Source organism: Arthrobacter sp. Soil_C_49 (genome assembly GCF_057656635.1).
Map to the genome: position 1 here is coordinate 1 of NZ_JBDGJZ010000018.1, position 57,379 is coordinate 57,379.

Genomic DNA, 57,379 nt, shown 5'->3' on the forward strand with positions numbered 1-57,379 from the left:
ACCGTGTTGGACTGAGTTCTAGGGCCTTCCTAGACGATCGTCAAGGGCCAAAGGTCTGGGGCGTCAGGTTGGGGTGTAGTTCAGACTGCCGGGGATCAGTCTTGGCGGCGTGCCTGAACCATTGGCTAAAACTTGGAGCCTGTCGCCCGGGCCGGCAAACCAGGCCGGTTGGTGCCAGGTTGAGTCCGGGCATTGTTGCGTCCTGCGTTTCAGGTCAGTGGGCTGGCGAGCCGGCTGCTTCAGTTCTGCCGAGCCTTGCAAGTTTTTCGACTGCGCTGCCTATGGCGATACCGCGGGCGCCTGCTTGGAGGAAGTCTTGTGCGTTGTCGAGGTTCATTCCACCTGTTGCTACGAAGCGGATTCCGGGAAATGGACCGTGCATTTGCCGAATCCATGTGCTGCCAAGGGTTACGGCGGGGAACGCTTTCAGCCACGTGAGACCGAGGGCTTGGGCTTGGCCTATTTCCGTTGCCGTTGCCACGCCGGGCAGGGGAGCGAGGCCGAGATCGGACGCTTTAGAGACGATCTCTTTATCAAGGCCGGGGGTGACGATGAAGGATGCCCCAACGCCCTTTACGGCGTCCAGCTGTTCGAGGGTGAGTACTGTTCCTGCGCCGACCTGATGTCCGTTTTCCCGTGCGGCCTCGACCAAGGCGCCCAGTGTTTGCAGGTCTTCGGGCTGTTGTACCGGGACCTCGATGAGGCCTATTCCTGCAGCCCAGGCGGAGTGGGCGAGTTCGAGTGTCTGGTCCTTGCCGAGTCCTCGGAATATGGCCATGTAGGGGGAGGCGTCAAAGTAGGGGTCGAACCAGGTGTTGCTAAGATGCATGGGTTTCCTTCAGTTGCTCAGTGGTGTGTGCGGTTTCTTCCCAGCCGAGGTCGTGGGAGATGAGTGCAGCGGTTCGCAGCAGCGGTTCAAGTACGGTTCCGCGCATGTGTTCCAAATCGGTGATGGCCTTGAGCTCGATCACGGAGACGGCAGCCACAACGCTGCCGGAGGCATCACGGATGGGTGCACCGATGGCGTTTATATAGTCTTCTTGTTCGCCGGCATCGGTTGCCCACCCGCGGGCACGGACCTCTTCGAGTTCCTTTTCCAGGTCGCTTCGAGATCCAAGCGTCGTGGCATTGAAGCGCTCGAACTTATGGTCGGAGAGGAGATTGTCTCTGTCCTCGAGGGACATGTAGGCGAGGATTGACTTAGCCACGCTGGCGGTGTGCAGGCAAACTGCTTCACCGACCCTGGATGCGAGCCGAACGGAACGCCTCGGTTCAATTTTGTCGATATAGACAATCTGTCGGTTTTGAAGCTCCGCCAGGTGAACAGTTTGGTCATGCAGCTCGCTGAGTTCGATGAGCCGTGGCCGGGCGATCCGCGCGATGTCGAATTGGTCCAGTGCCCTGTGGGCCAGCGAAACCAGCCCTGGACCGATGCTGTAGCGGCCGTCCGGAAGCCGCCGTAAGAGTTTTTGCTCCTGCAAAACGTCCATAATCCGGAGCGCCGTTGAGCGGTGTACATCCAAATGGCGTGATATCTCTGCCGGGTTCTTTGGTGATTCGCCTACCGCCATGAGCACTTCAATGGCGCGTTCAATGCTCTGGGACACGGGTAATCTCCTTCGGGACGACGTAATCGGCCGTTGTTTGCAGCACCGCGGCTGCAAGTCTGTGGCCGGCCCGAAGTCTTTCTCCGAGGTCGTTCCCGGCCAACCGTTCGTGTAGATAGCCTGCCGCAAAGGAATCCCCGGCGCCAACAGCTTCCACCACGGTGACCTGATGGGCTGGCTCGAACACCTCCTGGTCCGGGGTGAACAGGGTCGCCCCGACATCACCGTCTTTGACGATCAGCTCGGTGGGGCGTTTTATCAGTTCGCGGACCGCGTGCGGTGATTCCGTTCCCCACAGAGCATGCGCCTCATCGAGTCCCACAAAGACGATGTCGGCTTCGTTTGCAAAGGCCAGCAGTTCGCTAGCCGCATCACGGATGCCCCAAAGGCGGGGGCGGTAGTTCACGTCGAAGGACATCAAATAACGGTGGCGACTCCGCAGGCCGAATACTTCCTTGGTGAGCGCGTTGCATGTTTCGGAGATTGCAGTGGTGATTCCTGTGATGTGCACGAGGTCTGCCTGTTCGAGAAGCTGCGGCGCGAGGAAGCCGGGGGACATGGCGGAAGCCGCCGCGCCTGTCCGGTAGTAGTGGACCGTTGTCCCTTCCGGGGAGGGGTCCTTGAAGTAGACGCCGGTGGGCCGCAGGGGGTCGCGCTCGATCCATCTGGTGTCGACACCCGCATGGGCCAAAGCGGTTTCGATGCGGGCGCCGAAGGGGTCCTGTCCCAGCCGCGAGGCCCACACCGCGTGGTGGCCGAAATGTGCCAGGTACTGGGCCACGGTTGACTCGGCCCCCGCAAAATTCAGTGTCAGGAGCTCGGCCTCAGCCAAGGGGCCGGCCGGACTGGGAGCAATCTGCGCCATCGTCTCGCCCAGGCAAACGACCACGGGGGTTGATGAAGCCTTTGGGTTCCCCCTTGCAGAACCCCCCGCTGCGGGCAGCCCCTCACTTGGTTCTTCCATCATCCAAAACTCTCCCTCTTGCGTGCTGTCCCTCACATCCATTACCGTAGCACATGACGCACCATTGGTGCGCATAACGCACCAATAGGATTATGATTTGAGAGGTACGCGGATGTACAGGGTTTATGTCACCGATTACGACTATCCGGACCTGGATATCGAAAAGGCGGTCCTTGAGCCGATCGGCGCCGAAGTCATCGGACTGCAGTGCAAATCCGGCGAAGGGCTGGGGGAGTTGGCGGCCGACGCGGATGCAGTTCTTCAGCAGTACGCAAAAATACCCGCAGCCACTATCGAGCAACTGAACCGGTGCAAGATCATTGCCAGGTACGGGATCGGCGTTGACATCGTCGACGTCGAAGCCGCCGCGCGGGCCGGGATCACGGTCACGAACGTCCCCGATTACTGCATCGAGGAAGTTGCTGACCACTCCATCAGCATGGCCTTCACGATCATTCGCTCCATCCCGACATATGCCGCGTCGACCAGGCGCGGCAAGTGGCACTGGGACGAATGGGACCGCCCGATTCGCCGGATGCGCGGTAGCGTCTTCGGTTTCGTGGGCTTCGGCCGGATTGCCCAGAACATGGCGCGGAAGCTCCAGGCCTTCGGGTTCGACCTCATCGCCTATGACCCCTACGTCTCCGAGAGCCTGATGAGGTCCCACGGTGTCAGGAAGGCAGGACTGCAGGAACTGCTCGCTGCCTCCGACATCGTTGACGTGATGTGCCCCTACACCCCCGAGACGCATCACTTGATTGATGAAGAGGGCCTGGCACTCATGAAGAAGGGGTCTCTGCTGGTCAACTGCGCCAGGGGCAAAGTCATTGACAACACCGCCCTCTACGACGCCCTGGTCACCGGTCACATCGCTGCTGCGGCACTGGATGACACAGAGGAAGAACCCGCCAAACAGGAGTCATGGTCCCCTGAGGACAACAAACTCTTCTCGCTGGAGAACTGCATCATCACCCCGCACGTGGCTTACATCTCCCAGGAAGCACTCGACGAAGCACGGCGCACGGCGGCTGAAAATGTCCGCGCCATCCTGCTTGGCCAGCCGCCGCTCAACCCCGTCCGCCCCGTCAACAATTAAGAGGAATCATGAGCATTGTTATCAACGAACCCACCACCGTGAACGGCGAGTATGTGGCCAAGTTCAAGGAGCTGGCAGACACCATGTCACTTTCCTGCGTCGTCTCTGACGCACTGGAACGCTCAGGGACGATGCGTCACGACATCAAGCCCCACGGTGCTGACAAGAAAATCATCGGGACAGCCCTGACGGTGCAATTGACGGCCGGCGACATCGTCGACTGCCTGGACGTCTTCACCGTTGCCCGCCCGGGCGACGTCGTCGTGATCGATGCCTTCGGCGAAACGGAGACCTCGATCTGGGGCGGACTCATGACGGGCCTGGCCAAGAACGCAGGCATTGTCGGCGCCGTCATCGACGGCAGCTGCCGCGACACCGACGAAGCCAAGTTCCTCGACTTCCCCATTTCGGCCAAAACCTCCGGCCCACGGCAAGCACACACGGCCCTGAGCGGGCGCCGGGAGCCGATCAGCATCAACGTACCCATCTCGTGCGGCGGCGTCATCGTCCAGCCGGGGGACCTCATCGTCGCCGATGACATCGGCGTTGTCGTCGTTCCCCAGGACAAAATGGCGGCCGTCTACGAGCGGGCAGCAGAAATCGCCGCAAACGAGGAAGCCATGCGCAACCTCGTCCTCGAGGGAGCCACCTTCCAGGATCTACTCGCCAAATTCGGCCGCATCTAGCATAAAAACCAATACATTAAGGAAAGAGCAAGGACGCTCATAATGATCGGAAACAAGAAACAGGAATCAGCGGCGGTCTCACTGCCGAAACCGCAAGGCCGCGTGCGGTGGGTCGTGCTCGGCCTGCTCTGCCTGCTGGCACTCATCAACAACATTGACCGGCTGGCACTCTCAGTTGCAGCGCCGGCCATGCAAGCCGAACTGGGTATCACCGCTACCGACATCGGCCTGCTGGGCAGCGCTTTCGCCCTGTTCTATGCCCTCGGCCAGTTGCCCTCAGGGTGGTTCATCGACCGGTTCGGCCCCCGGATGCTGCTCGGCGTTTCAGTTATCGTCTGGAGTGCAGCGACCGCAGCGATGGGTCTGTTCAGCAACCTTGGCATGCTGGCCTTCGCCCGTGCCTGGCTCGGACTGGCCGAAGCACCTTCCCTGCCGGCGACAAACAAGATCGTTACCCAGTGGTTCCCTAAAAAGGAACAAGGCATCGCCAACGCCAGCTGGGACTCTGCACTCAAAGCAGGCCCCGCGTTCTTCACCTTCCTGCTCGTCTGGATCGTCTCAACCTACGGCTGGCGGTCCCTGTTCTACATCGCCGGCGTCGCGGGCATCATGTTCGCCCTCGTCTTCATGGCCAGCTACCGCGCGCCGGATGACAGCCGCTCCCTCTCCCCGGAGGAGCTGGCCTACATCCGCCAGGACGGAGAACACGGACTCTCGGACCCCGTGAAGCGGGTACCGTGGTCCACCCTCTTCAAGCGCCGCAGCATGTGGGGCATGATGGCAGGCTACTTTTGCAACATGTGGGTCTACCAGATCTTCCTGGTCTTCATCCCCCTGTTCATCATCAACCAGTTCGGAGTCAAATTCGCCTCGCTTGGACTCATCGCGAGCGTGCCCTGGGTCGGCGCGATCATCGGCGACATCGCCAGCGGCCTCATCTCAGGCCGGCTCAGCGAAAAACCCGGATGGACAACGTTGAAGGCCAAGAAGGTCATGATCGTCAGCTCACTCGTCCTCCAGGCCGCCGTGCTGGCCCTGATTCCACTCAACCAACTCGCCGGTCCTTCCGCCGGACTCAGTATTGCCGTGATCCTCATGGCACTGGCCCTCGGATTCAATGGCGCAGTAGTCGCCCACGCATGGTCACTCCCCTCCGAAGTGACTGCACCATCGACGGTCGCCTCCGTTGCCTCCCTTCAGAACTTCGGCGGATTCCTTGGCGCCACCGTCTCCCCACTGGTGGCGGGCATCATCGTGGACGCGACCGGGTCATTCAACATCGTCTTCATGATCTCTGCCGCCGTCGCAGTCCTTTCCGCCGTTTTCTACCACTTCCAGGTCAGGCGCACCATCATTTCCGCAGATGACGTCGCAAGCCACAACCCCGCCGTAGCAGAAGGGATCAAGGCATGAAAATCACTGAAGTGGACACATTCGTCCTCAAAACCAGGCTTGAGAAGCCGTTCGCCTACTCCCAAGGCTGGGTCGAAGGCCGCTCAACCACTGTCGTGCGGATCCGCACCGACGACGGCCTCGAAGGCTGGGGAGAAACCTTCAGCGTTGGACTCCAGCCCCCCGAGATCGCAGCGGCCGTCATTGACAGCGCCCTCAAACCCCTCATCCTGGGCAAGGACCCTCTGCAGACCGACGTCCTCTGGGACACCATGTACGTCCGCACAAGAGACTTCGGACGAAAAGGCGTCGTCATCGGTGCCATCAGCGCCGTCGACATCGCCCTCTGGGACATCCGAGGCAAAGCCGCGGGCCTCCCGGTCTGGGCCCTCCTGGGTGGCAGCTTCCGCGACCGCATCGAGTGCTACGCCACCGGATTCTTCCGGCCAGGCGGACAGGGCCAAGCGAGCCTCATGGCTGAGGAAGCCCAACGGCACGCCGACTCTGGCTTCTCCATCATGAAAGTCAAACTCGGCTTTGGCGTCGAAGACGACATCAGCGTCATGACCAGCATCCGGGAAGCAGTCGGCGACCGGGCCGGATTCATGATCGACGTCAACCACGGCTACGGAGCGAACGAAGCAATCAGACTCGGCCGCGCCCTGGACGACTTCCAACTGCGCTGGATCGAGGAACCCGTCGTCCCAGAAGACCTCGCTGGCTACCGCCGCGTACGCGACGCCCTCGACACGCCCATCGCCGGCGGCGAAGCAGAATTCACCATGTACGGCTTCCACGATCTGATCGCCGCCGGCGCAATCGACATCGCCCAACCGGACATCTGTCTGGCCGGTGGCTTCACGGCACTCAAACACATCAACGTCATCGCGCAGACAAACGGTGTACAGGTCAACCCCCACGTATGGGGAACAGCCATCGGGCAATACGCATCACTCCACGCAATCGCCAACACCCCCACCACACACCACGCACTGTTCGCGCAACAACCACTCTTTGAGTACGACACCTCCTCACACCCCTTCCGCACGGCCCTGGTAGACGCCCCGCTAGAGCACGAGAAAGGCTGGCTTCGAGTACCGGACCAGCCAGGCCTAGGCTTCGAAATCGACAAAGAATTCTTCGCTAAGACGGCAATCCCGATCGGCGCTTCCACCCACTAGGAAACTGATAAAACGAAAAATGCGTGTCGAAGGCTACACGCAGATAGCCTTCGACACCCATTTGACTTAAGCCGCAGATATCCAAAGAAACGTTGGAAGTGGCTGTCAGACGCGTTCTCGCGGGGCTGTCTGAACAACGGTGGATACCGTGTTGATCTGACACGCCGGGCGTTTTGGGGCTGGTGGGCGATGACTGCTGTCAGTTTTGGGTGTACCTCGACCTCGCACTGCCCGGTCTCAGTTTTGTTGGCAAAACGTACTGGATGAGGCCGGCGTTCGCAGTTGACTTGGCAACGCCCTCGGGCACTCAAGCAGGTATTCATTCGGTGCTCGCGTCATTCCCGCCCTGGGACAACTTCGGAACTGCCAACTTCAGTGAGACGCCTGCGACCGGATCCGTCTCAATGAACCTGGCAAAATCCCAGGTCGGCATTGCCAACTCAACTGAGACAGGACAGGCACGAAAATATCCGTAACTGGGGCCGGTCGCGAGCGTTGGTATGTGAAATGTGCCCTGTGTGGGACTCGCTAGTTTTCACCATGATCGTGGTCTGGATGATTCGACTCACCTAGCCGCCAGTATCCGCGGGTAACAAGCAAGTCTTTCGCCACGCCACGATCCACGAGCATATGACGACGTATCACCCTCATCGCGGCGGCCTCGCATGCTATCCAAATTCGGGTGTCGAAGGTGATGCGTGCGCGGGCAAGCGCACTGTGTAGTTCGCTGCACCAATCTTGAGTTCCCCGACGATGGTGCCACGTGATTCGAGTATTCGGCGGTCCCTGGAACTCAAGCTCATCCTCTTCGCTGTCTACCTCCAAGTGGACGTCCGCTTTAGCCGTCCTGGGCAGTGACTCAAGCAGGGTCGCTACAGCTGGCAGGGCACTTTCGTCCCCTGCGATCAGCCATTCTCTGTCAGCGCCATCCAATCTAAAGCGGCCTCCGGGGCCACTCACGGCTAGTTTGTCTCCATTTTTCGCGTTGCGTGCCCAGTCGGCAGCCTGGCCATTTCCGTGAAGGAAGAATTGCAACTCGAGGGTACGCATTGCCGCATTGAAGGACCGGGGTGTGTATGTGCGGACTATAGGGCGTAGGTCATCGTTCGGCCACTCCAGACCTGTTGGTCCGGCAACCGGAAGAATTGGAACGCATTGCCCAGGCCGAGGCAAAAACACTTTCAGGTGCGAAGTCGGTTGCGCCTGTTCGTAGGATCCCAGCGCATCACCGTGCACAATAATTGATACCAGCTTGGGCGTGATCCGGGAGATGGATACGACCTCAACGGGGATGGGCGGCTCACGACGACGGCGGGGTTGCGGAGCGCGCCGCGCGGCTGCCTGGTCGGGCGACGCCATTTTCGCATTTGGAGGCGTCAGGCGAGCTTCGGGCGAGGGCGGACATTCTGGAGGGGCTTGGCGCTGCGCTGTCATTTCTGGGCCGAATCTACGAAGTTCAGCATGTGCTTATGCCTTTGCGGCGGTTACGTTTTCGAGGACGACGGCCAGGCCCTGCCCGACGCCGATGCAGATCGCCGCGACACCCCACCGTTCGCCCGTGGCCTGAAGGGAGCGGGCGAGGGTGCCCAGGATCCGGGTGCCGGACGCGCCGAGCGGGTGGCCCATGGCGATCGCGCCGCCGTGCCGGTTCACAATTTCGTGCTCGATGCCCCAGGCGTTGATGCAGGCCAGGGACTGCGCGGCGAAGGCTTCGTTAAGTTCGACGGCGCCCACCTGGTCCCAGCCGATGCCCGCCTTCGCGAGGGCGTTGTTCGCCGCTTCAACGGGGGCGTAGCCGAAGTACTGCGGGTCGTTGGCGTGTGCGCCGCGGCCGGCGATGCGGGCCAGCGGGTCGAGCCCGAGCAGCCCGGCGGCAGCCTCGGACCCGATCCATGCCGCGGAGGCGCCGTCGGAAAGCGGGGACGCGTTTCCTGCGGTAACCGTGCCACCTTTTGTCGTACCCCATGCGGCATCGTCCTTCGCGGCCCGGAAGACCGTCTTTAGGTCAGCCAGCTTGGCGGCCGTGGAGCCGGGGCGGATGCCCTCGTCCCGGACCAGGTTCGTGCCGTGCACGGGCGCGACTTGATTGTCGTAGAACCCCTCGTCCCAGGCTGCCGCGGCGAGGTTGTGCGAGTTTGCGGCGAATTCGTCCTGGGCCTGCCGTGTCACTTTGAACCTTTCTCGGAGCCGTTCGGTGGCCTCGCCGAGGGAGATGGTCCATTCCTTTGGCATGGCCTGGTTTACCAGGCGCCAGCCCAGTGTGGTGGAGGCCAGGGTCATGTCGCCGGCCGGGTAGGGCTTTTCGGTCTTGGGCAGCACCCACGGTGCACGGGACATGGATTCGGCGCCGCCGACGAGGACCAGGTCGGCGTCGCCGGCGTTGATCTGGCGGGACGCGATGATGGCCGCGTCGAGCGAGGAGCCGCAGAGCCGGTTGACCGTGGTGCCCGGGATCGAGACGGGCAGGCCGGCCAGCAGGGTCGCCATCCGGGCGATGTTGCGGTTCTCCTCCCCGGCGCCGTTCGCGTTACCAAAAACCACCTCGTCGATCCGCTCGACATCAAGTGACGGGGCCCGCTTTATGGACTCTGCAATTACGTGTGCAGCAAGGTCGTCTGGGCGGACGGCAGCGAGACCGGAGCCGAACTTGCCAAACGGGGTGCGCACGGCGTCGTACACAAAAGCCTGATTCATTGGATTCCTTCGTTGTCAGGGGAGTGCTCAGGCCTCTGCCGGCCGTGACGGACAGTGCGGCGTCTCCCTCCCTGTGAGAGCCGGGTCCGTTGAGGGCCTCGGGCAAGGGGTTCGGACCCCTGGAGGCGTCGGTAATAGCGGGCGGGCACCGGCCTAAGCTCGCCGGTGCCCGCGTGGTGGAGTTCAGCGTTCGGTAACTCGTGAGGTGTCCGCTGTCTTACAGGAGTTCGATCTTCTTGGCTGTGGGGTAGCCGTGGCTTTGGTTCTGCACGTAGCCCTTGCTTTGATTGCGGCCCGGGTCTCCGCTGAGGACGATGCCGATGCCCTCGGGTGCGACGAACACGGGTACCAGGCGGTCGGGGTCGTCGGATTCGATGTAGGCCGAGGAAACCATTCCTTCATCGTGGAGTTGGTTCAGGTCGTAGGACGTGTAGCCGAGTTCCCAAGCGTGGCGGGTGAGCTTTCGGACGGAGATCTTGGTGTTGTCGAAGATGTACTGCTGGACGTCTCGCTTCGTAAGACCGTCCCGGGCGATGATCTTTGCGACACCGGGGCTCATGATGAGCAGCGGGAAGTTCTTGCGCTTCTTGATACCGGTGTGGGCCCATCCGGCGCACATGCCCCCGAAGATTTCAACGAGCGTGTCGAGGTGTTCCTTCGCAGTGTCTCCCGCCGTGTAAATCGGGATGGACGCTGCCATCATGCTCTGGACCGTGACAACATTGTCCTCACGGTTGAAACCGAAGCCTTCGGCGTGTGACGGCCAGCCAACTTGGCTGACGGCATCTTCGTTCTCGGCCAGTACTACGTTCATTCCCACACCGATCGAGGCCTTGTCTGACTCGTCTGGCGAGAAGCGTAGTCCCACGATGTTGCGGAGGAACATCCGGGCGAACCGCCCGATGCTGGTGTTTGCTTGCCGGCCGACGCGCATGACGGCCGTTTCGTAGTTGAAGGACAGCTGTTTGACGATGGGGCCGTTGATTACGATTAGCGGTTCAAGGCCTGGTGTGGCGCCGAAGTCGCGTGCGTAGAAGTTGGGTTCGGCCATGGCTTCGACGATGGCGATGAGGACGGGCATGTATTCCGGCCGGCAGCCGGACATAACTCCGTTGACTGCGACACTCCAGACGGTCGCTTCCCGGTTTTCGGGCTGGATTACCCCCAGCACTTGGTTCCGGTCCCGGCCTGTGTGGCGCAGGAACGCCTCGACCCGGTCCAACGTGGGGGGCACAATCGGCAGCCCATCGGTCCACTGGTGTTCGAGGAAGTACTCATTGACCTCGTCGAGGGTACCGCTGAAAACGATCGCCCCCTGCTCGGGCTCTTCGACTTCGGCGGCGGCAGTCACGGTCCGCGTGAGCTGGTCGATGATATTGGGGACGAGCACGTCGCGGGCGTTGCGTTCGAGTTCTTCGTCACTCTGGGTCATGATCACACCCGGGAACTCTGCGACACAGAGGTCGGCCATGCCCTCGCCTTTGGCAACCACTGCAGCCTGGCGGAGGAACGCCGTGGCAACAATGGTGGCGCTCGGAACCCCGGCGTTTTCGGCAACCATGCTTGCCCGCACTACGGCCGGGGTACAGGTTCCGCAGCTTCCGACACCGGTGATGACGGCATCGACGCCGTGCTGGGCAAGCTTTTCCGGCAGGACCGGCAGCGTGTCTTTACCGTGCCGCGGACCGTGGATGTTGCCAAATTCATCGGGACCCACGAAGGATATTCCCGGGAACTTCTCGGTCATGACTTTCTCGATCACCGGGATCATTTCGTCGTGCCGGAATCCATAGTGGGACAGGTGCGCGACGGTCGCCGTGGACAGGTCTGAGACTCGCGGTTTCGCGTCGATCTCCTTGACGGTCGAACGGCCCAGGGGCCACGTCACCTCGTAGACAGCTTCGTTCATTGTTTACCTCGCTCCTTTGCAGACTTAACGCTTATTGGTCGACCGTGACGGCCAGGCTAGCCAGGTTGGGTAGCCGCTTCGTGTCGTCGTCGAAAGATGTAACCGGCGCTGAACAGAACCTATAATGTTATTTGCTTGCCGTCAAGCAAGTAACTCTGACAGGGCTCTTGGTGGCATCGAGTCACGGAGAGTCCTATCTGTGCCCCGCCGCCCTTCCACTGCGACGTGCGCTCCTAATATTCCCCCTTCGTGGACAAATTGTCTACTAGATTGTTGACCAATCGAGGAATGGCTGGTTCACTCATACGGAGAGGCGCCATTGGGCGGACGTTTTCTCCCCGGACAAAGGAAAGTGATGATGAAAGACGCATTCCACGACGTGGCGCATGTGGGCCATGTTGAGCTGCTGACCCCTGTGTTTGAGCGAAGCCTGTGGTTTTTCCGGGACCTGCTTGCCATGGAGGAGGTGGGCCGCTCAGGGGACTCGGTGTATCTGCATTCCTGGGATGACTACGAGCACCATACGATCAAACTCACGGCGAGCCCGACGTCGGGTGTGGGCAAGATAGCGTTGCGTGCCTCGAGCGAGGAAGCGTTGCAGCGCCGTGTCGCCGCGATCGAGGCGAGCGGGAAGGGCATTGGCTGGCATGAGGACGAGCCCGGTATAGGCCGTGCCTATGCGTTCACCGATCCGGACGGTCACCCGATGGATATCTACTACGACACCGAATGGCACGTGCCGTCTCAGGAGTCCCGGCCGGCGTTGAAGAACCAGGCGTCCAGGTTCCCAGGCAGGGGAGTGAACGCCCGCCGCCTGGACCACGTGAACTTCCTCGCCGCGGATGTAGAGCTCAATGGCAACTTCACGGCCGAAGCACTGGGCGGGCGCGCTACGGAGCAGATCCGGCTGGACACCGGCAAACTAGGCGCCCAGTGGTTCACTTTCACGAACAAGTCCTACGACTTGGTCTACAGCGGGGACTGGACCGGCAGCAACGGCCGCCTGCACCACATTGCCTTCGCTACGGACACCCGTGAGGACATCCTGAAGGCCGCTGACATTTTCCTGGAGAACGGGATCCACATCGAGTCCGGCCCGCACAAGCACGCCATCCAGCAGACCTTCTTCCTTTACGTCTACGAACCCGGCGGGAACCGGATCGAGTTCTGCAACTCAGGCGCACGGATGATCCTGGCCCCGGACTGGAAGACCGTGGAATGGACCGAGGCGGACCGCGCCAAGGGCCAGGCCTGGGGCATGAAAACCATCGAGACGTTCCATACGCACGGCACCCCTCCCGTCGCCGTCCCAGCCCACTAGGCCCATTCACTGCAGCATCAAAGGAGGACGGCGTGTCCCACACGCTCAACACCCAGCAACCGATGACCGGCCCCCGCTTGCTGGGCAGCCAGCTGGCCGTGCCGAGTTGGCTGATGCGGGGCGGCACGTCCCGGGGCCCATTCTTCCGTGCCGATGACCTGCCCCAGGATCAGGGGTCCCGCGACGCCATCCTTCTTGCGGCGATGGGATCCCCGGACCCGCGGCAGATTGACGGGCTGGGCGGCGCCCATCCGCTGACCAGCAAGGCCGGCATTGTCGCCCGCAGCGACCGGCCGGGAGTGGACCTGGAGTTCCTGTTCGCCCAGCTTCAACCCGCAAGCGACGTCGTGGACACCACGGCGAACTGCGGCAACATGCTTGCCGCCGTGGTCCCGTTTGCCATTGAGTCCGGCCTATTGGCGCCCGACGGCGACACCACCACCGCGCGCGTCCTCACCTTGAACACGGGGCTGATGGCCGAAATTGCAGTGCCGACGCCGGAGGGCGACGCCGGGCGGTACGTTGAGTATGTCGGGGATGCCAGGATCGACGGCGTCCCCGGCACTGCCGCCGCCGTCACCATCAACTTCCTGGATACGGCAGGGTCGGTCTGCGACTCGCTGCTGCCCACCGGCAACGTGCGCGACACTGTGCACCTGCCCGGCTTCGGCAAGGTCGAGGTGACGTGCATCGACAACGGCATGCCTTTGGTGATTATAGAGGCAGCCGCACTCGGGCGCACGGGCCGGGAGGCCGTCGTCGACCTTAACGCTGACGAAGAGCTCAAGGACCGCCTTGAAGCGCTGCGGATCAGCTGCGGAACACTGATGGGCCTCGGCGACGTCACCGGCAGGAACTACCCGAAAATGACCCTGATCTCCGCCCCCGCGGCAGGAGGGACGATCAATACCCGCAGCTTCATCCCCCATGTCTGCCATGAATCCATCGGTGTCCTTGCCGCAGTCACCGTCGGTACCGCATGCGTCATCCATGGCACGGTGGCCAACCATGTTGCCGGGGTCTCCGGCGCAGGGTCCGTTCCGGTCTCGGTGGAGCACCCCTCCGGGGAATTCACCGTCCAGCTTGGCTTGAACCCCGCCAACGTCGGCGGCGTAGAAAAGTCCGGACTGATCAGGACGGCTCGCCTCATCATGGCCGGAGACGTGATGGTCCCTGCACACCTCTGGTCCACACCGGCCACACCTTCCAAGGAGTACCACCAGTGATCATCGATATCCATGGCCATTACACCACCGCCCCGCCCGCCCTGGGCGAATGGCGGGACCGTCAGATCGCCGGGCTGCAGAATCCGTCCGCCGCGCCCTTACGTTCGGATCTGACGATTTCCGACGACGAGCTGCGCGAAAGCATCGAGCAGAACCAGCTCCGGCTGATGGACGAGCGCGGCATCGATTTGACTGTCTTCTCCCCCAGGGCCTCCTTCATGGCCCACCACGTGGGAGACTTCGACACCTCGGCCGAGTGGGCAGCGATCTGCAACGAGCTCTGCTACCGCGTGAGCCAGCTCTACCCGGAGCGGTTCGTGCCCGCTGCGATGCTCCCGCAGTCCCCCGGCGTGGATCCGGCCACCTGCCTCCCGGAACTGACCCGGTGCGTCGAGGAATACGGTGCGGTGGCGCTGAACCTGAACCCGGACCCGTCCGGCGGTCACTGGACCGCCCCGCCGATCACGGACCGCTCCTGGTACCCCATTTACGAGAAGATGGTGGAGTACGACATCCCCGCCATGGTGCATGTCAGCACCAGCATCAATCCCGCTTTCCACACCACCGGTGCGCATTACCTGAACGCGGACACCACGGCGTTTATGCAGCTCATCGAGGGGGACCTCTTCGCCGACTTTCCCGCCCTTAAGTTGGTCATCCCGCACGGCGGCGGCGCGGTCCCGTACCACTGGGGACGGTTCCGCGGCCTGGCCATGGCCCTGAAAAAGCCTGTTCTGGAAGAACACCTTCTTAACAACGTCTTCTTTGACACCTGCGTCTACCACCAGCCCGGCATCGACCTGCTGCTCGACGTCATCCCCACCAGGAACATCCTGTTCGCCTCCGAAATGATCGGCGCCGTCCGCGACATCGACCCCTGCACCGGCCACAACTTCGACGACACCGCCCGGTACATCGACACCGCCGGACTGAACGAAGCGGACCTGGCCGCAATCCAGGAACACAACGCCCGTACCGTCTACCCGCGCCTGAACGCCCTTCTCAAACAGCAGGGCCGCTAAACGCGCGCACCGCCACAGAATTCTTAGGAGCAAACCACCATGCAGGAACTCGGCGTAGTCCACACCAGCATCACCCGCGCAGATGAAACCGACGTCAAAGCACTCTCGGCCTTCGGCGTCAGCACCATCCACGAAGCCATGGGCCGGCTCGGCCTCATGCGCCCCTACATCCGGCCCGTTTACCCCGGCGCGGCCATGTGCGGCACCGCCGTCACCGTCCTGCTCCAACCCGGCGACAACTGGATGCTGCACGTCGCCGCCGAACAGGTCCAGCCCGGCGACGTCCTCGTCGCCGGCTGCACCACCGAAAGCGAAGACGGCTTCTTCGGCGACCTCCTCGCCACCTCCCTCAAAGCCCGCGGCGGCCAAGGCCTGATCATCGACGGCGGCGTCCGCGACGTCGCCACCCTCCAGGACATGGACTTCCCCGTCTTCAGCCGCGCCATCAACTCCAAAGGCACCGTCAAAGCCACCCTCGGCTCCGTCAACATCCCCATCGTCTGCGCCAACGCCCTCGTCAACCCCGGCGACGTCATCATCGCCGACATCGATGGAGTCGTCGTCGTCCCCGCCGCACGGGCAGCCGGTGTCGCAGAAGCGGCCCGTCAGCGTGAGGACAACGAAACCAACAAACGAGAACGCTTCGCCTACGGAGAACTCGGACTCGACATCTACAACATGCGCGGACCCCTCGAAGCCGCCGGACTCCGCTACATCGACTGAGCGAAGGAGAAATGATGGCAGACCAGGAGAGTCAGGAATTCGTTGACTTGGAAGTCGGCGAGCGTATCGAGGCATGGGTGGGTGGGGCATTGCGCCACGTGGGTTTCGTAGACCTCTTCGCCCCACAGTTGAACGTCTTGTGGATCCGGGACGTGGAGCATTATTCCCGGCTGCTCTTGGACTTGCGGGTCTACACGCTGGTCCGCTGCTAGCGATAACCTCCGGAACGAACCTCTGAAGGGCCATGCACCACGGTGCATGGCCCTTCACGGGGGTTAGTTCTACGGCGGACTTCTAACGCACGGCCTCGGTCGGCTCTTTTTTGCGTCGTCGCACCAAGAAGGCGTCCATGCGGTCCCTCTTATCGTCCGTCTCAAACAGCACCGCCTGTGCGATGTTGTCGATCAAGGGATGCGCTGCCCGCGGTGCCCCCAGGGCAGCTTTGGCCAATTGAACCGCTACCGGGGCGTTCCGGAGAATCCGGTCCACCCAGGAGTGCGCGACGGGCAGAAGGGCATCCGGATCCGCGATCTCATTCAGCAGCCGCACGCCCAGCGCCCGCTGGGCGTCCACCGTGCCCCCGGCCAGTAGCAGTTCCTTTGCAAGTGGCTCTCCGACGAGCTCCAGAAGACGCCAGGCGGCGCCCGCGGCCGCCAGGATGCCCAGCTGTCCCTCCGGGTTGCCGAATCTGGTGCTTGGTGTGCCGATGCGGAAGTCGCAGGCATACGCCAGTTCTGCTCCGCCGCCAATGGCCGGCCCGCCGACGGCCGCGACGGTGGGCATCGGCAGTGCCGCAATCCGGGAGAACAGCCCGCTGTTAATGCCCTGCAGGGCATGCCGGTGGTTGCGGTTTCTCAGTTCCCCGATGTCGGCCCCAGCAGCGAATATCGACGGTCCACCCGTGATGATCGCGGGTCGGGGAGTGCGTTCCAATTCGTCACACACGGCGTGCAGGCTTGCAACCATCGCAGCGTCAATGGCGTTACGTACCTCCGGGCGATCAAGGGTGATCACCACCCTGCTGTCGCTGAATTCCACGTTCAGGCCGGGGTACTTCGCATCACTCATTGTTCGTCCTCCCAGTTGTAGAACCCGCGGCCTGTTTTCCGCCCGAGGTGGCCGCGGTCGATCATGTCGGTCATGAGCTGCGGCGGGGCGAAGCGTTCGCCGAGTTCAGCCTCGAGATATTTCGCGATGCCGAACCGGACGTCCACGCCGACCAGGTCCGTGAGCCGTAGGGGACCCATGGGGAATCCATAACCTAACGTCATCGCGGCGTCGATATCCCTCGCAGACGCCACCCCTTCCTCCAGCATCCGGATGGCTTCCAGGCCAATGGCCACGCCGAGGCGGCTGCTGGCAAAGCCCGGAGCGTTCCGTACGGTAACGGGTGTCTTCCCCCACTCTTTCACCCATCCTTCCGCACGCTCCCGGAGGTACACGGAAGTCTGTTCGCCCAGCACCACTTCGACGAGTTTGCTGGCCGGCACGGGGTTGAAGAAGTGCAATCCGATGACGCGCTCGGGATGCGGAATGTCGGCAGCTAGAACGTCGAGGGAGATGCTGCTGGTATTGCTTGCGATCACGGCCTCTGGTGAAACGATGCCGGCAATACGGCGGAGGGTGTCCAGCTTGATGTGGAGATCCTCGGGGACGGCTTCGATGATGAGGTCTGCACTGTCAAGCAAAGCCGCGTCTGTTGTCGTGGATAGTCGAGCCAGCAGGGGCTCGACGGAGGACAGCTTGCCGCGCCTAACACTGTCGGCAAGAGCGGCCGCGATCCTGGCGCGGCCGGTTGCGGCTGCTTCAGCATCCCTCTCCAGTACGACGACGTGAGAACCGGCGAGAAGGAGTGCGTGCGCGATCCCGGCGCCCATCGTCCCTCCGCCCACGACGCCGGTGTTAGTTGGTGTGAGCGTGCCGTGGTCCAAAGACGGGTGTGGCATAACAACCTCCAGTGGTTTCAGGAATCGTTGAACAAAAAGTGGCTATTTTTGGACAGCACAAAAGGACCCCCGCGCACCGGTCAGGAATTCAACAGTGCCGGCTGGGCGTAGCGGCTCCTGAAGCCGGGGTGGCAGCTAGGAACGCAGGGCCGCTGAGGCGGCCAGGGTTTGGCGGATCTGCCCGATATGCCACCTGGCCACGGACTCCGCCTTATCGGCGTCGCGGGATTCGACTGCGGAGAGAAGCTCCCTGTGCTCGGCTAGCTGCTCGGTCTTTCTGCCGGGCACCATCATCGACTTGAACTGGAACTTCATGATGGGGAACCGCAAGGCCTCAAGCATCGAACCAGTTTTCGGGCTTCCCGCCATTTCTACCAAGAGGTCATGGAAGTGGCGGTTTGCGTCGGTGTAGCTCAGGAGGTCGTCCCGCTCCAACGCCTGGGTGGCGTCATCAACCGTTCCACGCAGTTGGCGGAGCTGTTCGGGGGTGGAGCGTTCCGCGGCCAGCCGGCAAATGAGGCCTTCGAGGACTTCGCGGACCAGGAGAACCTCGTGGGCTTCTTCGAGGGTGAAGGTGCGCACACGCGCCCCGCGGTTGGGCTCCAGCACAATGAATCCGTCCTGCTCCAGGCGTGCCAGGACGGTTCGGAGAGTATTGCGGCTGACGCCCATTGATTGGGACAGGGGCGCTTCGACAAGTCGTTCATTCGGGCTGTAGTCGCCGGACTGGATAGCCTGCCGCAGCTGCTGATACGCCTGCTCGGCCTTGGCGGCCTCGGGACGGGCCGGCGCGGTCCGGGTGCTCGCGTTGCTCATTGGCTGGCTCTCTTTCGTCTCGTCCGCCACCGGCGTCGGCCAAGTGCCGAAGCTGATGAACGGACTTCATTCAGTGCCCATAGTCTATCTTGTTCAGCAAACTTGACCGACAATCCTGATTCCTCTGTACCGGCATACTACCGCTGCCAAGCCTCCGCTAGTAGATGACGTTCGCGTCGACGAGCCGCCGAACGTCCACCTCAGGCAGCCCGAGCAGTTCACCGAAGACATAATCGTTGCCCTCGCCCAACCGGGGAGCGGTGCTGCGGATGGCTGCAGGGGTTTCGGAGAGCCTCATTGGCGGCGCGATCATGGGGCGCGTACCCAGGACCGGATGGTCGACACTGGTGATGTCGCCGCGCTGCCGCAGGTGTTCGTCAGCGAACAGGTCCCGTGCGTTGTATGACGGGGCTGCGGCCACACCGTTATCCTGCAGCAGCAGGGTAAGGTCCTCCGGATCGAAGGCCTTTGTCCACGCAGCGATTCGGGAGTCGAGGGTCTCCTGGTGTTGCCAGCGTCCGGCTGGGGTGCTGTACAGCGGGTCATCCGCCCATTCAGGGTTGCCCATTGCCGTGCGCAAGGAGCGCCATTCCTGATCGTCGGCGACGGCAACGCTGATCCAACGGTCCCGGCCCGCGCAGGGGTAGACGTTGTGCGGTGCCATCACAGCGTCGTGGTTGCCGCTGCGCACGGGGGAGTGGCCTGTCATCTGGTACTCCAAAACGGAATCCCCGATCAGGGCGTTCAGCGCAAAACTGGCGGCAAGATCGATGTACTGTCCCTCGCCGGTTTGCTCGCGGATGTTGAGGGCGGCAAGGATCGCGAAAGCGGCGGCAGTTCCGGCCCGGGCATCGTTGGAGCTGGTGCCCTGGTTTGGCCCGCCGTCGGCATAGCCCGTGAGGTTGGCCATTCCGCTGAAGGCTGAGAAGCAGGGGGCGTAGGCCGTGTAGTCCCTCAGCGGGCCTGTGGCACCCCAACCTGAGATAGACACCATGATCAAATCGGGCCGGACTTTGACCAGGTCCTGGTAGCCCAAGCCTAGCCGGTCCATCACACCGGGACGCATGTTTTCCAGGGCGATATCGGCCGTGGCTACAAGGCGCCTTGCGAGGTCCGCGCCTTCCGGCTCAGCAATATTAATCGAAACGCTGCGCTTGCCAAGGTTGACCTCGAGGAAGTTCGACGACGCCTCTATGTCCTTGCTGACTCCCTTGCCATGGGTGTTGCGCTGCTCGTCGACACGCCGCCGGCTTTCCACCTTGATGACTTCTGCTCCAAGATATGACAGCAGCATGGTTGCGTACGGTCCGGCCAATACCCAGCCGAAGTCGATCACTCTAACCCCCGCGAGGGGTCCTTCGCCAATCACTTTCTGTGGCTCCAATCAGATCACGCCCGCTTCCACGGTCAAGTTACGCTCCGCATTGGCCGAGGCGTATCCCAACACTTCGTTGTTGTGTTCGCCCAGGAGAGGAGCCGGGCGGATCCCCTGCCACTGGACATTCGAGAAGTTGTAGGGCCGGCCGGGATGACGCAGCTTCCCGGCCATCGGGTGGTCATATCCGACGAGGTAACCACGGGCTTCGACCTGCGGAGAAGAGATGAAATCCTCGGCGTTGTAGATCGGCGCGGCTGCACTCTTGCAGGCTTGGATCTTGTGGAAGATCTCTTCAGCTGTGTACTCGGAGGCCCAGGCCTGAAGCCGGTCATGGAGTTCGGCGGTATTGTCCGAACGGCCGATTTGGGTGTCAAAGGGTGGCCGGGCTCCCCACGCGGGTCGGCCCATCGCCTCGAAAAGACCGTTCCACTGCAGCTGGGAGGACAGGACGATAAGTACGTGGCGGCCGTCCTTGCCGAGCACGATGGTTTCGAGCAGGCGGCCCTTGCCTGTCCGGTTCGGTGGAACTCCGTCATCGACATACCGTCGCAGTTGCGACTTCTCCAAGTGCATAACCGCGTGCTGTTTGGAGATATCCACCTGCTGGCCGGTGCCACCGCGGTTGCGCCAGAACAAGGCGCCGAGTGTGGCTATCGCAGCGGTAATGCCCGCATCATACTCGCCAAGGTATCGCGCTCCGCGTACCGGTTCCCGGTCCAGGTTCGGAGAGTCCATGGGCAGCATGTAGCCCTGGCCGGCCGAGTGAAAGGTATTGAGGTAGTGGGCCTTGCGGCTGACGTTCGGGCCCGATTGCCCAAAAGGTGTGACAGAGGTAACGATTAGTCCGGGGTTGATGCTTTTCAACGACTCGTAATCGAGGCCCAGCTGTTCCAGCTGCCCAGGCTCCCTGTCTTCGATAAGGATGTCCGCATCGGCGATCAGCTGCCGGAAGGCGTCGCGGGCTTCCTCATCATCGAGGTCCAGCGTTACGCTGCGTTTGTTGGTGTTCAGGTAGAGAAAGAGGCCAGACTTCTCGGCGTGCGGCTGACCGTCAGGGAAGGGTCCCTGGTGCCGGGCGATGTCGCCCTGCCCGGGCGCCTCGACCTTGATCACGTCGGCTCCGAAATCGGCCAGGAGCTTGCCGCAGTATGGGCCCGCCACGAAACTGGCCAGCTCCACGACTTTGATGTTGCTAAATGGTCCGGGTGTCACTTTTGACTCCTCGTCGGATAGTTGGGATGCCGGGGCAGTGCCTGATTGGCACCCCGAGGCCCGCGGAAGTTGTCAACGAGCCTGGCGCGCCGCTGTCCTTGCGGCAAGGAAAGCGCGGACGGAGTCCTGATGGTCCGGAGAGGAATAGCAGAACGCCTGGGCTTGACTGCCGAGGGTGTTGACCTCATCAAGGCTCAGTTCAAGGCTTCGGTTCAGAACACCCTTTGCCAGTGCCTGGGCCATCGGCGGATGCTGCCCCAAATCAGTGAGGAAGGTCAGGGCTGCCGGTAGAAGCTCTTCGACCGGCAGGACGCGATCCACCAGCCCGATCATGGCCGCTTCCTCGGCCGCCACACTGCGACCGGAGAAGATCATGTTCTTGGCGCGGGCTACGCCAACGCGGCGGGGAAGGTGGAACATTCCACCCCCGTCAGGCACCAGGCCACGTTTGACGAACGACGCCGACACCACGGCGCTGTCCGCGGCCCACACAAAGTCGCAGGACAGGGCCAGGTCCAAGCCAAGCCCCTGGGCCGGGCCGTTGACGGCAGCCACAGTCGGGCGGTCGAGCTCGTACAGCTTGCCCAGAGTCTCATGAAGCTCCCTTTGCCGGCGCCAGCCAATTTCCCCCGCCCGAGGGCCTTGGTCCAGCCGCTCCTGCATGCCGCGGATGTCGCCGCCGGCGCAGAACGCACTCCCAGCGCCCGTCAGTACCAGACCACGAAGCTCCGGGTGGGACGCAACGTAGTCGACCGCCGTGCGCAGGTCCTCACGCATTTGCCCATTAATGGCGTTGCGTACCGACGGTCGATTGAGCAGCAGAACGACGATGTTGCCGTGCACCTGGAGCTCGATGGTCTCCATCAATGGAATCCGGGACATAAATCTTCCTCTCTCAGGTGGAGCTGGCACCGGGAAGCCGGGGCCAGCTCCACCTGGTGGACGCTAATCAGCCTTGGAAACGAGCTTGACGACGAAAGTGGACTTGGTGTGGACCACGCCGTCCTGGTTTTCCGCCCAGACGGCGAGTTCTACGAGCCGCTCTCCGTCCTTGACGAACTTCCGTGCGACCCGGCCACGGACCCAAGTGGCATCGCCGAGGAAGTTCATCCGGCGGTCCTGGGAGTCCATCGACTTCACAAAGGCATCGTCACCCATCCAGTCCGTGACAAGGTGGACCAGCATCATCTCGTTGTGGATGCCGCCTGCGTTGGCATAGGGAACTCCGAGCTGGCGGGCGAACGCGTCGTCATAGTGCCAGTCCCGGCGCACGCGGTGTTCGCCCGTTTCGATATCCTTGGGGTGATGGCCCAAGTGTTCCCGCATCATGGCCCATTTGATGGCGAAGGCGTAGGGGTAGGTGCTGACGATTGTGCGGGCACAGGCGTCGCTCACGTCATAGATGCCTTTTGCGACCGATCGGATTTCCTCGCCCTCAACAACGTTTTCCCAGTAGCGCACTTCGGCTCCGCGCCGACCCACGCCAGCCAACTGGTCGTCAAAGTCACGGTGGATCGCGTCGAGTTCCTCGTTCGAGAAGTGGTGGCGCTTCTTCTCCTGATAGAACTCGCTGTCCCGGTCTCCCTTGAGCTTGCTCGGGGGCGTGGCGACGTAGATGTTGCGGCCGGTGGCGATGGCAACAGTTTCCTCCCGTTGGTTCACGAAGTAGCGGGGAACGCTTTCGATGAACATCCGGTAGTTCTTGCCCTGAACCTGCTTCTCCTCGAAGCCAAGATACTTGTCGAAAACACTGAATTCGTCGCCCGGGCGGAAGGGCTTGAAGTAGTCGTGGCGGTTGCCTGCGGCCAGCCTGGCTACTCCCGGAATACGGAGGCGGCCACCGAACGAGGACCCGAAGGAAACACAGGATTCAAAAGTAGGGGGTGCGATGATCCCGCCCCAGCGCGTACCCTGCGCATACGAAGGATCGCGCCACAGTGGATTGGGATCCCCAACGGCGTCGGCGTAGTGGCGGATGAGGTCTTCGGTGACAAGCTTGTTGTTAATGCCACGCTCGTACTCGTTGTCCATGATGGCGTGCGGCGGCGGCGGCAGCTTGACCGCCCCACGATCGGCGTTGAAGCGGGCAATCTGCTGATCGAGCTTCTCGTTCCACTCGTCATCCGAAATATTTCCCCACTCGTTGTCAACGTTCGATTCCGTAATGGTGCTGCTCATTTCCATCCTTCCTGGCTGGCTCTGGCTTGGCCGTGAGGCGATGAAATACCCGAGTCCAGGTGAGCGTTTACTGTGAACATGATTGGTGAACGATTTATAATCTAATGTACTCCCTTGATGGGGTCAAGCGTGCATTTCTGCTCGACGAGAAAGGGCGTTGGCGCGCACCCCGCCACCAACTGAGATGTAGAGAGGCGTTCAATGAATACGGCCAGACAGATGTATGTGGGAACCTGGCCGCGTGCCTATCGGACAGATCCGGTCGACATAGCGTTTGGGGTGTATTCCCTGAACTTCGACGAGGCTGCGCGGGAATTGTCAGCCGGGAATATGGCGCCTGCGCGGTGGCCGGGCTGGATAAGTCTGCACCCAAGCCAACCGTTTCTGTACGCGGTGAGCGAGGTTGCCGATCATGACGGCGGTCAGGGCGGCGCTGTGGCGGCGTTCCGTACCGACCCGGCCACGGGGGCATTGACGCCGCTGAATGAACGCCCTACGGGCGCAGCCCCGGCCCATTGTGTCGTTGACGCCAGCGGGCGCCACCTGCTAGTGGCGTGCTACATGGCTGGAACGGTGCATGTGTTCCCGATTGCCGGCGATGGGCGTCTTGGAGCGGCCACGGACGTCCATCAACATGTGGGGAGCAGCGTTCACCCGCAACGGCAGGACCGCGCCCGCCCTCATTCAGTAAACCTGGATCCGGCCAACCGGTGGGCGCTGGTGCCGGATTTGGGAACGGACAGCATTATCGTCTACGGGTTCGACCAGTCCAGCGGCAGGTTGATCCCGCATCCTGAGCTTACCGCCCGGGTATCCCCGGGCTCAGGCCCCCGCCACCTGGCATTCCATCCGAGTGCAAAGTATGTCTATCTGGTCAACGAAATTTCGGCAACCGTCACGGCCTACTCCTTTGATTCCTTCACGGGTCGGCTCCGGGAGATCCAGACAGTCCAGGCGCTGCCGGAGGGGTTCTCCGGCTTCCGCTCGGGAGCTGAAATTGCCGTTGGGCCGGGAGGCCGTTTCCTGTACGTCAGCACCCGCAGCCGGGGGTCCAAGAGCGAGCCATCCGAGCGGGGGCTCGACAGCATCGCCTGGTTTGGGATTGATCCCGCGAGCGGTCAGCTGACACCATGTGGGCGTGTGCCTTCCGGAGGTGAGGTTCCCCGCGCCTTCCTGATCGACCCGGAGACCAGCCTTGTATTTGTGGCCCACCAGGGCAGCAGTTCCATCGTGACTTTCCAGCTTGATGTGGACAGTGGGGAGCCGGAGCCAACAGGACGCGCCTTTCCCACGCCGGCCCCGGTCTGCCTCCAACTGGTTACAGCACCAAGCCGTGCCGACCAGCCGGAGGCTGGCCGGCGATCCTGAGGGGATTCCCCCTCCCGCTTCGCGCCCGCTGGACGGGGCTCACCGCATGGCCTTGGCCAGGGCCTCCAAGGCGTCGACGGCGTCGCGAATCGAAGCGAGTTGCGAGGCGGTGAGGCTTTCATTCGCCCTGAGAATTGCCGCAACGCGCTGGTCGCGGATGCGATCCTGGAGTGCTTGCCCCTCCTGAGTGGCAACGACCGTGAACGCCCGCTGATCCTCGGGCGACTTGTGGCGTTCTACGAGGCCCTTGCCCTCGAGGGCGCTCACGATTCGGGAGACCATGGTGGGGTGCAGGTTTTCCGCCGTGGCGATTTCGGCGAGGGGGACTGGTCCGCGGGTGGCCGCCAGGGCGAGGGCTGATGCCTGTGATGGTGTAAGGCCCTCGTCGGTGGCGGAGGCATTGAACTCACGGGCCAGATGGATGACCGCACGCCTGAGCCGGGCGGCGGCTTCGATGTCTCGCACGGATCCTCTTTTCTTTGCGTGAGCGCAGGCAAGTATGTTCCATGCTACGGGCTGTGGTGATTTGTCGCCTTCTGAGTCGCCTTCTGACCAGTCGTTGACAGTGTCGACGGATGTGAGTAAGGTCGCATCCATCAATATTGCTCAACGATCTCGTTGAGCAGAAATTAGGCAGAGACAGCGGCGCCGCTGGGTGGACTACCTGGACGCGCCGCCTCCATTCAAGAGGGGTTCCTGTACGTGCATACCAGCGACATCGAAGACTCGCGGTCCTCAGCAAAGAGAGGCCGTGTGGACATGATTGCTGAGGCGTCGGTAGACGCCCCGGTCATTGAGGAACGCGCACCGGATGCACCCGCGGAGGGTGCTGCGCGCAGGAAGGGGCTTCCGCCTGGTTACAGCCGCCTGTTCGCTTTTACGGCTACTGTTCCGATCACGGTTATCTACACGGTTCTTATCGCGTTTCCCGCCGTTCTGGCGGTCCTGCTGAGCCTGACGTCCTGGCATGCCGTCGGGTGGCCGGAGTGGGTAGGCCTAGCGAACTGGCAGCAGTTCTTTGGGGATGCCAGGGCGCTCGGTGCCTTGGGCGGAACGGTGGGCCTGGCCCTCGCCTGTTTGCTCGTGCAACTGCCGTTGAGCATGGCGCTCGGCCTTTTCATAGCGGGCCCGCAACGCTACCGCTATGTGTACTCGGTTGTGTATGTGATTCCTATGCTGGTGTCCGGAGTCGGGCTGTCGCTCGTGTGGCATGGGATGCTCGACCCGAACCTCGGCGCGCTGTCGTATCTTGCCCGCACCTTCAAACTACCGTTCCTGGTTCAAGACTGGTTTGGTGATCCGGTGCTTGCCCGCGTGGTGTTGCTGGTCATCATTTCCTGGGTGGCCATGCCCGTTCACGTGCTGATTTTCCAGCATGGGCGCAGGACTGTACCCGATGTGTTGTACGAGTCCGCCAGGATCGACGGGGCTTCGCCCCTTCGTCAGTTCATCTCCATCACGGTTCCGATGATGCGCCAGACCATCGCGCTGAACTGTTCGCTTATTGTCGTGCACTCCCTGACTACGTTTGATGTCATTTTCGTCCTCACCGGAGGCGGTCCCGGGGAGGCGACGAATGTTCTGGCAATGGAGATGTACAAGCTGGCGTTCCAACAGAACAACTTCGGCTACGCAGCGGTCTTCTCGGTCGTACTTGCGGTGCTGGGAATCGGGGCCGGCGCCCTCATTATGACAATCAGTGGTTTCAGTCGTTTCGAATCTGAATTGGAAGGCATCGCGTGAGCACCCAGAGCTTAGATGTGAAAAAACAAGCCGTGTCCAGTGTCAAGAGTCCCTTAGGGCGGAGCCTTGGCGGCCGCTCGAGGGGCACTAAGCACGTCAACGGGCTGGCGCCACGCACCGCGGCGTTTGTGCTCGGGACCGTGTGGTTGCTCATTGTCATCGCACCGTTCGACTACATGCTGGTTTCCAGCTTCCACAGTCAGGCGGATTACTTTACGGCCAATCCCTGGGTCCCCGGCAAAGTGACGCTAAGCAACATTTCCGCCGTACTGAGTGAGGGAATGGGCACCTACCTTCGCAACAGCGCCATCGTCACCATATGTGGAGTTTCACTGACAATTGCGTTGGCTCTCCTTTTCGCGCAGTACACGGTGAAGCACAAAGCCCGGGCGGGTTCACTGATCTTCCGTGTCATCGCGGTCGGACTGGCCGTGCCGATCCAGGCCATCGTCGTTCCGCTGTTCGTTGTGGTCACACGGATCAACCTCTATGACTCGCTCATCGGACTCATCCTTATTCTTTGCGCATCGCATCTTCCGCTCAGCGTGGTGATCATGTGCACATTCGTCCGGGACATCCCTGACGAGCTCGTCGACGCAATGAAGATCGACGGCGCAGGAAGCTGGACCGTTCTCTTCAGACTCGTTGCCCCGATGTCGAAGGGCGCCATGGGTCTGCTGGCGGTCTTCAACGGCCTCGCAATGTGGAACACCCTGCTCATCCCGCTGCTGTTCACGCAGAGTCCGGGCAATGCTTTGCTACCTCTGGCCCTGTTCAAGTTCCAAGGTGAAGACGGCTCCAACGTTCCGGCGCTGATGATGGCGGTTCTGCTCTCAGCACTCCCGCTTATCATCCTGTTTCTCGCAAGTCGCCGCTTTGCGATGCAAGCGCTGGGCGGCATGGCAACAATGCGGTGACGAACGCCGTGGTCATCCCCGCCACAACGCGTCCTGCAGCAGTATCCCCGTGAAATACATCCCCAGTTGATGACCTCCACGCCACCAGCGAAAGATCGGGCAGAAGGATCACTTGGGGCACGAAGACCGCGGTTGCCGTTCTGGACCGCGGTCTTCGCTGATTAATCTCGGCCGGTGAAGCGACAGGCGCAAACGATTTCCACGCGCGTCACACCCGACAGGGCCGGCCAGGTGTGGACACGGGCACTATGGCAGACCCCATTCGATTCTGGGTCTGCGCCCGGAGTAACAGAACCGTCTTCCCAGCGTCCCACATTTCCGAAAGCGACACCTGACGATGCTTCAGACAGATGGCGGAAGCCAGAAAGCGAACGCTGCTTTCAGATCGTTTCACTACGCGAACTACCGGATCTGGTTTGCCTCCGCATTCGCATCCAACATTGGCACATGGATGCAGCGCACTGCCCAAGACTGGATCGTGTTAACAGTCCTCACCCACAACGACGCGGCCGCGGTAGGCGTGACCATGGCGTTGCAATTCGGACCGCAGCTCCTGCTGGCGCCAATCGCCGGTCTGGCCACCGATCTCATGGACCGGCGAAAGCTGCTGATGATTACCCAGGCTGCGATGGGAATTCAAGGCTTGGCGCTGGGCATCCTTACCACCGCCGGATTGGCGCAGTTGTGGATGGTGTATGTGTTCGCGCTTCTCCTGGGCGTCACCACGGCCATCGACTCACCGGCGCGTGTCACCTTCGTCAACGAACTGGTTCCCGCGACCCACCTTTCCAACGCGATAGCCCTGAATGCCACCTCCTTCAATGCTGCCCGGGTAGTCGGTCCGGCAGTTGCAGGGTTGCTGACGGCCGCACTGGGCGCTGGCCCTGTTTTCCTCGTTAACGCAGCCTCGTTCGCTGCCACGTTACTGGCGTTGGCCTCCTTTCGTGGCGGGAGGCTAATTCCAAGTGCCCGCCAGGGGGCCGGCCGTGCAGGAATCCGCGACGGGGTGGAGCATGTCATCTCCCGCCCCGATCTTCGCCTGCTATTCGCGATGGTCTTTCTCATGGGAACACTGGGTGTGAACTTTCCACTCTTCATCTCGACAATGGCCAGCATCGAGTTCCACCGCGGCGCGAGCGAATTCGGCATTCTCAGCTCGGTTATCGCCATCGGCTCGGTGGCGGGAGCACTTCTCGCCGCCCGGCGGGAACGAGCCCGCCTGCGCTATATCGCGACCGCAGCTGCCGGCTTCGGAGCATTCATGATTCTCGCGGCCCTGATGCCCACGTACTGGGCGTTCGGACTGGTGCTGCCAACAGTCGGGATCACATCCATCACCGTTCTCAATACCGCAAACGCGTATGTACAGGCAGGAACGCCACAGCAACTGCATGGACGGGTTATGTCTTTGTACATGGCCGTGCTGCAAGGGGGAACCATCGTTGGCGCGCCTCTGGTCGGTGCCGTGACGAATACGTTCAGTCCTCGCTGGGGAATTGCCGTTGGCGCCATGGGCGGCCTGATACCGGCGGCCCTCGCTCTGCTCTGGTGGCTTCGCCATCGGTCTACCCGGAAGGCATAACCCGCTCATCAGCGCCTGCGATCCGGCGATTGGTGCTCCCCGACGTCTGGCCCTGCCCTTGATTCTGCTAGAAGACCTGGAACCGTCCGGTGGCTTCAGGAAAATTTGAACCTGCCCATATGCCCTGCAGGGACACATTGCCCCTCCCGATAGCGAGACTATTAGCGTCAGAAACGTGGCCGGCCCGGACAGTCTCCTGCAATCCGCATAGTCACGCGGGGTTCCAAGGAGATAGCCGGTTGGCTGGTGCTTCAAAAGCGAGCGACTTTCCGGCCAGAGGTCGCCCGCAGGAACGAATGTGAACAGGGGGCGGAGGCCGGAAAGATGCCGGCTCGCACCACGAGCCGCAGGAAACGCCGCGAGCCTGGGTACGGTGCGCTACCGTACCCAGGCTCTTGGACGTGCCGTTACTTTCGGCCGATGGGACTGGCTGTGTCCCCGTCAGGAGTCTCGCTTGTTGCTCACTCGCTGCCCCTGACCCGGGGATTTCAGGCCTCGGGGACTGACATCTGAGGCCCAGTTACCCGACCCACCACAGGGTCTCGCGGTGGACATCGAAAGGTTGGCGGGCGAGTGGCGACAGTTGCCCTGAGGCTTCGATGCCAAAAACCGCCAATGACGCGGGGACCAGTTGCGGATCGTTATGGTTGTCCGTCTGCGCCAGGATCGGTTTTCCGTTTGCCGCCACGAGGAGGCCTCCATCAGCGATGATCGTGACACATCTGGCGGAGATCCCTCCGGTGTCGATGCGTTGGATCAGCGTCAGTGTGCCGTCCTCCCGAACGTCGAAGACACTGATCGTGTTCTCGCCGCCCTCGAAAACGGGCAGGTTTTCGGGTGTCCGCCATCGGTCGTTATCCACGATCGGGCCGTCGGCCCGGGTTACCGCGTACAGGGTACGGCCGCTGGGGTGCAGGGCGAGGACGCCGCCGAGCTGCCTGTCACGCGCCTCTTCCGGGTGGTTGAGCATCTGCCGGGAATTTTCCGGGTCGGAGACCAGCCGGTCGTTGTCGATGCGAAGCGTCAGCACCAGGTTCTGGGCTTCCAGAGACACGTAGATCAGGGGCAAAGAGGGATGGAAGACCACGTTGCGCGGATTGAAGCCCGTAATGGGGTGCTCCGTGGACAGGTCAATGGTGTCCAGCTCGGTCATGCGGCCGTCATCGTATTCGGCAAGGTGGATGCGGCCGGCAAGCGCCGGGGTTCCGGTCCGCCCGGTATGGCCGCGGGCAATAAATACCGCCCGTTTGTCGTCCGGACTGATCTGCGTGTCATGAAGGTACTCGGCAAGCTTCACAACCGGAGCCTCGGCCAGTTCCACCACCCGGCCACTGCCATCCAAGACATGGATCGTCACTCCGGGCGCCTTCGTGTGTGTTGCGATGACGTTATGTCCTGCCCCGTCAACGGTCAGCTGAACGGCTCTTGCAGGGAGTCCGATGGCCTGGCCGACGGCCATCGACATGTCGTCGATGGCCACCGAAACCAGAAAATGTTCATCCCGCTCATGGTCGGTGCAGGCAAGATACACCAGTGGAAGGCCAGGGTGGCGTGCACCTTCCTGGATCATTGCCGGGAGCTGCACTCTGGACCGTTCGGTCATCTCCCCCGTGGCGGGATCGATGTCGCAGCGGACGAGTGCAGCGCCGATTGCTGCAAAGACAGTCGTGGCGCCAATCATCGTTTACTTGATCGTCCTGTTCATGGCGTCAGCGAAGCCTTGCGGAGTGATCGATCCGTTGATAACCCCGGCGGTATTTTCTTGGACCACTGCGTTGTAGTTGCCGAGCGTGCTCGTCCACAGGGGCTGCATTTTGGTTGACCCTGCGAGCTGGTAAGACCACAGCACTGACTTGCCGATTACCGTCGTGGGAATCAGGTTCTCGGCGTGGGCAACGGCAGGAACGACGCCAATGGAGGACAGACCTTTGGCATAGGCGCCGGACGAGAGCATCGTCGTGAAGTAGCTTGCGATGAGCTTTTGTTCCGCGGCGGTGGACTTCGATGTGACGAAGAAGTTCACGGAGGAGTTGCCCACCAGTGTTTCAGTGGGGTAATTCCCTTGGGGAACCTCGGTGTAGCCAACGGCATCCGAGTTGACGAAATCGGGTGCAGCGGAAGCCACCTTGGAGATGAAGTTAGCGTTCGCAAGCATCATTGCGGCCCGTCCGGTATAGAACAGCGCCCGGTCGGCGCCATTTTGGTTTCCGGTGCTGTCGAAACCGACACCGAAGGCGCCGTCCTGGGCCATCTTCTGCAGCTGAGTCATTCCAGCAATGATGCCTTTGTCCGACCACGCTCCGGCCTTCCCGGCGAGAACGGCTTTGAAAGGGTCGATTCCTGCTTCACGCTCCGTGAGGTGTTGCGCCCAGAACGTCCCAGGTGACTTGTCCGCGTTGCCGAGCGCAATCGGAATGATGCCGGCATCTTTAAACTTCGCGATGTCCTGGTTCAGTTCGTCCAGAGTCGCCGGTGGGTTGGCGATGCCGACCTTTTCAAACACCTGCTTGTTGTACCAAAGGACTTGGGGTGATGCGCCCCAGGCGGGAAACCCGTAGACCTTGTCATCTCCATAGAGCTTCGTCCGGTCGAGTGCCGAGGGAACGAACTTCGACTCCCAGTCAGGATCCACAGACTTCAGCAGCTCACCCGCATTTACCACCTGTCCCGAGTCAATGTAGGTCTTCATGGTCCCGACATCGGACGGCATGATCGCCGTGGGCGGACTGCCCGCCACCATCATGGTTGTGATCTTTTCAGTAAGAGCGGCGGCCGTGTAGTACTGATAGGTGATGTGCGTGCCCTGACACTGTTTTTCAAAGGCACTCGCCATCGCTGCATCCAGATCGGCCTGGGCCTCGGAATTCTGCAATGCCCACACCGTAGCTGACGCGGGCTCCGGGCAGGAGGCGACGGTCGGGATGTCCTCAAGCAGGGCCACTGACTTAGCTGGTTCGCCGTCGGTGCCGCAGGCGGCAAGTACCAGCGTCGTGGCGGCGGCCATCGCAACCAGCGACGACGCACGGATTACCCGCCGATTGAGGCGGCCTGCGCCCTTCGGCCCGGGGGATAGGGTGGTCAACTTCTCGCGCATGAAACTTCTCCTTTGAAGCCGTACAGGGAACCACAACTCATAGCGGCGGGGTGACGACTGCTGTTCATCGCGCTGTGGCTATTCGATTACACAGAATTGTCGACGATTTGATTCAACAATGCTAGGTTAGGGACAGGCCGAAGACGTGTCAACACGTTCGGGCCGGTAACTCACTTCAGTGCGGAAGGCGGATACAAATGACGAACCCCACCATCGAGGAGCTCACCAGTGGGGGAGCGAACACATTGACTCCAGCAAGGCTGGTGCTTGGCGGTCCTTTCGGCGTGGAGCCGATTGAGGAATCGTTTCGGCGGCTGGATCACTTCGCGGCATCGGGTGGCCAAGTAGTGGAAACGGCACACTCCTACAAGGGCGGCAGCGCCGAACTTGCCATCGGCAAGTGGTTCTCGGCCAACCCAGGGGTCCTTCGTATTATGTCCAAGGTCGGTCACGACCCTGTCACCAAAGGTGACATCCCGCTCTCTCAGGACGTAGTGGAAAAGCACGTCCGCGAGTCGATCGAAGCGCTGCAGGTGGACCGCCTGGATCTGCTCCTCCTCCACACGGACGATCCCTCCCGCAGCGTCGATGAGCTTGCCGGCACCCTGCACGGTCTGGTCGAGACGGGCCTTGTCGCTGGCGTTGGCGCCTCCAACTGGACTCTGGAACGCTTCGCTCCGCTGGCGGGGGCACTTCGTGGACTTGGACACGAGGTGGTCGCCAGTTACCAGTATGGACTGGCCGCTCCAGATCCGGAGCAATTGCGGGACGGGAACCTGGCCGCCGACGCCGAGGTGCTCGCTTTGCTCGATGCAAAACGCATTCCCCTGTTCGCCTGGTCCGCCCAGGCGGGAGGTTTCTTCTCACGCACCGGGCCTGCGCCAAAGGAATCGCGGTCACAGCTGTTCGAGACCTTTGAGAATGCAGTCCGGCGGGACAGGTGCCGAGCGCTGGCTGCCGAGCTTGGCATCGAACCGGGCACCCTTGCCCTGGCATGGACCCTTCACCGTCCCGGCACCTGGGCAGCTATCGGACCCCGCACGGTTGAACAACTGGACGGGTCATTTGAGGCGCTCCGCGTTCAACTGACCGATGAGCAGGCAACGTGGCTCGACTTTGGAGACCTGTGAACAGCGATGAGTCCCTGACCCTATCGGCTGAGGACATCCTCGAGATACGAGACATCGTGTCTGTGTGGAATATCGCCGAGGACGAAGGTGACGCTGAAAGGTGGGCGGACCTTTTCATCGAGGACGGGGTCAGTCGCTATGGAAACGGGCGGGTGGAAGCGGGGCGTCCGACTCTCCTCGCGGCTGCACGCGGACGTGCCGTTGATCCTCGCATGTTCCCTTGGTCCCACTGGACGTTGGGGGAACCCACCATAGATCCCACTCCGGATGGCGCCGTCATGCGTCACTACTACACGACGCTGAACCAGACCTCCCCGCGTGACTGGCAGATCTGGAGCCTGACTGAGCGCGTCTATCACGTGCGCCGCGTCGACGGTCGCTGGCGCATCGCCGAGCGTACGATCCATAACCTCCCCCTGGGGCTGGCGGGCCCCGAAGACCGAATTAGAGCAGGAGCACACACCATGACTTACCACGACGATGAGGGAGGAGCCGTCGATTCTGTTCTGACCGCCGCTGATCGGCTCGCTATTCAGGAGCTCATCACCCGCTACAGCGTTTCTGAGGACACCGGGGACACCCGTGAAACGGCGTCCCTCTTCACAGACGACGGAATAACGATAAACGGCCGAGGTGAGGCGACAATTGGCCGCACCGCCATCCAAGCCGCGGCAACCAAACGCTGGGAGAGCCCCGCGGCGAGAACCAAAGTGCACTGGGCGGCCAACGTCATCATTACGGGCACCCGGGACGAAGCAGAGGCCCAGTCGTATCACATGATCATCTCAGTTGACGACGAGCCGCGCATCGACGGCATCGTGGCCAAAAGGGACCGGTTCCGGCGCGTCGATGGACGATGGTTGTTCGCCGAGCGGCGTGTCGAACCGATTGGCCGCACCACCGCGTGACAGGTCCCTCACCTGCGAAGTGTTCCGCCTCATCGGGCAATCACATTGAATCAATGACCGTACCCATCCCGGGAGCCACTCCCGTGCTGTGAAGGAGAAATAAATGAACGACCGGCTTCGGCTCGGGGTAGTGGGGGCGAGCCTCTCCGCGACTTGGCTCAACGGCTCTCATATTCCTGCGCTTCTCGCCAACCCTGACGTGGATCTGGTGGCGGTGTGTACCAGTAACCCGCTGAGCGCGGAGCGGGCCAGGGATGCCTATGGGGCTGAACTCGCCTTCAGCGACTTTGAAGCGATGGCAGAAAGCCCTGATATCGACGCTGTTGCTGTCGTCGTGAGGGTGCCGATGCATCGCGCACCGACCATGGCAGCGATCAGAAACGGCAAGCACGTCTACACTGAATGGCCGCTTGGCAAGAGCACCGCAGAGGCCAAAGAACTCGCTTCCGCCGCCCAAACGGCAGGTGTGCGACACATGATCGGGCTGCAGTCACAGTTCAGCCCCACCCTCCGCTACGCCCGTGATTTGATTGCTGCCGGAAATATTGGTGAGGTGCTCACCGCGAACGTCAGCGGATTCCGCTTCCAGAAACCCGCGGACCACACATCGGAGTTCACTTGGCGTACCGACATTCGCGAAGGGCAGCACCAGCTGTCTATCCAGGCCGGCCACGTGCTCGATAGTGTGAGGTTTGTGCTGGGCGATTTTGCGACAGTGCGAAGTTTGCTTTCAGCGCAGACTCCCAACCTGGTCGAGGTTGATACGGGGATGATGGTGCACCCGACCGCTCCGGACCACGTCCTGATGTCGGGCAGGTTAGGTTCCGGTGCCGTCATCTCCGTGCACGTCGCGGCGGTACGCTGGGCTGGAACGGGATTTCGCATGGAAATATATGGGCGCGAAGGAACCATGGTCCTGACCAACGCCCTGGCCTCGCAGCGAGGTCAGCTCACAAGGATCCGGGTTGCCCGTGGAAGCAATGATCTCATTGACCTCGCCGTGCCGGCTGAGTACCTGCCCGACCCCGAAGGGTATCCCACCGGTGATCCGATGAACGTGGGAATCGCATACACCGAGTTCGCGACAGCAATCCGCGAGGGACGGGACCCGGTCCCCAGCTTCGAGCAGGCGGTGGATTTGCACGAACTGCTCGACACCATCGTCGAATCTTCCGAAAGCGGTAGTGAAGCACGCCGGTAGCAGGATCGACGCCAGGGTGAGGCCAGGCAGCCTGGCCTCACCCTGGACCACGACCGTACTGCCGGCCCCCGGCCTCCCGTGAAGATTGGCCAGCGTCATTCGCTGCCCGGATGAGGCTTTGGAGTCTTTCCGACCGGCTTAGGGCTGGCCCCTGAAACGCGGTGAGGCGCCCCGATGGTCACCCGGATCATCAATGATCGTAAGGTTCGGCGCCTCACCGCTTCGGCCGACCCAGCCGGGGAACACCAGCGTCACCGACAGTTATCGGGCGGTGACGCGCTTGCCTTTATGAACGGAGGCAGGGCAGCTGCAGCGGAACCCTGGGCTGCATCCAAGGGCGGACGCTCGGGGCATCCTCCGGGGGCCAAGCGCCCCTGTCATTCACCTTCTCCGTGTTCAAGCCACCGAAGCTGTGGCTCCGTCAAGGCGAGATCGAGCGCCAGCAGGGAAAGTTCCAGCTGCTCTATGGTTCTCGGGCCTATCGCTGGCCATGTGTTCTCCTGGTGCAGTGTCCAGGCTAATGCCACGGTTTCCGGTCGCGCTCCGAGTTCGGACGCGAGTTGCCGTGCCCGTTCCCTCCGCGCAATGTTTTCCTTGGTTTCATAGAGTTTCCAGCGCCCGGGTTCTGCTTTGGGGGCGGTCCTTCCGAAAAAGCCGGCTGCCTGGGCGGACCAGCAAAAGAGCGGGAGATTGTGCTCCGTCAGGACTGCCCTTACGCCTGCATTGGCGGAGAGGTTTCCTATGCGCATTACGGCCGGGTCCGGAACGGCCAGGCTGTACTGATAGCTGCCGACGGGGCCGTGGCCGGAGGGCGCCAGCTCACGTGCAAGCTGCGCGAAACGGTCAGCGCTCCAACTTGCCGCGCCCACGGCAGAGACATAGCCGGCCTCAATAAGGTGCAGGAGCGTCTCGGCCAGTTCGGGTACCTCACGGTCCAAGTCGTCCCCGTGATACAGGAGCAAATCAATCCGGTCCACCTGCAGGGCCTGCAGAGACTCCTCGACGTGTTGCCGGACCAGGGCCCGGTCAAGCGGAATGTCACTGTTGTCGACCGGGTCATGTCCAATCTTCGAAATGACGCGAAGCGCGCCAGGATTCCTGCCCAGCCAAGTACCAAGGGCAACTTCGGCCTGACCGTTTTCATAGCCATGTGCCGTTTCGACGAAGACACCACCGAGCGATGCGAAATGTTCAAGACGCTCGGCGGACGCCTTAGGCGGTTCGATTCCGAAGGGACCTCCGAGCAGGAACCGGGCGACCTTGGCGTCTTTGGCGCCGCGGCTGATCAGCTCTCTCGCGGTGGGAAGACTTTGCATTCGATGTAAAACCTCTCTCGATCACACCATAGAGCGGCCGAAGTTTGACCTAACGTCTCGGCACAGATGCCTGTTGACAACCCGCTCACGGCTTCCTAGAGTAACACTGTTCTGCAATATCGTTCACCAATTTTGATTACCGTATTCTGGAGAGAACGCATATCCGCTCGCCGTTCTGTTCAGGTCCTAAAGGAGACGTTCTATGCCAAAACAGTCAGTGGTGTCCCCGGACAGTGTCCCTCCCTTGTGGCAGCGCACGGGGACGGCCCGGGCATTGTCGCTCATGACGGTCGCGGTTGTTCTCGCTGCCGGAATGGCTGCCTGCGGTTCTGAAGACGGACCGCAGGCGTCCGTCCCGACCGCTGCCGTAGCCAAATGCCCGGAGCCTGCAACAATCTCCATCTGGGCGCTTCAAAACTCCGATGCCCAGGCTGAACTCGATAAGAGCATGGCCACGGCATTTGAGCAGGCATGCCCGGGGTCGAAGATTGAGTACCAGTACTTCACCGGGGCTGCGATGAACCAAAAGATCACCACGATTATGGCTGGCGGCACGCCGCCGACGATCATCCAACCCACGGCCGCACGCGCCATGGCCCGCTACGCGGAGGCCGGACAGCTCGTTGATCTGAGCAAGGAAATGACGCCCGTTTCGGACGGGTGGCAGTCAAAGTTCATCCCGGCGGCCCTTGAGCCGTCCACGTTCTCCGGGGATGTATACGGCTTCCCATACTTCGGAGCGGCCCCAACGCTGCTCTGGTACAACAAGGAAGTCTTCAGTAAGGTCGGCATCGCCGAGCCCCCCAGGACCATCGATGAACTGAACGACGACATCGACAAGTTCAAAGCGGCAGACATCATCCCCATTGCTTTGGGTAATCAGGACAAGTATCCAAGTACTTACATGGCGCAGTACCTCATTGAGCGCGAGGGCGGCGCAGCCCCGTTCAAAAAGATCCTGGCGGGAGAGGCAGGGGCATGGTCGGATCCGGCCGTTCTCAAGGGTCTGACACAGTTGCAGGACATGTCCGCCGCGGGCGCCTTTGGAGTCGGCCCTGACAGCACCGGTGATGCCAATGGTGCGGCCCGTGCACTCTTCTACACAGGACGTGCAGCCATGATGCTCAGCGGCACTACGTTCCTTTCGAAAGTTGCCTCCTCTGCCCCGGAGCTGGTGTCCTCGGACAGCGTTGGCTACACGACATTCCCCGGTGGGAAGATAGCCGAGCAAACGGTCGACGGCGGCACATCCTCGAGCTGGTTCGTCACTTCGGCATCATCCGCGGCCGAAAAGCAACTGGCCTTCACCTACATGGGCTCAATGCTGACCACCAAGGATTTCGCCAAGGGCCAGGCGGAGATCGGGATGGTCCCGGCAATCGCCGGAGCATCATCCCTTGCCCCGGACACCGTTGAAGGCAACTTCGTCAAATATGCCTATGAACTCACCGAAAACAGCCCGCTGCAGCCGCCGTGGAATGTATCGCTCGGGGATTACAACGCCGTTCTTAATGACAGCACGGCGGCGGTGACCAGTAAGTCCATGACGCCGCAACAGTTCGCAGAGACGATGAACAAGACACTCAAGTAGCGTCGGGGAACTTCGGTCCTGGGCGTTAATCATTGGGCGCCCAGGACTGAGGCCCGGCCGCTGCGATGCTCTGGCGCCGGCACCTCTGCCCAGCACTCAAGAACTAAAGGAAATGCGGATATGCGCACACGAATCGTCTCAACGACGGGTGGAGCCGTCAGCGGTGTCGACCTTGCCGGACATCATGCCGGTGTCACCCTCTACAAGGGCATTCCGTACGCTGCCCCACCGGTGGGACGTCTCCGGTGGGCGGCGCCGGCCGATCCTGAACCATGGGAAGGTGTGCGTCAATGTGATACCTACGGTCCCGGGGCGGTACAGACTCCCCTCACGGACCGGCACGCCAACGAATACTACTATGACGGCGTACCGGAAATGTCCGAGGACTGCCTGTACTTAAATGTTGCATCCGGGGCGCAAGGGGCCGATGACGGACTGCCGGTCTACGTCTACTTCCATGGCGGAGGGCTCACCAACTGCTTCTCCTACGAGGTGCAGCTTAATCCTGCGACTCTTGCCGGCAAGGGAGTTGTCGTCGTGACGGTTGGACAGCGCCTGAATGTGTTCGGTCACCTTGCGCTGCCGCAGCTTACAGCGGAGCAGGGGAGCAGCGGCAACTACGGTCTGCTTGACCAAATCAGGGCCTTCGAATGGATCCAGGAGAATATCGCGGCCTTCGGCGGCAATCCGGAACGGATCACGGTCGGCGGTCAGTCTGGCGGTTGCATAAAGTCAACGGCGATGGTGATTGCGAAGCCAACGCAGGGAAAGATCCGCGGTGTCATCAACTTCAGCGGCAACAAATGGACCCACCGGTTCAGTGCTCCGACTGAGGCCGAAGCCTTCGGCCAGCGCTATCTCGAATACGTCGGCATTGATCCGCATGCTCCGTTGGATAAGCTCCGCGCCCTGACTACGGAGCAGATCTTCCAGAATGCTCCGAGGGCTTACTTGCCGGATCACATGGTGCATGATGGCGTGCTGATCCCGTACCCGACGATGGCTGAGGGGCTGGCGGAAAATTCCGCAGGTGTCCATTTCCTCAACGGCAACAACCTCGGCGAAACAAACGTCTTCTCCGCCTCCGCAGTGACAGGAACCGCGCCCTCGGCGGGTGCCCCCGGCCCAGTCAGGACCCGCGATGAATTCCGTGCCCATTTCCGTTCGCTGCTGGGTAGCCGTTACGACGAGCATGACTTTGAGCAGTTTGTTCCAGGCGACGACAGCTTCGCCTTCGAAGCAACCCGTCGCATGGCGGCTCTCGGTCTGGCCGGTTATGAATTCAACAACTCCGCACGGAGCACAGCCCTCAACCTGCTGACCGGGGAACTGCTTAGCCAGCAGGCAGACTGCGTCTCCTACACCTACCTGTGGTCCCACATGCTGCCCCAGCAACCCGGATATCGTGACCCTCAACGCGACCCGGACATTGTGGGCGCCTGGCACTCCAGCGAGTCCTGGTTCACGTTCGGCTCGCTCGCCGAAGGGGTTCCGCCATTCCGCCCATGGCGCCCTGAGGACTATCGCCTGGCCGACATAACCACCACGTATATCGCCAACTTCATCGCTACCGGAAACCCCAACGGCAACGGGCTGCCCCGGTGGCATCCATCCGACACGAATCGTGGATGGCTCGAATTCATCGACAATGCCGAGCCACGCCAGGGTTTAGGTCCCCTCGAACCTCTGCTCATGGACTTCACACGAGCCGAATACAACCTCAAAGCCTGATCAAGAACGCCCCAAGGAGGGCCCTGTGCCGACCGAATCTTCTGTTATGCCGATCGACGTCGTCGAACCCCGAACACGTACGGCCGTGGACCACGTCTATCACCGGGTGGCGGGGGCAAACATCCTGCTGTTCGAACCGCAGGAGATCACCAAAAGTGCATCCCACGTCATTCTGGTGTCCATGCACGGTGGCCTGAATCCATCACTGCGATCGAAGTTCTTGGAGCGCGTGGCCTCTTACGGTGTTCGGACAGCCTACTGCGTCCCGGACTCAAGCTCGTTCATTGACCAATTCCGGGCGATGGATAACTGCATGGCGCTATTCCGGGAACTCGCACCGAAGGTGGTGCTTATGGGCCAGAGCCGGGGAGCAGCACTTATGAGTGCCTACCAAAAGATCGCAGAAAACGGCGCTGGCGTGTTCCAAGGCCCCGAGCGCCGGCTACCCCTGCCAGACATGGACCTGCGCCCCGCGGACGGGCTGATGTTGCTGGACGCCAACTTCGGAACCACTGTCATGCATCTCATGTCGCTGAACCCCGCTCTGGTCACCGAGGGGCGCGCTACCAAGACCACTGCAGTTCTCGACGCCACGAACCCCCAAAACGGCTACGCACAGGATGGCAAAGCTCATTTCCCTCCCCAATTCCGGAACCATTTCCTCGCCGCCCAGCGCGACCGATACAACACCCTGCTTGACGCCGCTCAGAAACGATGGGAATCAATCCAGCGTGGCGAGGGAGACTACTCCGACAACGAGCCGTTCATAGTGCCCGATGGCATTGGCATCAACAACGCCCCGAAACTCTTCGCCAGCGATTTGAGCATATTCAAGCGCACAAAGGGCGCCTGGCCGCTCATCCACCGGGACGGGTCGATCACCACTGAGGTCGTGCCCAGCGTACGTGGTGACGAGAACAACCCTGGCCTCGCCGCCACCATGGGTGCCGCTTTCACCTCGACAGTGAAGGACTACCTCTGGACCGAGCTGACCGTGGGGGAGGACTACAGCTACGGCGAGGACCACCTCGCCGGGATCGACTTCCAAAGCACCATCACGAGCTCCACCGGCAACGTCGGCATGATCTCATGCCCGCTGCTGCTCATGGGGCATACCGCGGGCTACGAGTTCATCGCCGCCGAATGGTCCTACGCCAGGGCTGCCAGCGCAGACAAGACCATCGCCTTCATGGAAGGCGCAACTCACGGCTGGACCTCCATCAACCCGGAGAAGTACGGCGACACCCTGGACATTGAAGCACGGTATGTCACTCAGTGGCTGACCGCACCCGGTCGTTTCCCCAATGACCATACGGAAAAAGCCACACCGTCCTCCACCCCGGAACGCACGAAACTGGACCCGCGCCAGTTGGAAGTACTCCGCACCGGACTGGTCGGGTTGTGGACCGCGAAGGCAGGGAAGGGCACAGCGCGGTTTTCTCCAGGCGGAGCCAGCGAGCTTAACTTCAACACGGCCCTTACCCGATACGAGATCCGCCCTGACGGCACGCTACAGTTTCACGACCGCTACGGCGAAACCACCACTTTCCAGAGCGCACCCACGGCACGGGCGGCGATGTCCGACGCCAGCTGCTACCACCTCGAGGGTGACACGCTGGTCCTCCAGGCGGATGAGCACATCAGGACCGGAGCAGAAGCGCCCGAGGAGGCACATCCACGACTACCTCGAAGCTAGTCCGACGGACATCTGCGCGCTGCCGCAGATGTCCGTCCGTTGCGTGTGTAAGGAAGTACTCCGTGCAGCTTTGACGGGGGCAAAACCACACCGCGTTTATCCTCTGCGATGGGAAGGCAGTGACGTTGCTGCTCTGCCACAGGATCACCGTAGCTGCGTTTTGGTCGCCCCTAGGCATCGCGCTCAGCCTCAGGGACGCGTGTGGTTTGGGAACGCTTCGCGGGACGGCGGCTGGTCAGGATGCCCGGCAGCCGCTCCCTCCAGAACCGATGGCTGCGGCGGCTCACCTCGGCAGCGGCAAACAGACCTGTTAGCAGCACTACCCATCCACCCATCGCTACAGCCCAGTGAGCGCCAAACGCAGATCCCACCCACCCCATCAACGGTGCACCCAGGGCTGTTCCTCCCTGCATGACCGCCATGTACAGGGCGAGAACGCGCCCCCGGTACTGCGGCTCTACAGAAAGGTGAATGATGGTGTTGCAGCTGTTGAGGAATGTGATGGAGGCAAGTCCAGCCGGTACCAGGACGGCCGCATAAAGCCAGAACCACGGTGACGCGCTTCCAACCAGCGTAAAAAATCCTAATCCAATCGCGCCGGAGAGCAAGAAGCGTAATCTCGGAACCGTTCTGCTGGCAGCGAGGAGTGCCCCGGCCAGAGTTCCCACTGCCATGGCAGACCCCATAAGGCCGAATTCACCCGGTCCCGCATGAAACTCCATGGCCATCAGTGCATTCATGACCGGGAAATTCATCCCAAAAGCTCCAAGGATGCCCACCGTCGCAAAGATGAGCACCAGATCGGCGCGTCTCCCGATGTACTCCAGGCCCTCAAGGATCGGGCGCCTGCCCCGGACCGGCTGGGTGGGCCAACCAACGTTTAGTGGGCGGATGCGCCATAGTGCGAGCAGAACCGCACCGAAGCTGGCTGCGTCCAAGATAAGAACAGGGGCGGTGCCAACCCACGAGATGAGGGCGCCCGCAATTGCCGGTCCGGTGAGTCGGGCGGCATTGAAGGATGCAGAGTTGAGCGCAACAGCGTTTGAAATCGCGTCCCGCTCGACGAGTTCCGAGACGAATGTTTGACGGGCCGGCCCGTCAATGGCGCTGGCAATACCCAACCATAGGGAGGCTGAATAAACGTGCCACAGCTCTGCCGAGCCCGTCATCACGAGAAGACCCACAAACAAGCCGCACAGTCCCATGGCCGACTGCGTCCATAGCAGGATCACCCGCCGTCGGTACCGGTCCGCAAGTACCCCGGCGTACGGCCCGATCAGGAGGCCGGGGAGAAACTGCAGTCCGCTGGTGATGCCTACGGCAGTGCCGGAGTGATCCGTGAGGACGGTCAGTACCAGCCAGTCCTGTGCGATGCGCTGCATCCAGGTGCCGATGTTCGAAATCAATGCACTTGCGGCCCAGAGCCTGTATTGGCGGTACTTCAGCGCCCTGAAAATCGTGCTCATTCGGAGTGCACCGACGGCGCGGGGGGAGCGGCACCTAGCGGATGCAGGTTCGAGAGATCATGGGCCGTTAGCAATGGCAGGCCATGATGGTGGTTCGACGCAGCTTCACGCAATGGGGTATGGGTGAAAGACGCCAAGTCGTTTGGTCAGGTTATCGGACTGCAGCGCTTGACGCCTGTGCGTGCTCCGCAGCGGCCACGAAGCGCTCCGCATCCAGCGAGGCCGCGCAGCCGGAGCCGGCGGCAGTGATTGCTTGCCGGTAGGTGTGGTCGACAAGGTCGCCGCAAGCGAAAACACCAGTCAGATTAGTGCGAGTGCTGCCTGGCTGAACCAGGACGTAGCCATGGTCATCAAGCTCCACCTGTCCGCGGACCAGCTCGGAGCGCGGGTCGTGGCCGATAGCGACGAACACCCCGGTGACGTCCATTGCCGTGGTCTCACCGGTACGGGTGTCGCGGAGCGTGACACCGTCCACTGACTCCTCGCCTTTGATTTCGACGATTTCCTGGTTCCAGGCGAAATCAATTTTCGGGTCATCTATCGCACGCTGCTGCATGATCTTGGACGCACGCATCTCCTCGCGGCGATGCACAAGTGTCACCGACGAAGCGAAACGGCTCAGGAATGTTGCCTCTTCGAGAGCGGAATCTCCGCCGCCAACGACGACTACGTCCTGACCCTTGAAGAAGAAGGCATCACACGTAGCGCACCAGCTCACCCCCTGGCCCGACAGGCGCTCCTCAGCGGAAAGACCCAGCTTGCGGTAGCTCGACCCCATTGCGAGGATGACGGCCTTCGCCGTGTAGACCGTGTCCTCGGTGCGCACCGTCTTAATCTCCCCGGTGAGGTCCGCGCTGATGGCATCCTCGGCGATGAGTTCGGCGCCAAATCGCTCCGCCTGTGCTCGCATCTCCATCATCAGGGTCGGACCATCGATGCCCGTGGGGAAGCCCGGGAAGTTTTCAACCTCAGTGGTTGTCATAAGGGCTCCGCCGGCCGTGAGTGCACCCTCGATGACGAGAGGCGAGAGGCCAGCACGTGCGGCGTAAATGGCAGCCGTGTAACCGGCGGGACCGGAACCAATCACGATGACGTTCCGGGCCGTGTCTGAGGCGATCTCGTTCAATTGCCATCCTCTAGTTGAATCCGACGTGGTTATACGAAATTACCGCCATTTGGCAGATTGGTCAACAATATTGTCATCTGTAATGCTTAACAGTTACTGGACTGAGGGATCGGAGCGGCTCCTATTTCTCAGGGCCTCCGTCCTCGCGGGGTTGGCGGTCACCGGGCTGGGAATCATGGTAGCGCCCAGGGCGGCTCGCAGTGCGACGGCAATAGGAGTTATGAGCTGATTTCAAAACCATCCCGGGCTGCTCTTGATCCGCCGGATCTGCAATCGGACGCACTGTCCGTTCTCAACCTAGTTATCAGTTCCGTGCATCGTTAACCGACCCCCAGGCGACCGGAAAGGGCCGCCGGAACCAACCACTTGAGCCCTAATGGGACGCTGACAACTCAAGTGAGAATCGTCCAGGATCCGTACACTGACACGTTCGATGCGAAAAATTTGATCTGGAATGAGGACACCGAATTAGTCATGGAGTGGGAGTTCTCGCAGCTACTTCTACTTCCGTGCTTTAAGAGCCGATAGCGTACCTTTCGTCAAGCTATGGGCCCCGGCGGGGGAGGGGGCGCCCCTCTTACTAGTAGGCCCGTCGTGCCTGTAAGAATGAGTGCCATGGACAGTTACGAGGCCGGGACGAATGTTGGACAGGACTCGGTCCTGGAGGTTCGCGTGGAGCTGGTCGACAGTGAGCCAGGGATTTGGCGTCGATTCGAGCTCCGCGGTTCCCTGGCTTTGAGTCAGGTACATCGGGTCCTGCAGGCAGCCTTTGGCTGGGAGGACGCGCACCTGCACAGGTTCGTGGCAAGCGACCCCTTCGCGCCGCTGCGACCGGTCGACGGCGCATTTCCGGAAGTCCTCCAGTGGCTTCCGGGGCAGGAGTGTGAAGAACCGGGCGACAGGCCTGAGGAGGATTGCTCGCTGGATCAGCTGCTCGCCCTGGGGTCGGGCGAAGCGTTCTACGAGTACGACTTCGGCGACAGTTGGCTGCACCGGCTCGACCTGGTTTCCCGCCGGCCCGCGGACGACGACAGTCCGCCGGCCCGGCTGGTCGACGGCGCCCGGCGTGGCCCGCTGGAAGACTCAGGAGGTTTCCCAGGCTACGAGGAAATCATGGATGCCTTGGCCGACCCATCGCATCCTGACCATGCTGAACACTCCGCATGGGTGGCCGACATAACAGGCTCTGCCGAACAATTTGACCCAGCCTTTCTGGACGTCGCCGCCGTGAACCGGGCGCTGGCCAAGCAGTTCTGATCCCCGGAATCCGGGCAGAAACGCCACCCAACGATGGCGATAAACAGCCCCTTCTGCAGGCACTCCCCCGGCGTTTTTCAAACGCCGATAATAAAGATTATGTAAAGCTGGCGCCGAGAGGGGCTCCCCCGAAGGCTTCCGACGAGGCCCTCGGTCTGGCCTCGGGACTTGGTCAACAGCAGCGATTCGCCAAGTGTTAGGCATCTGCCCGGAATTGGCGAAGCTCCAGTCAAATAGCGGTTGACCGGAGCTCCGGTCCATTATGTGCCGGTGAACCTGAGGATTCCCTGTGAGGCTGGGGAGACGGAACCCGCTTATCGCCGTTTCAAGAACTGTGGCAGACGGTGGGGATTTGCGGGTTTTAGCGCACGTAGGGCGGGACGGAGGCGTCGTTGAAGGGCTCGAACCAGTCCTCGATTTTCATGGGTGCCAAGCCCAGTTGCATGTTCAGTTCGATGTCGCCTTCGAAGCCGTCCATGGCGTTCTGGTAGAGCATCTCGCTGTCGGTGTCCTCGAGCATGTTCTGTTCCAGCAGGCCCCGCCAGTCGTCCGGAAGGTCCAGGTCATACAGGTCCTGGATGATCTCGACCTGGTCGAAAAGGCAGCGGAGCGCCAGTTCCTGGGCGACGCATGACGGGCGGGTCCATCCGCGGATTAGTGCCCCGGTCATGTCCGCGGCGATGACGAGGAACTGTTGGGTGAACCGGACGTCGTATTTATCGGCCTGTCGGGGTGGAAGTCCGGACAGGACGAAGGTGTTGGCGATGTCCTGCCGGTTGATCCGGTCAAGCTTCAGCAGGCCGTTGAGATCCTCGAAGAGCTGGTCTATCAGGACGGCGGAGGCCTCCCAGAGGGCGCCGGCCAGCAGTTTTGCCTGGAACAGGCTCTGGTCGCGCTGCTCCGGCGTGATAGAACTGATCAATTCGAGGTCGCCAGCGTCCAGGAGGTTCCGCTGGGCCTCCGTCAGGTCCTCCAGCCGGGGTTCGAAACCCAGCTGCTCCAGGCTTAGGCCGGTCAATTCCTCGCCGACGTGGAGCGCGTGCTCGATGTAGTTCTCTTCCCCGGTCATGGCCCCGATGCTACCTCCTCCCCGGGCCCGTCTTGCTTCTCGGCGAGGGGTCGGTCTATCGCGGCAGGAGTTTCACCACTTTCACCACTTTCACCTACTTATACCCAGGAGGTACGGTGCAGAACCCCTTCAAGCCGACGGCCGGAGCCACCCCTCCCGAGCTGGCCGGGCGGGCCGGGCTGCTGGACGAGTTCGAGTACGGCCTGCAGTAGGGTTCCGGCGCGCCGGGGCTCTTGACCACTCCTGCTGCCCATTCAGAACGGGCCAAGACCGGTGCGAACGAGCACTAAGCGGCCACCTCTCCAGTTATAACCTGCCCACCGTTCCGCTTTGTTTAGCGTTGCATTTTCGTTGCTTTAGGCTTGCAAGCCTGCGATGATTGAAATATGGAAGCGACGACCCGGCATGACATTCATCTGGGGACCACCCGGATGAACATCCACGACCTTGTGCGCGAACTCAATGAGAATCTGGGAACGACAGTGGTTCAGACTATGGCCGGCGTGAAGGACCGCACGTCTCCGTTCCGGTGGGCCAAGCCTGACGGCCCGGAACCGCGGCCGGAAGTGGAGTCCCGCTTACGCCTGGGTCATCGCGTCTGGAAGACCCTTGAGCTTGCCGAAGGAAAGCATGTCGCGTTGGCCTGGCTTATGGGTGCAAACCCGCGCCTGAACGAAGAACTTCCTGTGCTTTACATCCAACAGCTGCGTTCCCGTGAGGTTTTAGGAGCGGCCGAAGCGTTCGTGAATGACACCTACGCTGCATGATCACGACCGCCAAGGGGCGACAGTGCGCCTCGACGGGGCTCACCCTTGTCCAAGCCGCCGGCGAGATTTCGTTCAGGGTGGCGAAGGACCGCTACGGCGCGTTGTCGGTCAGGAAAAATTCCATTGTTGGCCCCATGCCGATCGGAGCAGCCGCAAGCAGCGATTCCCGCGGGCGATACGACAGCATAGGCTCGACGATCTACCTGGCCGATTCCCGCCAATGCGCCTACGCCGAGGTGCTGCTCGGCTTCCGGCAGCAGCGCGCCTCCGTAGCCAAGGCCGCGGAATCCATCGGGTGGACGGTCGAGGACTACATCACAAGCGTCCAGGCGCAGGCCCAAGAAAACGGTATCGACGTCCCCTGGGCCCTATCCGTGGACTGGCAAATGGACCGTTCGATCTACGAAATCCGGCTCCCCCATCAGGGATGGTGGGTCCGGATAGACAACGCTGCCACCCTCCGGGCCCTCGAAGCCCTTACACCGGCAACGGCAGGACTAACCGAACGCCTTCAGCTCCTCACGGCCGGCTCCCTCACCGGAGACGACCGGGACCTGACAACCCTCCTCGCCCACGTCATCCGCGGCACCGTGTTGGACGACGGTTCAGAACCACTTGGTATCAGCTACCCATCAAAAACACTGACCGGCAGATGCTGGGCATACTGGGACCGGCGTGCTGACGAAGGCCTCTCCCCCAGCCGCAACGGCCTGCTGCAACTGACCTCTGAAAATGTCGGACCGGACCCTGAATTCCACCGCGTGGCAGATCTCTACGGCCTACCGGTCCTCGGAGCGCGCCCATAAACTCAGTTTTCCAGTCCCGGAGGCAGGTCAGTTGGTGCGCTTGTAGTCGAAGCCTGCTGATATGTGGCTGAGGTACCACGTCTTGGCGTAGGGCCACCGCTCTTCATGGTCAAAAACATACATAAAGAGATCACCCGTGAACATCGGTCCGATACCTTCGAGGATCATGGCAAGCACCAGGTCATAAGTTTGTGCAACCAGCGCATTGAACACCCGGAGCGTACTTGCGTGTTCAAAGCCCATGCCTTCATCTCGCGCGATACGCCTGACTCGTTCGTCCAGCATCCTCCTTGAAACGTGCGTGTAGCCGCTCAACGCGCCAAAGGCGCTGTGGACACTCCTGCGGAACTCCCCCGGATCGGGTAAGAGCCTTAGGGGCAGTTGGTCAACCACGTTGATGGACGACCGCGGAACGTTGCTGTTGTCTGCCAGATACGCCAGGCGCTCATCCAAGGACGCAACTCCAGGGAGCTGCTCGTCAACATAAACGGCTTTCGCACCAGCCTCAAGCATGTACCTAAGCTCTCGTCGGCCAATATTGAAGATCCCTTGTTCTCCCAGCATGTAGATCGAAAGTGCCGATTCGATGAAGTCATCCATCGAAAACTGCAGCAGTTTTCTGGCGGAGTCAGGGTCCCGGGTGCAAGCAAGTGCCGCGGCTCGCACGGCGTCAATGAAGCTGAAGGTAAGCCGGTTCAGCCGCTTGTGCTCGGCACGAAAATCCTCTTCGTCCCGCATTTCATCATGCTGGCGGATCCTCTCTTCAAGATCCTTTGCCAGATCAGCGAAGGTTTCTTCCCCATCATCGTTACCCGGTACCCCTACATTCGTCACGTTTGTCCCCGTTCAGCAGGATGAGCTCTGCTAGCTATTAATTTTTTGTGTAATAATATTGCAGAAAACCGAAAGGACTCGTGAATATGACGTCGCCGGACCATGAGCTTGCACTCCAACTCCACGCCGAACTGATGACGCTGACCGAACCCCTTCACGAAGCCTTGGCAACGGCTGCCCAGGACGCAGGGAAGCATCTTCCTGCCTACAAAAATGCCGGGAACATGTCATTTCTCCGCTCTGGCATCATGCGGCTCGGGGTTCGGGAGCATCTTTCCACCGTCGGCGTCGAAGGGTGGTCCCTGAGTGGGAATCCAAACATGATGGGACAGCTCCAGTTCGTTAACACCACGCGCGATTTGGTCCTCCGCTTCCTGAAGGATGGACGCCCACCTGCATCAGCAGTCCCCCACGCGGGACACAGCCAGGCTCGGCGTGCTTTCTGGCGGAACACCCCAATGCTCGACCTCGGTATCGACTCCCTCTTCCACACGGCCCCGATTCATAAGCTGCTCCTCCTCTGGTCACCAGGGGAGGACGGAACTTTCAACGTCCGCGCCGTCCGGCCGCTAGAACCCGGGAAGTATTCAGGACGGATGGCAATCGACTTCACCATGGAGCTGGCACCCACTCGAACCGCCTTCGAAAAACTGAAATTCGTCGGCGAGGATCACGACGAAGACCTAATCATTGACATCGATAAAGACGAGGAGAGCGACGGTGCTACAGGAGCAGCGGGGTAAGCGCTTAGTCACCTTGCGTCGCCTTCTGCGCCTGAGTCAGACAGAACTTGCTGCCTGCACCGGGATCAGTCAGCCTCAGATATCTCTTATGGAGCGCGGGGATCGCACTGTAACGGACTCAGCAGCGGCGCAGATCGCGGCTGCCACGAAGATGCCTGTCTCTTTCTTCAACCAAGTGGGGCCATCGGTTTCCGGGACGTTGTCCTTCCGGAAGCTGGCGGGAGCGTCCGCTATAAGCCGTGATGCATCAATCGCTCGCTTCGAAGAACTGGAGCGTGTGGCGGCAGAATTATGCGACCGAATCGGCTATCGCCTTACACCCTTACCCCAAGCAGAGGACGACATTGACGGCGACGACATCGAAGTCCTAGCTGCTCAGACCAGAGCAGCACTCAAACTCGAACCCCAGGACCCGATCCTCAACCTCACCCGGGCCATGGAACGCCGCGGCATCGTCGTCGCGGCTGTGGCTGCCGCGGAAGAAGGAGTTCTTGAAGGACACGATGGCGCGTCGCGAGCTTCCGAGCGAATTCAGCGGCCAGTCATTGCTTACGTGTCGGGCAAGCCAGGAGACCGTCAGCGCTTCACCGAGGCGCATGAACTTGGGCATATCGTCCTTCACGGTCGCCGACCGGACGTCGGAGAAAAGATCAAGGAACGCGAGGCACATCGCTTCGCCGGCGCATTGCTAATCCCATACGAGGCCATGCGACAGACCGTCTCCGAGACCCTTTCTCTGAATGGCTATTTAGCACTAAAGGCAACCTGGGGCGTTTCCATCCAAGCCATCGTTGCCCGAGCCCATGCTCTCGGGCTCATATCCGACAGCCGCCGAAAATCGCTGATGGTACAAATCTCGTATAAGGGCTGGCGGAAAGACGAACCTGTTGAAGTAAGTCCCGAGCGACCCGTCCTGCTTCGACAGATGCTCGTCAAGGAATTTGGAGAAAGCCCATATCTCAAGGCGTCTTGGGCACTCGGTGCATCGCCTGGATTCCTACAGCAATGGGCGCCTGGTGCGATGTCTCAACCCGAAGAGACACCTAGAATAGCAACGGCTAAGGCTCAGACCACTTCTAACGTGGTTCCTCTGTTTCCCAGTTAGATGCGGGATTCTCTCGTCTAATGACGACCCTCGAGCAAACGCCGCTAACCATGAATATGACAACTAGTTACCTAAAGGCAACTAGCTACCGCAGGCGGCAAACTTGCTGCAAAAAGAGAAGCTCCGGCTTAGGGCAATGCCCAAGCCGGAGCTTCCTGTCGTTGTGCGTCTCCATTGTGGCCTAAGCCACCTCTACTTCATCGTCGTCGCCGACGCCCGCCCAAGCGATGTAGCCCGGGACTGGCTTGTTCTTGGGGTTGAGGTTCAAACTGTGGGCTTCGTACAGTTTCAGATAGTCCAATGGGGCCCCGTCTAGGTCTGTAATTCGCCCTCCGAGAAGCTGATGCGGCAACAGGAGAGCGCTGTCGTGGAGCGTAACCGGCGTTGCCTCGACGACTCGTTCGATGTCGCCTGCCAGTAACCCCAGGACCATTGGCGTGCCCGCGACGTTGTAAAGCTGCGTAGGATGCTTGCCTCCCAGCGCCTCCAAGGTGGCCATGTAACGCTCCGGCTTGGATGCGACAGCTGCAACGGTGCCTTTAAGCCGATCCCACCGGGCATCGTGAAGTTGAACTTCCGGAAAGCCCCAGCCATTGCCTTCTATGAAGACCTGGCCCCGAAGGTTGTTGTAGCGATGCCGGCCGTGGTCATAACGGCTGGCGTTCAACCAGCTGACCGTCCAGCCTGTACTCATCGTAATTGCACCGGCGCAGTGTCGACCTCGAAGGCCGTTTCTGCCGTCATTGCGGACTTCATCAACGAGTACGACGGATCCCCAGTTCGCGAACATGACGCGCGCTTTGGTTGAACCATCGAGAGGATCCTGACGGCAAATAATTGTTCCAGGTACCAGCTGCTTTGTGGGCGTGCCAGATTCCTCGCCTACATCCAGGACCTGGCGATCACGCGGCAGAAAGGCGCGGAGCTCTCGCTGGCAGACCGCCCACCCTGCTTCATGGGCATCAACATCGATGTGGATCGGCGCGTCACCTGAGTGGTCAGTGCTGAAACTGAGCAAGTCCACGGACTTGTCAGCCTCGACTTCTTGGAAAGAAGCCCATGTGGCCGCGTTTACGGCCTTGGCGGACGCTTGTGCTGCTTGGCTTGCAATCTGCCGGTAAACGTTGGCCACGAAGTGAGCGTTCTGGCCTGTCCCGGCGTCGGTAGTTTCATGTCCCACGATGCTTCTCCTCTGAATATCGTCTCGGAGTTCCATCGTGACCAGTAGGACGGTGGCTGGTCAAAGGCCAGTCTTGTGCATATATCCCCAGCACCTCCAAGGCCGAGGAAACTGGGCAATCGGGGATAGATATGGCCCTAAACCCTAGTCTGGAATGGTACATATGAAATGCTGTGCCGCACCTGCAAAAGTCGTACAAAAGTGCTCAAATCGGTGGCCAATGCTTCCGGTACTGAGGTTGTGCGCTTCAGACGGTGTCTAAGCAACCCCGAGCACCGATTCAGCACTACCGAGTCCCAGAAAGCCCTAACCCTAACGGATGTCGCTGTGCGGCAAACTGGAAGCAGGAGGCTGGCTGGGGCATTTGACTTCGAGCGCCTGGTTCGTGATATCGAAGGCGCTGTTCTGCAGCTGGGCGGCAAGGACTCACACTTGATCGTCACCATGATCGCTCTGCGGGCTGTCAGCTTCCTCGAACGCAGGCTGCCGGACCTAGCCAAGCCTCTAACGAAGGACGAGCGACGGCAGTTTCCCCAGCTGGCCAGCTACATAATGGATACCCATATATCTGATGAAGTAGAAGCCAACTTGGGCGAATGAAGATCAGACTCGCCAGCGTGCTGTATGCCCTTTCCATCCGCGGCGCGGACCGGGCAGGCCGGCCGGGGTGGCGGACGGCTGAGGATGTTCTCACCTGGCTTTACGAGATCCACCCGAAGCTCAAGCAGGATATTCCGCCTACAGTCCACGTACCGATCGAACGCTGGACACCCGTCGGCAAAATGCCAGAGCCACAACATGTGATGAAGAAGGGCAGACACCAACTCCTGCCGGTGAATAACGTCACGAAGAGCCACAGGGACGCAAGATCAAAGCGCATTGACCACGCTATGGAATCCGAGTTCCTGTGGCCGCGAGGAGGCGAAGCCCTCGGGGACAACTACGCTCTAGACGGCTGGAGCGAGGAGTCACGTCTCCTAAGAAGATTCGACCGTGACCAATTCGAGGGCAGCATCAGAAAGGCGATGATGGGCCGCCCGGACTCGGAAGCGAAGAGTCACTCGGTTGCTCGATGGGTCTTGCAGTCCATCGGCGGGCAACCAATTGTCCTGACAACCCAGTTGGCGGCAGGCGTACTCGAATGTCTTCGACGAGTGGACGACATTGCGTACCTGCGATGGGCCACGATCGCGAAGTCCTTCGACAACGTGACAGTGTTTGCAGAAGAAGCGATGGCACTGTTGACTGACCCCTCGCCAAAACTCGAGTTTGCTACTTCCAAAGATTAGGATGAGCAGCACGCCAACCGGCGCCTGATTAGACGCCTGAAACGCTAACGGCTCAGCCCTTTCGTGGCTCCGACATCTGCTCGGGTATTCCTGGCCTTCGGAGCTCTACCGCGGGTTGAGACGAGGGGCGGCTGTCGGCGGCGTCGCCTGGTTGCGGTTAGCGTTGAGCCGGGCTTCACGACGTTCAGATGAGTCAGAAACCGTGGCCCGCTTCATCCGTCCGCCGCTCGGGCTGTGCGTTCGCAGCATCGACGCCCAAAATACGTTGACAGCCCGGGCTCGCGGAAGACTTTGTCAGGAATGCCCCAGCGCGCGGCCACCTAAGTCGGATCAAAGAGTGGCCGTCATTGCTTTGGTTGCCTGCGGTAAGCAGAACGTACGAGGCGTCAATTATCAGGGTACTTTCAGAAAAAATACGGCAACTGTGAGCTACAGTGTCCGTCATGTCAGGGATAACAGAATTCGAAGTCATATCTGTTGCAAATTTCGTAAACCACATTGCATACATCAACAGCGAAACTCGTGCGCCCCTCTGGTATCGAGGGCAATCCAATGCAGAGTGGGACGTCCAAGCGGCATTGTGGCGCGAGGATCCCTCAAGGCTGGCGTACACGCGAGAAGACGAGAGAAATTTCACCCACAGATTTCGTACCCGGGCTGCCATGCGTTATCCAACCGAGCGCCTCGCCTACGATGACCACCCGGGTTGGCTGAGTCTCATGCAGCATTATGGTCTACCCACGCGGCTTCTAGATTGGAGCCGCTCACCTCTAGTAGCCGCCTACTTCGCAAGTCAAAAATATAGTGACCCGCGCGTAGAACCACGAGATGCGGCAGTCTATGTCCTCTCCCCTCACGAACTGAATCGCCACTACGCAGAGATGGATGTTACTCCCGCCATCAATTCAAGACAGTGCAAAGAATGGGTGAAGCCTGCTTTCCTCGACGAGGAAGGGGATGAGAACTACCACGAGGGGCCAGTCGCCGTAATGGCAACTGAACTCGACCTGCGCATGTTTGTTCAACAAGGGTGCTTCACTGTCCACAAACCTGGCACTCGTCCTTTGAACTCCGAGCAAGTTTGTGGGCTCAGGTGGCGACTGGTAATTCCCTCCGACCGAGTGCAGGACTTCGCCCATCAACTACATGGCTTGGGCTTTCGAGGCGGGGACCTTTTCCCGGACTTAGAAAACCTCGCGAAGGAATTGGTGCGTTCCCATCCCCCGGGAACGATCACTGCCAGGAAGTGAATGGCATGATCGCCGCAGAAAGGGGTCCGTCAGCGTCGCAGTGGCTATCCTCCCTATCTAACTGACGCCATGACGCCCAGAGCCGGCGTTATGAGCGACGCCACGGGTAGAACAGGCACGGGAAGGCTCTTTCCATGCGCAGTCCCTTTGCCCTCTCAGGCAGAGCTGATAGCCGACGTTTTGTAAAGCGGAATAGTGATTATTGCATCAGATGCATGATCGCCCCTCCTCTGGCCGTGACTAGCCGCCACGTGGCGATGGCGTCCAGCCGTGTAAGATCCGGACCATAGCGAAACGCAGGGATATGTGGGCGTGTCGGAACAGAAGTAGCTGGCGGGGGCGGCATGGATCACGAAACGAGCGTGGCGGCAACGGTATTGGTGGAAGAACTCCGTGCGTTTCGGTCCTTTGGCCCTGCGACGGTGGATCTTCTTCTCGAGACGGCCCGTGAGGAGCTCGGGAGGTTCCCTAGCCTGACAGCCGATGCTGCATCGACTTACGAAGATTATGCCTATGACTTCTTCTTCGATCGCGGTAAGGCATTAACGGCAGCAATCCGACTCGAGGCTGAAGATGACGCTGCCCTGGGCCGCATGATTCGCCGGTGGCTTCGCAATTGGTTGATCGATCTCAACAGCCAAACAGCTCTGGGTGCGCTGCGGGATCGCTTGGAAAAACGAATGAGCCGAGATGGACGGTTTGGTCGGGCACCGGTCGGGCATTACTGGCGCCTGAACGATGGACCGGCAGAAGCCGCCGCTGCCGACTTGGCAGCTCTTGCATCGGTCGCCCGACGCGTACACGTTACGTTTTTTCCGGAACCCCCAGACGGAAGCCGCCGCGCGCAACTGGGAAGGGCCGGCGAGCTTGAAACCTTGCTCGAGCAGCTCTTCAAGACCGCACAGGGAAGCCTGCATATCTCCACACTCGTGCACGTTATCGCCAACCGTTTCCCGCACGTACTAGACCCCCTCACCGTCTCAACCGAGGACGAGGCAACGGCATTGACTGCAGCAGGCGGGATGCTGCCCCTGGAACAGGTTGTTGAAGAGGAGGAACAGGAATATATCGAAAAACTAGCCCAAGCAGCTTTCGAGTCCTTGTCCACTCAAGAGCGCAATCTCATCCTCGTCCTCGATGACCCGAAGGCGGCTGCAGCCATGCTCGGACTCGGGAAGAGCGCAACCGCTCTGCGAATTCGTGCGCTCAAATCGAAACTCATAGAAGTCTCGGGAGACGAAACGAGCGCGCGGGACGTGGCACAGCAGATCATCGCCCTTTGTTTGGGAGTCCATGAAAGCCCACCAGCGTCAGGTCCCGGGGACACCGCGCGCTTTGTCCCGTCAGTCCAGGATGGAGGACGAAAACTATGAGCAAGACCCACCCGGATAAGCGGGCCAAACTGCTGGAACTGGCAAGCCGGACTAAGACGCCCGCTGCCGCGAACCAGGAAAGAGTGACAGCGGCCGACGTTGATTCATCGGACTTCGACATTCGAAACAATGACCTGTGGCTCGCCCGGTGGTCCGGAGCCACCGTGATGCTCTTGGTCATCAGCGAATCCACACCCCAGACTGTCATGGCCGCACCCGTAACATTCGAGCCCGGGCTACTGGATCAGGAAGCAGTTACCATCGAACCGTCAGCCAACACCCTCGGACTACCGATCACAGTTTGGCTCGGCATCACCCGCGAAGTGCCGATTCAAACTCTTGAACGTCGCCTCGGCGAACTCCCCCCTTACGCACTGGACACGGCTCGGAGCACTGGCAAAACTGACTTCCTCCCTGACACCGAACAACACCTTCTCCACTGGTCATCCCCAAGTGCGGAGAAAAAAGCGGAGTTGGAGGACATCTTGGAGAGCTGGCTCACAGACCTCAAACCGTTACCGTCCTCGACAACAAAAACGGGGCCAACACACGAAAAGCCCCCCTTTACCCTGCAACAGGTAATGGAAGCACTGAACGTTCCCCAACGAAAGGCAATGAACGTCATACGGGGTACCTTTCAGCTCAGTCCTGCAGAGACCGAGCAGTTGGCTTTGCATACGGGTCTTCCAGCAGATGCCCTGAGTTCCTTGGCCGCACCGTTGCCGGACGAGTTGTTATTTGAACTCCAGCAGCCGCGTTGGAGATTCCTCATCCGGACGGAGGCGAAAAAGCTAAAAACGGATGAATCCGACGCTCGATTGGCTGTTGCACGCGAAGCCTATGCGCTAGCGGCGCGACAAAAAGGCGAAGGCACAAACGTCTGGAGGCAGAGGTTAAGGACGATTGCGCTCGGACATCTGGGTAGCGGGACAAATGAGGGGAGATAGCGTTGCCCAAGCTTTTTGATGGAACGGCTAAACAGGTTGAGGGCATGATGGCCGTGCTCGAGCAGCGCTGCCCTGGAGCTGCTGATAGGTTGGCCTCAGATGCCATTGCCGAGATTGGCACATGGGATGACCTTACGATTGCACCGGTCCCCGAAGAGGCAGATGTTCCCGATGGTTCCAGCGGTGGGTGTTCCGTCGCAGGCGCCTACCTCTGGGGAACCGAACCGCCGACCCTTGTCTTCGCGGAGTCCATGTCAACCCGCCGACAGCGTTTTACACTGCTGCACGAACTCGGACATCACATCCAGAGCACGGACGTCGGCCTTGGTTCTGCGCTGATGCAACTCGAAGACTCTGAAGAATTTGAAGACGCAGCTTGTGATGCCTTTGCAGCCGAGATTCTTCTGCCCTCGACTCTTGTCGGCCAGATCGCGCGACGCGGTCCCACGGCGGAGAGCGCCGTGAATCTATTTCGCTCTTCCAAGGCCTCCCGGGCTGCTATCTGCGTCCGCCTAGCCACGGAGCTCAAGAGCCCGGGC

General features: G+C 61.0%; 52 protein-coding genes (1 of these 52 cut by a window edge). 30 read left to right on the top strand and 22 right to left on the bottom strand.

The features are described from left to right. Window positions 1–214: 214 nt before the first annotated feature. From AC3A4Z_RS20710 to AC3A4Z_RS20720, 3 genes are read right to left on the bottom strand one after another with little or no spacing between them, the layout of a single operon-like run. Complete coding sequence (locus AC3A4Z_RS20710; protein ID WP_498713933.1) at window positions 215–829, bottom strand: bifunctional 4-hydroxy-2-oxoglutarate aldolase/2-dehydro-3-deoxy-phosphogluconate aldolase; 615 nt, start codon at window positions 827–829, stop codon at window positions 215–217. Continuing rightward, entirely contained in the window at window positions 819–1,607 is a 789-nt protein-coding gene (locus AC3A4Z_RS20715) for an IclR family transcriptional regulator (RefSeq protein WP_498713935.1), read from the bottom strand. The genes AC3A4Z_RS20710 and AC3A4Z_RS20715 overlap by 11 nt, the downstream gene beginning before the upstream one ends. Further along, on the bottom strand, window positions 1,591–2,574 hold the full coding sequence (locus tag AC3A4Z_RS20720; RefSeq protein ID WP_498713936.1) for a sugar kinase: 984 nt from the start codon (window positions 2,572–2,574) through the stop codon (window positions 1,591–1,593). Before AC3A4Z_RS20720 ends, AC3A4Z_RS20715 begins: the two co-directional genes overlap by 17 nt. A gap of 109 nt (window positions 2,575–2,683) precedes the next feature. Here AC3A4Z_RS20720 and AC3A4Z_RS20725 point away from each other — a divergent pair, with 109 nt between their 5' ends. From AC3A4Z_RS20725 to AC3A4Z_RS20740, 4 genes are read left to right on the top strand one after another with little or no spacing between them, the layout of a single operon-like run. After that, a complete protein-coding gene (locus tag AC3A4Z_RS20725; protein WP_498713938.1) occupies window positions 2,684–3,667 on the top strand; it encodes a C-terminal binding protein in 984 nt (327 codons plus the stop codon). 8 nt (window positions 3,668–3,675) lie between these two features. Next, a complete protein-coding gene (locus AC3A4Z_RS20730; protein ID WP_498713940.1) occupies window positions 3,676–4,353 on the top strand; it encodes an RraA family protein in 678 nt (225 codons plus the stop codon). A 42-nt stretch (window positions 4,354–4,395) separates the two neighbouring features. Continuing rightward, window positions 4,396–5,766 carry an MFS transporter gene (locus AC3A4Z_RS20735; RefSeq protein ID WP_498713942.1) on the top strand — a complete coding sequence of 457 codons (1,371 nt, stop codon included), beginning with the start codon at window positions 4,396–4,398 and terminating at the stop codon, window positions 5,764–5,766. Then, the gene (locus AC3A4Z_RS20740) at window positions 5,763–6,926 is read left to right on the top strand and encodes a mandelate racemase/muconate lactonizing enzyme family protein (RefSeq protein WP_498713944.1); all 1,164 of its coding nucleotides are present in this window, start codon (window positions 5,763–5,765) and stop codon (window positions 6,924–6,926) included. Before AC3A4Z_RS20735 ends, AC3A4Z_RS20740 begins: the two co-directional genes overlap by 4 nt. 528 nt (window positions 6,927–7,454) lie before the next feature. Here AC3A4Z_RS20740 and AC3A4Z_RS20745 read toward each other — a convergent pair. The 3 genes from AC3A4Z_RS20745 to AC3A4Z_RS20755 form a co-directional block, all read right to left on the bottom strand. After that, complete coding sequence (locus tag AC3A4Z_RS20745; protein ID WP_498713946.1) at window positions 7,455–8,360, bottom strand: siderophore-interacting protein; 906 nt, start codon at window positions 8,358–8,360, stop codon at window positions 7,455–7,457. A 33-nt stretch (window positions 8,361–8,393) separates the two neighbouring features. Next, window positions 8,394–9,620 carry a thiolase family protein gene (locus AC3A4Z_RS20750; protein ID WP_498713948.1) on the bottom strand — a complete coding sequence of 409 codons (1,227 nt, stop codon included), beginning with the start codon at window positions 9,618–9,620 and terminating at the stop codon, window positions 8,394–8,396. Window positions 9,621–9,837: 217 nt separating this feature from the next. Beyond that, window positions 9,838–11,529 carry a UGSC family (seleno)protein gene (locus tag AC3A4Z_RS20755; protein WP_498713950.1) on the bottom strand — a complete coding sequence of 564 codons (1,692 nt, stop codon included), beginning with the start codon at window positions 11,527–11,529 and terminating at the stop codon, window positions 9,838–9,840. 355 nt (window positions 11,530–11,884) lie between these two features. On the opposite strand from AC3A4Z_RS20755, the gene AC3A4Z_RS20760 reads away from it, so the two are divergent. The 5 genes from AC3A4Z_RS20760 to AC3A4Z_RS20780 are packed head-to-tail and all read left to right on the top strand — an operon-like array spanning window position 11,885 to window position 16,033. Beyond that, window positions 11,885–12,850, top strand: a complete 966-nt coding sequence (locus AC3A4Z_RS20760; protein WP_498713952.1) for a catechol 2,3-dioxygenase — start codon at window positions 11,885–11,887, stop codon at window positions 12,848–12,850. Between the two features lie 32 nt (window positions 12,851–12,882). Beyond that, window positions 12,883–14,076, top strand: coding sequence for a 4-oxalomesaconate tautomerase (locus tag AC3A4Z_RS20765; RefSeq protein WP_498713954.1), 1,194 nt, complete (start codon window positions 12,883–12,885; stop codon window positions 14,074–14,076). Beyond that, on the top strand, window positions 14,073–15,098 hold the full coding sequence (locus AC3A4Z_RS20770; RefSeq protein ID WP_498713956.1) for an amidohydrolase family protein: 1,026 nt from the start codon (window positions 14,073–14,075) through the stop codon (window positions 15,096–15,098). The genes AC3A4Z_RS20765 and AC3A4Z_RS20770 overlap by 4 nt, the downstream gene beginning before the upstream one ends. A 39-nt stretch (window positions 15,099–15,137) precedes the next feature. Then, window positions 15,138–15,821 (top strand): 4-carboxy-4-hydroxy-2-oxoadipate aldolase/oxaloacetate decarboxylase, encoded by a 684-nt coding sequence (ligK, locus tag AC3A4Z_RS20775; RefSeq protein ID WP_498713958.1) that lies wholly within the window; start codon window positions 15,138–15,140, stop codon window positions 15,819–15,821. Window positions 15,822–15,835: 14 nt separating this feature from the next. Then, entirely contained in the window at window positions 15,836–16,033 is a 198-nt protein-coding gene (locus tag AC3A4Z_RS20780; protein ID WP_498713960.1) for a hypothetical protein, read from the top strand. 82 nt (window positions 16,034–16,115) lie between these two features. Here AC3A4Z_RS20780 and AC3A4Z_RS20785 read toward each other — a convergent pair whose 3' ends face one another. From AC3A4Z_RS20785 to AC3A4Z_RS20815, 7 genes are all read right to left on the bottom strand, one after another. Continuing rightward, window positions 16,116–16,889, bottom strand: coding sequence for an enoyl-CoA hydratase/isomerase family protein (locus tag AC3A4Z_RS20785; RefSeq protein WP_498713962.1), 774 nt, complete (start codon window positions 16,887–16,889; stop codon window positions 16,116–16,118). Continuing rightward, window positions 16,886–17,767, bottom strand: coding sequence for a 3-hydroxyacyl-CoA dehydrogenase family protein (locus AC3A4Z_RS20790; RefSeq protein WP_498713964.1), 882 nt, complete (start codon window positions 17,765–17,767; stop codon window positions 16,886–16,888). Before AC3A4Z_RS20790 ends, AC3A4Z_RS20785 begins: the two co-directional genes overlap by 4 nt. Window positions 17,768–17,902: 135 nt before the next feature. Next, a complete protein-coding gene (locus AC3A4Z_RS20795; protein ID WP_498713966.1) occupies window positions 17,903–18,583 on the bottom strand; it encodes a GntR family transcriptional regulator in 681 nt (226 codons plus the stop codon). A 157-nt stretch (window positions 18,584–18,740) separates the two neighbouring features. Next, window positions 18,741–19,952 (bottom strand): CaiB/BaiF CoA transferase family protein, encoded by a 1,212-nt coding sequence (locus tag AC3A4Z_RS20800; RefSeq protein ID WP_498713968.1) that lies wholly within the window; start codon window positions 19,950–19,952, stop codon window positions 18,741–18,743. A 15-nt stretch (window positions 19,953–19,967) separates the two neighbouring features. Next, a complete protein-coding gene (locus AC3A4Z_RS20805) occupies window positions 19,968–21,173 on the bottom strand; it encodes a CaiB/BaiF CoA transferase family protein (protein ID WP_498713969.1) in 1,206 nt (401 codons plus the stop codon). A gap of 72 nt (window positions 21,174–21,245) precedes the next feature. Then, entirely contained in the window at window positions 21,246–22,055 is an 810-nt protein-coding gene (locus AC3A4Z_RS20810) for an enoyl-CoA hydratase/isomerase family protein (RefSeq protein WP_498713971.1), read from the bottom strand. 63 nt (window positions 22,056–22,118) lie between these two features. Continuing rightward, window positions 22,119–23,351, bottom strand: coding sequence for an FAS1-like dehydratase domain-containing protein (locus AC3A4Z_RS20815; RefSeq protein WP_498713972.1), 1,233 nt, complete (start codon window positions 23,349–23,351; stop codon window positions 22,119–22,121). 219 nt (window positions 23,352–23,570) lie between these two features. Between AC3A4Z_RS20815 and AC3A4Z_RS20820 the strand changes: the two genes are divergently transcribed. Further along, window positions 23,571–24,719, top strand: a complete 1,149-nt coding sequence (locus tag AC3A4Z_RS20820; RefSeq protein ID WP_498714084.1) for a lactonase family protein — start codon at window positions 23,571–23,573, stop codon at window positions 24,717–24,719. A gap of 39 nt (window positions 24,720–24,758) precedes the next feature. On the opposite strand, the gene AC3A4Z_RS20825 is transcribed toward AC3A4Z_RS20820, so the two are convergent. Beyond that, window positions 24,759–25,184, bottom strand: coding sequence for a MarR family winged helix-turn-helix transcriptional regulator (locus AC3A4Z_RS20825; protein ID WP_498713974.1), 426 nt, complete (start codon window positions 25,182–25,184; stop codon window positions 24,759–24,761). Window positions 25,185–25,478: 294 nt separating this feature from the next. Between AC3A4Z_RS20825 and AC3A4Z_RS20830 the strand changes: the two genes are divergently transcribed. The 3 genes from AC3A4Z_RS20830 (at window position 25,479) to AC3A4Z_RS20840 (ending at window position 28,961) form a co-directional block, all read left to right on the top strand. Continuing rightward, a complete protein-coding gene (locus AC3A4Z_RS20830) occupies window positions 25,479–26,462 on the top strand; it encodes a carbohydrate ABC transporter permease (RefSeq protein ID WP_498714086.1) in 984 nt (327 codons plus the stop codon). Next, entirely contained in the window at window positions 26,459–27,379 is a 921-nt protein-coding gene (locus AC3A4Z_RS20835; protein WP_498713975.1) for a carbohydrate ABC transporter permease, read from the top strand. Before AC3A4Z_RS20830 ends, AC3A4Z_RS20835 begins: the two co-directional genes overlap by 4 nt. 337 nt (window positions 27,380–27,716) lie before the next feature. After that, the gene (locus AC3A4Z_RS20840) at window positions 27,717–28,961 is read left to right on the top strand and encodes an MFS transporter (RefSeq protein ID WP_498713976.1); all 1,245 of its coding nucleotides are present in this window, start codon (window positions 27,717–27,719) and stop codon (window positions 28,959–28,961) included. Window positions 28,962–29,481: 520 nt separating this feature from the next. On the opposite strand, the gene AC3A4Z_RS20845 is transcribed toward AC3A4Z_RS20840, so the two are convergent. Both AC3A4Z_RS20845 and AC3A4Z_RS20850 read right to left on the bottom strand, forming a co-directional pair. Next, the gene (locus tag AC3A4Z_RS20845; RefSeq protein ID WP_498713978.1) at window positions 29,482–30,642 is read right to left on the bottom strand and encodes a lactonase family protein; all 1,161 of its coding nucleotides are present in this window, start codon (window positions 30,640–30,642) and stop codon (window positions 29,482–29,484) included. A gap of 3 nt (window positions 30,643–30,645) precedes the next feature. Next, on the bottom strand, window positions 30,646–32,055 hold the full coding sequence (locus AC3A4Z_RS20850; protein ID WP_498713979.1) for an ABC transporter substrate-binding protein: 1,410 nt from the start codon (window positions 32,053–32,055) through the stop codon (window positions 30,646–30,648). Between the two features lie 197 nt (window positions 32,056–32,252). Between AC3A4Z_RS20850 and AC3A4Z_RS20855 the strand changes: the two genes are divergently transcribed. From AC3A4Z_RS20855 to AC3A4Z_RS20865, 3 genes are all read left to right on the top strand, one after another. Then, window positions 32,253–33,185 (top strand): aldo/keto reductase, encoded by a 933-nt coding sequence (locus AC3A4Z_RS20855; protein ID WP_498713981.1) that lies wholly within the window; start codon window positions 32,253–32,255, stop codon window positions 33,183–33,185. Beyond that, complete coding sequence (locus tag AC3A4Z_RS20860) at window positions 33,182–34,093, top strand: nuclear transport factor 2 family protein (RefSeq protein ID WP_498713983.1); 912 nt, start codon at window positions 33,182–33,184, stop codon at window positions 34,091–34,093. Before AC3A4Z_RS20855 ends, AC3A4Z_RS20860 begins: the two co-directional genes overlap by 4 nt. 103 nt (window positions 34,094–34,196) lie before the next feature. After that, complete coding sequence (locus AC3A4Z_RS20865) at window positions 34,197–35,294, top strand: Gfo/Idh/MocA family protein (RefSeq protein WP_498713984.1); 1,098 nt, start codon at window positions 34,197–34,199, stop codon at window positions 35,292–35,294. Window positions 35,295–35,671: 377 nt separating this feature from the next. Here the strand turns inward: AC3A4Z_RS20865 and AC3A4Z_RS20870 are convergent, their stop codons facing one another. Next, window positions 35,672–36,610 carry an aldo/keto reductase gene (locus AC3A4Z_RS20870; protein WP_498713986.1) on the bottom strand — a complete coding sequence of 313 codons (939 nt, stop codon included), beginning with the start codon at window positions 36,608–36,610 and terminating at the stop codon, window positions 35,672–35,674. Between the two features lie 202 nt (window positions 36,611–36,812). On the opposite strand from AC3A4Z_RS20870, the gene AC3A4Z_RS20875 reads away from it, so the two are divergent. The 3 genes from AC3A4Z_RS20875 to AC3A4Z_RS20885 all read left to right on the top strand — a co-directional run bounded on the left by AC3A4Z_RS20875 (window position 36,813) and on the right by AC3A4Z_RS20885 (window position 41,628). After that, window positions 36,813–38,201 carry an ABC transporter substrate-binding protein gene (locus AC3A4Z_RS20875; protein ID WP_498713988.1) on the top strand — a complete coding sequence of 463 codons (1,389 nt, stop codon included), beginning with the start codon at window positions 36,813–36,815 and terminating at the stop codon, window positions 38,199–38,201. 120 nt (window positions 38,202–38,321) lie between these two features. Beyond that, window positions 38,322–39,932 carry a carboxylesterase family protein gene (locus AC3A4Z_RS20880; protein ID WP_498713990.1) on the top strand — a complete coding sequence of 537 codons (1,611 nt, stop codon included), beginning with the start codon at window positions 38,322–38,324 and terminating at the stop codon, window positions 39,930–39,932. A 25-nt stretch (window positions 39,933–39,957) separates the two neighbouring features. After that, window positions 39,958–41,628 carry a hypothetical protein gene (locus AC3A4Z_RS20885; protein ID WP_498713992.1) on the top strand — a complete coding sequence of 557 codons (1,671 nt, stop codon included), beginning with the start codon at window positions 39,958–39,960 and terminating at the stop codon, window positions 41,626–41,628. A gap of 170 nt (window positions 41,629–41,798) precedes the next feature. Here the strand turns inward: AC3A4Z_RS20885 and AC3A4Z_RS20890 are convergent, their stop codons facing one another. Further along, complete coding sequence (locus tag AC3A4Z_RS20890) at window positions 41,799–43,094, bottom strand: MFS transporter (protein WP_498713994.1); 1,296 nt, start codon at window positions 43,092–43,094, stop codon at window positions 41,799–41,801. A 151-nt stretch (window positions 43,095–43,245) separates the two neighbouring features. Further along, the gene (gene trxB / locus AC3A4Z_RS20895) at window positions 43,246–44,220 is read right to left on the bottom strand and encodes a thioredoxin-disulfide reductase (protein ID WP_498713996.1); all 975 of its coding nucleotides are present in this window, start codon (window positions 44,218–44,220) and stop codon (window positions 43,246–43,248) included. Between the two features lie 615 nt (window positions 44,221–44,835). On the opposite strand from trxB, the gene AC3A4Z_RS20900 reads away from it, so the two are divergent. Further along, the gene (locus AC3A4Z_RS20900) at window positions 44,836–45,477 is read left to right on the top strand and encodes a plasmid pRiA4b ORF-3 family protein (RefSeq protein WP_498713997.1); all 642 of its coding nucleotides are present in this window, start codon (window positions 44,836–44,838) and stop codon (window positions 45,475–45,477) included. 361 nt (window positions 45,478–45,838) lie between these two features. Here the strand turns inward: AC3A4Z_RS20900 and AC3A4Z_RS20905 are convergent, their stop codons facing one another. Further along, window positions 45,839–46,546: a hypothetical protein gene (locus AC3A4Z_RS20905; protein WP_498713998.1), complete on the bottom strand. Its 708-nt coding sequence runs from the start codon at window positions 46,544–46,546 to the stop codon at window positions 45,839–45,841. A gap of 386 nt (window positions 46,547–46,932) precedes the next feature. Here AC3A4Z_RS20905 and AC3A4Z_RS20910 point away from each other — a divergent pair, with 386 nt between their 5' ends. Continuing rightward, a complete protein-coding gene (locus AC3A4Z_RS20910; RefSeq protein ID WP_498714000.1) occupies window positions 46,933–47,313 on the top strand; it encodes a hypothetical protein in 381 nt (126 codons plus the stop codon). Between the two features lie 134 nt (window positions 47,314–47,447). Then, window positions 47,448–48,119 carry a hypothetical protein gene (locus tag AC3A4Z_RS20915; protein ID WP_498714001.1) on the top strand — a complete coding sequence of 224 codons (672 nt, stop codon included), beginning with the start codon at window positions 47,448–47,450 and terminating at the stop codon, window positions 48,117–48,119. A gap of 27 nt (window positions 48,120–48,146) precedes the next feature. On the opposite strand, the gene AC3A4Z_RS20920 is transcribed toward AC3A4Z_RS20915, so the two are convergent. Next, a complete protein-coding gene (locus AC3A4Z_RS20920) occupies window positions 48,147–48,953 on the bottom strand; it encodes a hypothetical protein (RefSeq protein ID WP_498714003.1) in 807 nt (268 codons plus the stop codon). A gap of 86 nt (window positions 48,954–49,039) precedes the next feature. Here AC3A4Z_RS20920 and AC3A4Z_RS20925 point away from each other — a divergent pair, with 86 nt between their 5' ends. Together AC3A4Z_RS20925 and AC3A4Z_RS20930 are read left to right on the top strand one after the other, a co-directional pair. Then, complete coding sequence (locus tag AC3A4Z_RS20925; protein WP_498714005.1) at window positions 49,040–49,696, top strand: hypothetical protein; 657 nt, start codon at window positions 49,040–49,042, stop codon at window positions 49,694–49,696. Further along, the gene (locus AC3A4Z_RS20930; protein ID WP_498714007.1) at window positions 49,674–50,801 is read left to right on the top strand and encodes an XRE family transcriptional regulator; all 1,128 of its coding nucleotides are present in this window, start codon (window positions 49,674–49,676) and stop codon (window positions 50,799–50,801) included. Before AC3A4Z_RS20925 ends, AC3A4Z_RS20930 begins: the two co-directional genes overlap by 23 nt. 181 nt (window positions 50,802–50,982) lie before the next feature. Here AC3A4Z_RS20930 and AC3A4Z_RS20935 read toward each other — a convergent pair whose 3' ends face one another. Further along, window positions 50,983–51,981 (bottom strand): hypothetical protein, encoded by a 999-nt coding sequence (locus AC3A4Z_RS20935; protein WP_498714008.1) that lies wholly within the window; start codon window positions 51,979–51,981, stop codon window positions 50,983–50,985. A gap of 327 nt (window positions 51,982–52,308) precedes the next feature. Between AC3A4Z_RS20935 and AC3A4Z_RS20940 the strand changes: the two genes are divergently transcribed. From AC3A4Z_RS20940 to AC3A4Z_RS20965, 6 genes are all read left to right on the top strand, one after another. Next, window positions 52,309–52,581 (top strand): hypothetical protein, encoded by a 273-nt coding sequence (locus AC3A4Z_RS20940; RefSeq protein WP_498714010.1) that lies wholly within the window; start codon window positions 52,309–52,311, stop codon window positions 52,579–52,581. After that, a complete protein-coding gene (locus AC3A4Z_RS20945) occupies window positions 52,578–53,270 on the top strand; it encodes a hypothetical protein (protein ID WP_498714012.1) in 693 nt (230 codons plus the stop codon). The genes AC3A4Z_RS20940 and AC3A4Z_RS20945 overlap by 4 nt, the downstream gene beginning before the upstream one ends. A 443-nt stretch (window positions 53,271–53,713) precedes the next feature. Then, window positions 53,714–54,520 carry an FRG domain-containing protein gene (locus tag AC3A4Z_RS20950; RefSeq protein WP_498714014.1) on the top strand — a complete coding sequence of 269 codons (807 nt, stop codon included), beginning with the start codon at window positions 53,714–53,716 and terminating at the stop codon, window positions 54,518–54,520. A 344-nt stretch (window positions 54,521–54,864) separates the two neighbouring features. Next, complete coding sequence (locus AC3A4Z_RS20955) at window positions 54,865–55,893, top strand: hypothetical protein (RefSeq protein ID WP_498714016.1); 1,029 nt, start codon at window positions 54,865–54,867, stop codon at window positions 55,891–55,893. Next, window positions 55,890–56,840 carry a hypothetical protein gene (locus AC3A4Z_RS20960; RefSeq protein WP_498714018.1) on the top strand — a complete coding sequence of 317 codons (951 nt, stop codon included), beginning with the start codon at window positions 55,890–55,892 and terminating at the stop codon, window positions 56,838–56,840. The genes AC3A4Z_RS20955 and AC3A4Z_RS20960 overlap by 4 nt, the downstream gene beginning before the upstream one ends. Window positions 56,841–56,887: 47 nt before the next feature. Then, a protein-coding gene (locus tag AC3A4Z_RS20965; RefSeq protein WP_498714088.1) for an ImmA/IrrE family metallo-endopeptidase crosses the window boundary here: on the top strand, window positions 56,888–57,379 show its 5' portion. 513 nt of this gene lie beyond the right edge of the window; the window shows 492 of its 1,005 coding nt (coding positions 1–492); it begins with the start codon at window positions 56,888–56,890; the stop codon falls past the right edge of the window.

Bases quoted from the DNA above. Each gene is read 5' to 3' on its own strand.
- AC3A4Z_RS20710 (WP_498713933.1), bottom strand. From the start codon at position 829: ATGCATCTTAGCAACACCTGGTTCGACCCCTACTTTGACGCCTCCCCC.
- AC3A4Z_RS20720 (WP_498713936.1), bottom strand. From the start codon at position 2,574: ATGATGGAAGAACCAAGTGAGGGGCTGCCCGCAGCGGGGGGTTCTGCA.
- AC3A4Z_RS20725 (WP_498713938.1), top strand. From the start codon at position 2,684: ATGTACAGGGTTTATGTCACCGATTACGACTATCCGGACCTGGATATC.
- AC3A4Z_RS20730 (WP_498713940.1), top strand. From the start codon at position 3,676: ATGAGCATTGTTATCAACGAACCCACCACCGTGAACGGCGAGTATGTG.
- AC3A4Z_RS20735 (WP_498713942.1), top strand. From the start codon at position 4,396: ATGATCGGAAACAAGAAACAGGAATCAGCGGCGGTCTCACTGCCGAAA.
- AC3A4Z_RS20740 (WP_498713944.1), top strand. From the start codon at position 5,763: ATGAAAATCACTGAAGTGGACACATTCGTCCTCAAAACCAGGCTTGAG.
- AC3A4Z_RS20745 (WP_498713946.1), bottom strand. From the start codon at position 8,360: ATGACAGCGCAGCGCCAAGCCCCTCCAGAATGTCCGCCCTCGCCCGAA.
- AC3A4Z_RS20750 (WP_498713948.1), bottom strand. From the start codon at position 9,620: ATGAATCAGGCTTTTGTGTACGACGCCGTGCGCACCCCGTTTGGCAAG.
- AC3A4Z_RS20755 (WP_498713950.1), bottom strand. From the start codon at position 11,529: ATGAACGAAGCTGTCTACGAGGTGACGTGGCCCCTGGGCCGTTCGACC.
- AC3A4Z_RS20760 (WP_498713952.1), top strand. From the start codon at position 11,885: ATGATGAAAGACGCATTCCACGACGTGGCGCATGTGGGCCATGTTGAG.
- ligK (WP_498713958.1), top strand. From the start codon at position 15,138: ATGCAGGAACTCGGCGTAGTCCACACCAGCATCACCCGCGCAGATGAA.
- AC3A4Z_RS20780 (WP_498713960.1), top strand. From the start codon at position 15,836: ATGGCAGACCAGGAGAGTCAGGAATTCGTTGACTTGGAAGTCGGCGAG.
- AC3A4Z_RS20785 (WP_498713962.1), bottom strand. From the start codon at position 16,889: ATGAGTGATGCGAAGTACCCCGGCCTGAACGTGGAATTCAGCGACAGC.
- AC3A4Z_RS20790 (WP_498713964.1), bottom strand. From the start codon at position 17,767: ATGCCACACCCGTCTTTGGACCACGGCACGCTCACACCAACTAACACC.
- AC3A4Z_RS20795 (WP_498713966.1), bottom strand. From the start codon at position 18,583: ATGAGCAACGCGAGCACCCGGACCGCGCCGGCCCGTCCCGAGGCCGCC.
- AC3A4Z_RS20810 (WP_498713971.1), bottom strand. From the start codon at position 22,055: ATGTCCCGGATTCCATTGATGGAGACCATCGAGCTCCAGGTGCACGGC.
- AC3A4Z_RS20815 (WP_498713972.1), bottom strand. From the start codon at position 23,351: ATGAGCAGCACCATTACGGAATCGAACGTTGACAACGAGTGGGGAAAT.
- AC3A4Z_RS20820 (WP_498714084.1), top strand. From the start codon at position 23,571: ATGTATGTGGGAACCTGGCCGCGTGCCTATCGGACAGATCCGGTCGAC.
- AC3A4Z_RS20830 (WP_498714086.1), top strand. From the start codon at position 25,479: ATGATTGCTGAGGCGTCGGTAGACGCCCCGGTCATTGAGGAACGCGCA.
- AC3A4Z_RS20840 (WP_498713976.1), top strand. From the start codon at position 27,717: ATGCTTCAGACAGATGGCGGAAGCCAGAAAGCGAACGCTGCTTTCAGA.
- AC3A4Z_RS20845 (WP_498713978.1), bottom strand. From the start codon at position 30,642: ATGATTGGCGCCACGACTGTCTTTGCAGCAATCGGCGCTGCACTCGTC.
- AC3A4Z_RS20850 (WP_498713979.1), bottom strand. From the start codon at position 32,055: ATGCGCGAGAAGTTGACCACCCTATCCCCCGGGCCGAAGGGCGCAGGC.
- AC3A4Z_RS20855 (WP_498713981.1), top strand. From the start codon at position 32,253: ATGACGAACCCCACCATCGAGGAGCTCACCAGTGGGGGAGCGAACACA.
- AC3A4Z_RS20865 (WP_498713984.1), top strand. From the start codon at position 34,197: ATGAACGACCGGCTTCGGCTCGGGGTAGTGGGGGCGAGCCTCTCCGCG.
- AC3A4Z_RS20870 (WP_498713986.1), bottom strand. From the start codon at position 36,610: ATGCAAAGTCTTCCCACCGCGAGAGAGCTGATCAGCCGCGGCGCCAAA.
- AC3A4Z_RS20875 (WP_498713988.1), top strand. From the start codon at position 36,813: ATGCCAAAACAGTCAGTGGTGTCCCCGGACAGTGTCCCTCCCTTGTGG.
- AC3A4Z_RS20880 (WP_498713990.1), top strand. From the start codon at position 38,322: ATGCGCACACGAATCGTCTCAACGACGGGTGGAGCCGTCAGCGGTGTC.
- AC3A4Z_RS20890 (WP_498713994.1), bottom strand. From the start codon at position 43,094: ATGAGCACGATTTTCAGGGCGCTGAAGTACCGCCAATACAGGCTCTGG.
- AC3A4Z_RS20900 (WP_498713997.1), top strand. From the start codon at position 44,836: ATGGACAGTTACGAGGCCGGGACGAATGTTGGACAGGACTCGGTCCTG.
- AC3A4Z_RS20905 (WP_498713998.1), bottom strand. From the start codon at position 46,546: ATGACCGGGGAAGAGAACTACATCGAGCACGCGCTCCACGTCGGCGAG.
- AC3A4Z_RS20910 (WP_498714000.1), top strand. From the start codon at position 46,933: ATGGAAGCGACGACCCGGCATGACATTCATCTGGGGACCACCCGGATG.
- AC3A4Z_RS20915 (WP_498714001.1), top strand. From the start codon at position 47,448: ATGCCGATCGGAGCAGCCGCAAGCAGCGATTCCCGCGGGCGATACGAC.
- AC3A4Z_RS20925 (WP_498714005.1), top strand. From the start codon at position 49,040: ATGACGTCGCCGGACCATGAGCTTGCACTCCAACTCCACGCCGAACTG.
- AC3A4Z_RS20945 (WP_498714012.1), top strand. From the start codon at position 52,578: ATGAAGATCAGACTCGCCAGCGTGCTGTATGCCCTTTCCATCCGCGGC.
- AC3A4Z_RS20950 (WP_498714014.1), top strand. From the start codon at position 53,714: ATGTCAGGGATAACAGAATTCGAAGTCATATCTGTTGCAAATTTCGTA.
- AC3A4Z_RS20955 (WP_498714016.1), top strand. From the start codon at position 54,865: ATGGATCACGAAACGAGCGTGGCGGCAACGGTATTGGTGGAAGAACTC.
- AC3A4Z_RS20960 (WP_498714018.1), top strand. From the start codon at position 55,890: ATGAGCAAGACCCACCCGGATAAGCGGGCCAAACTGCTGGAACTGGCA.